Source organism: uncultured Eudoraea sp., from assembly GCF_947258925.1.
Classification (GTDB): domain Bacteria; phylum Bacteroidota; class Bacteroidia; order Flavobacteriales; family Flavobacteriaceae; genus Eudoraea.
The window spans coordinates 1-50,437 of the sequence record NZ_CAMYKG010000018.1 but is presented as its reverse complement, the minus strand read 5'-3'; the positions used below and the strand labels follow the sequence as shown (position 1 = coordinate 50,437).

The following is a 50,437-nucleotide window of genomic DNA, read 5'->3' as shown; positions in this document are numbered from 1 at the left end:
CAGGGGGAGCATATTCCAACTTTATGATGGATGAAGGCCAGGAAAGGGTTCAGGCCAGTTATAAGCATAATTACGATCGTTTGACGGAAATTAAAAAAGCCTACGACCCCAACAATTTATTTAGGGTAAATCAGAATATAAAGCCTAAAGCATAAAGATTAGGTTTAATAGTCTTTAGTTCCGGAACTACTTCGAAGAATAAAGGATTAAAGATAATCAAGGGAAGATAAAGTACGTGATACTTTGCTTCCCTTTTTTTTGTTTTAAAACTCAACCCTTTGGCTAACAATAAACTGAGTATCGTAACGTTTTTATTTCACGAATCAATTCAACCCAAATCATCAATTTTAATATCCACAAAATGCTTAAAAAAATAAGTGCATACTCATTTCTCTTCCTAAGTATTTCCATGTTTTCTCAATCTGAAGAAACATGGACCTCAACTTTTGACAATGAAGTAAATTGGCAGACAGTTAGTGCCCTTGGTAATTATATAGTGCAAACAGATTCGGGCTTGTTCGGGATTGATACGAACAGCGGAGATGTGATCTGGAATGATGAAACATTTGGGCGTTTGAGTGAAACTTCATTTTCTGAACTGGACAATTCACCCTTTGCCAAAATTGAGACAGAGAAGGGATTGTATATAATTAATTTGTTCAACGGAAAGCGGGTTTTTAACTCTTTTGAGCATGGTATTAAAAAGGTGAAGCAGCATTTTGTGCTTTACCAATCCAATGCCATAGTGGTAGCCGGGAAATCTATGTCGGGCGAGGACATGGCACTTTCAATTGACATTGCTACCGGCTCGGTACGCTGGAGTAAAGAAGGTAGTTTTGGTAAGTTAATAGACCTGGTTGAGCTAAATGAAGATGAATTGTTAGGCATCAGCTTGTTGAAAAATGTAAAGATAAATTCTAAAACAGGTGATGTTATCTGGAGTATAGATAATTCCGACGAGGCCCAGCAACTAAATAAAATGGGCGCTTTTGGCAATCTGCTTAAGGAGGTTGCAGAAGCAGCATCTGAATCGGTTGAAATTAAGCTCGATTTTATAATGCATCCATCCGGGGAGTATTTTATCATAGGATCAGAACAGCGAAATGAAAACCAATCCATGTCCTCCAATGGAAATACCATTGTAAGTTTTACTTCGTCATATAGGGCATATAATATTGCGAATGGAGAATTGCTTTGGAATGATCCTATAGAGGTTAAAGGTGAATTGGGTTTAACATACTGGTTAAATAATGACCTGTTGATCCTGCCAAGGGGAAAACAAAATTCCAGGGTAAATCTATACGCCATGGAAGACGGTGCCGGACTTTGGGGTAAGAAAGGAAAGGGTATAAGTATAAAAGGAGGAGTCTATGATTACACCCCAACCCAGGACGGCATGTTGGTCATCACCAGCAGAAATGACAAGCACTTTTTAAATTATCTCGATACTGAAAACGGGCTCTTCACATTTGATAAAACCATCAAAGTTAAAGGCCATGTTGGCTACACCATTAATACAGTTAATGGAATACTATATGCCACCGCCGAAGAAATGAATATTGTAAATACAAGTACAGGAGATCTTTTGTGGGACAAAGATCTGAAAACCCATTATAAATTAGTGGATCGAAACGGGAGCCAGTTATACGCCTTTGACTATAAAGCAGGAGCTGTAAAAACTATAAACCTTGAAAGTGGAGCAATAGAAATGGCAGCCACAGAATCCATAAAATTTAGTGAAAATGAATCTCCCAATACTTTAGAAATCAGAGAAAAAGGGATCCTCTTAAGTTCTGATCAAAATTTTGCGATGTATGATTATAATGGTGAACTCTTATTTCAAAAATATTATGCCTCACCCAGGGAAGAAGGATGGAAAAGGGCATTGCTGTTTGCCGGAACTATTTATGCAGGCTATGTTTCTGCAGTAAGTACAATGACTTCCGGTGTTTTACAACAGGCAGGAGCCCAACAAGGCATCAATACAGTTGAAAGACAAACATTAGCTAAACTTGGAACCGCCTACAATGATATGGGGAAATCGGCTGGCAGCGCAGCTGCAATGGCTTTTACTGCTGCCAACAAAAGATTTAAAGCCACCAAAGAGGCCAGAGATTATTGTATGGTCCTTACTAAAAGCAAAAATGGAATTGAGCTTTTAAAAATTAATAAAGATACCGGTGAAAGTGAAAGCAGTATCCCTCTGGGGAAGAACAGAAAACCAAATTATGCTATTGATCTGGTAGAAGGAGAAGTCTTTTTAAAGGATGACTCCAATAGGATAAAACGTTTTATTCTATAAGCCTATCACCAAATTTACAATTGAACCCTTTAATTTAAAATCACATTTCCTTGATTTTAACTGTATCCTAAGACCTGTTGGGTAGCGGGAATCCTTTGTAAAATTTGTACTCTATTTATAGTAATTTCTGCAATATGCGCTAATACTGGTTATTCATTATTCTGCTCTCAAAATAGTATTGAATTCTATTTTTTGAGTCAATCCTCTATTTTCCGGTCCTCAAAGAAGTCAAATGTACAAGGACTTCTTATCTTTAGTACATCTAAAAGACAATCATCATAATTCATTAGTTTAAAAGTCTGACCTATGGATATACACTCAACTAAAAGAAGGGAATTTCTAAAATCTATGGGATTAATCTCCGCAGGGACCTATGCTGCCGGCCTGGGTGCTTTCAGCCTTGGCTCCTGTGAATCAGTGCCAAACTTCGACAAGCGAGAAGCAGTGTTAAACCTCCTGACATCTACTGGAAAACAGGATTATATCCCCAGCGGGTTTTTTGTTCATTTTGGCGAAGGATATCAATGGGGTGATGCCGCAGTATCCCGACATCTTGAATATTTTAAGGCTATTGATATGGATTTTATAAAAATCCAGTATGAAGCATTGTTTCCGGCTATCGATAGTATAAAAAAACCGGAAGACTGGGTAAATATGCCATTTTATAAGAAAGACTATTACGAAAAGCAACTCTATGTAGTTAAAGAGCTGGTCAGGCAAGGTAAGAAGTTAGCACCGGTCATTGCCACTTTTTATTCCCCGTTTATGTGTGCCGGTCATAGTGTTACCGGCCAATTGGTTACCGAACATCTGAAACAAGATCCTGAAAGTGTAAAAAAAGGCTTGGAAATAATTACGGAAAGTGTAATGATCTTTTTAAAAGAATGTAAAAAAATTGGAGTCGACGGGTTTTTGGCACCTACCCAGGGTAATGAAGCCTTCAGGTTTCAGGATCCCAATATATTTCTGGATTATATAAAACCAACAGATATGGTGGTTCAGAATGAAATAAATGATGGCTGTATCTGCAACGTTTTACATATTTGTGATTATGAAGGCCCCTATGATGATGTGAGTCCGTTTGTGGATTATCCGGGTCACATTGTAAATTTGAGCGATGTTATAGCCGGGAAAAAAGTCCCCCTAAAAGAGCTGTATACCATGTTTGGTGAGCGACCAATAATGGGTGGATTGGAGAAAAGAGGACCCATCCTTACAGGAACGGACCAGGAGATTAGACAACGGGTTACTGCGGTTCTTAATGATGCCCCAGAACGTTTCATACTCGGAGCAGAATGCGCTCTATTGGGGGAAGTAGATTGGAAGAAGGTACGAACCGCCGTTGATACCGGGCATGGAATTTCCGAATAGGAGTCACAAGCTTTACGAAATACTAATTTTAAAATAGGCTGAAATTATCCAAAAAAATAGTTTATCCAACATGAAATACTCTGCAAATAAAGATCGGTACAGAAAAATGAAATACAACCGTTGTGGCAACAGCGGTTTATTACTTCCGGCAATATCCCTGGGCCTATGGCATAACTTCGGAGGGGTAGATATTTATGAAAACGGAAGGAATATGGTACTGAGGGCATTTGATCTCGGGATTACACATTTTGACCTTGCCAATAATTATGGCCCTCCTTATGGCTCTGCAGAAGAGACTTTTGGAAAAATTTTAAAGTCAGATCTACAATCATACAGAGATGAATTGATTATCACCTCCAAAGCAGGGTATGACATGTGGCCGGGTCCATATGGGGAATGGGGGTCGCGAAAATATTTGATAGCCAGCTGCGATCAAAGCCTCAAACGACTGGGACTGGACTATGTAGATATTTTTTACAGCCACAGGCCAGACCCAAATACGCCTCTGGAAGAAACCATGATGGCCCTGGACCAGATTGTACGGTCGGGTAAAGCTTTGTATGCGGGAATCTCCTCCTATGACCCCGAACAATCGCAGAAGGCAATAGATATTTTGAATGACCTGGGTACACCATGCCTGGTTCATCAACCTTCTTATAGTATGTTCAACAGATGGGTAGAGGATGGATTATTGGACGTGCTCGAAAAAAATGGGGTAGGCTCTGTGGTATTCAGTCCGTTATTCCAGGGGCTCTTAACCAATAAATATCTGGGGGGTATTCCTGAGGGTTCAAGGGCTTCAAAAGCAGATAGTTATTTACAAACATCTGACATCACCCCTGAAAAAATCGATAAGGTAAAAAAGCTGAATGAGATTGCAGAAGCCAGGGGCCAAAAAATGGCGCAATTGGCACTGTCCTGGGTTTTAAGGGATAAAAGAGTGACTTCAGTAATAATCGGCGCAAGCAAAGCAGCACAGATAGAAGATGCTGTTGGGATCCTTGATAAAATGGAGTTTACATCGGAAGAATTACATACTATAGAAGGCATACTAAAAGCCTAGATGCTGTCTAGTAATCTTTAAACTGGAATGTATGCAGGAAACCAAGGGTAACCGTGTTCCAGGTTCTGTTTTCTAACTGTATTCCTGTATAAGATAGATTTATTTCCGTCATGGGCCCTAACAGGAACCCGATAATGGGTCTGTAATATATTCCGCCTTCATTCCCCTTGTTAAGACCAAGCCCATAGCCACCATCTATACCAAAGGAAAACGAATTAGAAGGCCATATACGCACTGAAGCAGCCAAAGGAACAAATTGAACATCAGTTAGTCCTTCTGCCAGTTCATCTGATTGAAAGGATTCTTTAAACCCGTAAATAAGCCCGGTACTTACCCCAAGGTCCACTACTTCTCCCAGGGCCCAAAGATAGCCCAGGTCCAAACCGGCCATCAGGCTTATCTCATCATTGAAATCATTGATGGGTAAACCTGCGTGTAATCCAACCTTTAAGCCTTCTTGTGCATAGGAACCCATCCCAAACAATGCGAACACAACTACCAAAAATATATGCTTCATTTATATTGCTTTTAATTATACAACGCCAAAACTAGCAGCTTCTTTAAAGTAGAGCGCATTTTTGTTGCCAAACAAACCTATAGGGTTGTGAAAGTGAATTATTACTCTTCTAAGGCCATCTATTTGCCGTAAATGCATAAATTAATCAGCCGGGCAATACCGGCACTCTATATGGAACCAAATTATATTCGTGACACTTTTTATTTGATATGTGGAGAATTCAAAAAAATAGCATATTTTCAGGCAGTGTTAGAATTCGAAGATATTCTAATTGGAATATCCTATGATCTGATAATGACAAAGTGAAATTGTTTCAAGACTAAACCCGGAATAGATAGTTTAATTTTTAATAATCCCCTAAATTTACAGTCCATAACCAAAAGTTAGTATTCGCGAATAAAGCAAAATCAAATATGAGGATAGGCATATTGAAGGAAACCCAAAAAGGCGAAAAGCGGGTTTCAATTTCTCCAAAAATTGCAAGGCAATTGACTGAAAAGGGTTTCGAATTAATCGTTGAAAAGGACGCCGGGATCTTTTCTTCATATAAAAATTCAGCTTATAAAGAGGCTGGAGCAAGGATAGAAAAGCGGGATGTTGTCTTTAAAGACGCACAAATGCTTATAAAAATTAATCCCTTCAATGAAGAAGACTTAAAATTGGTTACCAAAGACCATGTTTTAATTAGTCACCTCTATCACAAAGCCAAGCCGGAATTAATAGAAAAAATAGCCGCTAAAGGAGCATCGGCTTTTTCCATGGATGCAGTACCCCGTATTTCCAGAGCACAAGACATGGATGTTTTGAGTTCTCAGAGTAATTTGGCAGGCTATAAATCTGTTATCCTTGGAGCCTACGAAATGAAAAAGATATTGCCTTTAATGATGACCGCGGCAGGTACAATTAAACCGGCACGGGTATTGATATTTGGTGTAGGTGTAGCAGGTTTGCAAGCCATTGCAACGGCTAAACGACTGGGAGCTATGGTAAAAGCTACAGACATAAGACCGGAAACCAAGGAGCAGGTAGAATCTCTGGGGGCTAAATTTATTATGGTTGAAGGAGCCAATGGGGAATCTGAAGCCGGCTACGCTAAAGAAGCTTCAGAAGATTATATTCGCAGACAAAAAGAAGCGGTTAATAAGTCGCTCTACAAAGCAGATCTGGTAATTACAACGGCCGGGATTCCCGGAAAGAAATCACCTATTTTGATCACTAAAGAACAAGTTCTGAATATGAAAAACGGAGCTGTGATTATAGATTTAGCTGCTGCGCAGGGAGGAAATTGTGAAATAAGCGAGCTAAATAAAAAAGTGACAGTAAATGGTGTAAAGGTAATTGGTACCAGCATTGCGCCGGAAAGTGTCTCAACCAATGCAAGTGAATTGTACGCAAAAAATATGTATAATTTTATTAAACACCTTACAAAAGACACTGAGTTGAAATGGGATACTGAAGAACAAATTACGGATGAAACTTTAATTGTGCACAACGGAGTCATCAGAAAATAAAAAGCAATTAATATGAATGGATTATTAGAATTTATCGGTACTAATATCGAAATGATTTACATCCTTATCCTCGCGGTATTTTTGGGGGTAGAGGTCATTAAACATATTCCGGCTGTATTACATACCCCACTGATGTCTGGCGCTAATGCCCTGAGTGGTGTTGTAGTTGTAGGTGCCATATTGGTTATGCTGAATTCTGATCCTGAAGATTATTTTTCCTTAACCCTTGGATTTATTGCCGTAGTATTAGGTATTTTAAATGTAGTTGGTGGTTTTGCAGTTACAGGGAGAATGCTTCAAATGTTTAAAAAGAAGGATAAATGAGTATCTCATTGAGTATAATATATCTGATAGCTACAGTATCATTTATAGTTGGATTAAAGAAATTAGGGAATCCTTCAACAGCAAAAAATGGAAACTTAATAGCAGCGGCAGGAATGGGACTTGCGATTGCAGGAACCATTTTTATCCATGATTTTAAGGTACCACCTCTAATTTATATACTTATAGGATTAGCCATTCTCATCGGTTCAATAATTGGTGGATTGATGGCTTTCAAAGTAAAAATGACAAAGATGCCCGAGTTGGTTTCTTTGTTTAATGGCTTTGGCGGTTCTAGTGCGGCCCTGATTGGATTAGTAGAAATTAGCCGGGATGCAGGCGATAAGTTGCAGGCTATGACAATTGTCTCAGGAATTATTATCGGGGCAATTACCTTTTCAGGCAGTATGATTGCCTGGGGAAAACTAAACGGTTCACTTAAAAGCGTCATAAATATTCCATATCACAATATTGTAAACAATTTGTTTTTTATCGGTGTTATCGCTTTTGGTGCTTATATGGTAACTTCGGGTGGAAACAACCCGGTCCTGGTAGTGGCGCTGTTGGCATCAGGCTTACTGTACGGAATCCTATTTGTACTGCCTATAGGAGGTGCAGATATGCCTGTAGTTATTTCATTACTTAATTCTTTGACAGGGATTGCTGCCGCTATTACAGGGGTTTTATATTCCAATATGGTGATGCTCATAGGCGGAATTTTGGTAGGTTCCGCGGGAATCATTCTTACCATAGCTATGTGTAAAGGTATGAACAGGACCCTGGGAGCGGTGATTTTTGGTGCTTTTGGTGGAACTGATGCTGCTTCGGATGAGGATAGAAAATTAGGATCCATTAAAAAAACGAATCCCAGTGATTCTGCAATTATGATGAATTATGCGTCTAATGTCATTATAGTTCCGGGTTATGGTCTGGCCGTTGCGCAGGCGCAACACGTTATTCATGAATTGGAAGAGATCCTTACGGAGAAAGGGGTAGATGTGAAATACGCTATTCATCCTGTCGCCGGACGTATGCCTGGCCATATGAACGTATTGTTGGCAGAAAGCAATGTGGACTATTCCTTATTAGTGGAAATGGAAGACATCAATTCTCAATTCAAAAATACGGATGTTGTCCTGGTGGTGGGGGCAAATGATGTTGTAAACCCGGCAGCTCATAACGATCCTTCAAGCCCCATTTATGGAATGCCAATCCTGGATGTTGAAAATGCAAAACATATTATCGTTAACAAACGTACCATGAATGCCGGATATGCGGGTATTGAAAATGAACTATTCTACAACGATAAAACGGTTATGCTTTTTGGGGATGCTAAAGATGCCTTGACCAAGTTAGTTAGTGAACTTAAGAATATGTAATGCGTTTGTTGGTCTTCAACTATAGAAAGGGCGGTTTATTTAATTCAATGAACATAGTTAATTGGTTTTTTTATAGCTCCAAACCGCAAGACCGTTCATTACAAAAGCGTAAAGCAGTGTTTTTAAGAATTGAGGCAAAATATCCATAAAGGATGAACCTTTAAGCATCACCATCCGCATAACTTCAACAAAATATTTGATCGGATTAAACTCGGTAATCAATTGTGCCCAATGCGGCATACTCTCTATGGGCGTAAATAGGCCACTCATTAAAATAAAAATAACCATAAAAAACCAGGCAATAAACATGGCTTGTTGCTGTGTATCTGTATAATTGGAAATAAACAATCCTATCCCCAAAACAACAAAAATATAAACTGAAGTATAGGCATACATCAGGGCTAAACTTCCCACTATGGGAATATCGAAAATAAGCCTGGCAATGATGAGGCCAATAGTTAACAATCCCATCCCAATTACCCAAAAAGGGAACAGTTTACCAATAATAAACTGTTTCTTTCTTATTGGGGTCACATTTATCTGCTCTAACGTACCTATTTCCTTTTCACGGACAATGTTCATCCCCGAAAGGAACAGGGTAATCATGGTCACCAGCAAGACTAATATGCCGGGCACCATAAATGTCTTGTAATTCAATGTTTCATTATACCAAAAGGAAGGAATACTTGCAATATTGAGTTGTTGGGGCAGCTGATCGGAAGCCTGCATCAGATCTACCCTTATATTTTTATTGAAATTTCGAATAATCTGATTTACGTATACACTTTCTACCCCCGCCGTTGCCCCATCTATGGCATTAATGGTGAGACCTAAATGGTTCCCTTTCTTCTTTCGTAAATCGCGTTCAAAATAGGACGGTATATTCAGAACAACATCCACATCTCCATTTAACATCGCAGAATTTGCTTCTTTCCCGGAAGTATAAACGTTTAGGACATTAAAATAAGTTGATGCTTTAAATTTTTCGAGTAAAGCCCTGGATGTTGGCGTACGATCGTTATCAAGATAAGCAAATTTGATATTCTTAATTTCAAATGTCGCTGCATTGGCAAGGATCAACAGCTGTACTATGGGCATAACAAAAATTATAGGCAGCATACCCTTATTTCTAAAGATCTGTTTAAACTCTTTTTGTATGATGTATCCAATTGTTTTCACTATTCTAATCGGATTTTATATTTCTTAACACTAAGTCCAATAAAAAACACAGTCATGCCCAACAGGATCAGCGTTTCCTTCCAAATAAACTGCAGTCCGACACCCTTGAGCATGATTCCCTTAATGATGATGATAAACCATTTGGCAGGCACTATATTACTGATTAGTTGAAGGATATAGGGCATGCTGGCAACCGGAAATATAAAGCCTGATAACAAGATCACAGGAAGCATTAGCCCCATTAAAGAAATCATCATGGCAGTTTGTTGGGTACCCGCTATGGTAGAGATTAAAATTCCAAGTGCCAAAGCAGTGATTATAAACAGTACACTTTCCAGGCCCAATAGAAAAAGACTTCCTTCTACCGGCATTTTGAAAACAAAAATGCTTAGTACAACAATAATAATGGCATTTATCACAGACAGGAAGATATAGGGAACTACCTTTCCAACAATTACCTGAAAGGGTTTTAGAGGCGAAACCAATAGAATTTCCATGGTGCCTAACTCCTTTTCCCTGGTAATTGATATAGAGGTCATCATGGCAGAGACCAGCATTAAAATAATGGTCATAACCCCTGGAACAAACATAAAAACACTTTTCAACTCCGGGTTGTAAACCATCCGTGTTCGTGGTGTAATTTGATAGGGCATGTTGCTGCCTTTATTTTTACCCTGTTGATAATTTTGAAGAATTGCCGTCACATAATTGTAAATCGTATTGGCTGTATTGGGGTCCGTAGCGTCAGTAATAATGAGTACTTCGGCTTTACTTTCTGCAATTAATTTTTTACTGAAATCTTTCTCAATGTTTAAAACTGCCTTAACTTTTCCCTGCTTAAAAGCGGTTTCTATATCGGCTTCTCTTTCTATAAACTGATCAATCGTAAAATAAGAGGAAGCCGAGATCTTATTTATTATTTCCTTTGTAGTCGCATCTTTTGAATGATCCAATACCGCAATATCTACATTATTAATTTCATTGGTAATGGCAAAACCAAACAACAATATCTGGGCAATAGGCATTCCAAAGAGAATAAACAGGGAACGTTTGTCCCTGAAAATGTGGTAAAACTCTTTTATGACGAAGCCTCGGAATCGTTTCATAACTTATCCTCTTGCCAGTTTTAAAAACACATCATTCATCGTATCCGCTTGGTGCAATTCTTTTAACTTTTTAGGTGAGTCCAGGGCTTCAATTTTTCCGTTTACCATAATGGAAACCCTGTCGCAGTACTCAGCTTCGTCCATATAATGGGTCGTCACAAAAATGGTGGTTCCTTTATCTGCGGATTTATAGATCATTTCCCAAAATTGCCTTCGTGTAATAGGATCAACTCCGCCGGTGGGTTCATCCAGGAACACAATTTTAGGATCGTGCAATAGCGATACAGAAAATGATATTTTTTGTTTCCATCCCAGGGGCAAGGAGCCCACTAATTTATCTTTATGGTCCTGTAACCCCAGTTCTTCAATAAGCTCATTGGTCTTTTCTTTAATTTGTGATCTTGTAAGACCATAAATCCCTCCAAAGAAGGTAATATTCTCTTTTACGGTTAAATCGTCATACAATGCAAATTTCTGACTCATATAACCTATGTTTTTCTTTATTTCTTCGGCTTCCGAAGCAACATCATAGCCTGCGACTTTTGCCTCGCCTGCTGTTGGTTTGGAAATTCCAATCAACATTTTCATAGCGGTTGTTTTGCCCGCACCATTCGCGCCTAGAAAACCAAATATCTCGCCTTTTTTTACATCAAAAGTTATGGCGCTAACTGCGGTAAAATCACCAAACATCTTGGTTAAACCGTTAACTTCGATAACTTTTTTGTCTTCCATTACTTAGCTAATTCCATAAAAGCATCTTCTATGGTAGGTTCTGTGATATCTATGCTAACATTAGCCAATGAATGTCCCGACAGATATCGCTTCAATTCGTCGGTGTTAACATGGGTTCTTTTATCCGTATAATGCACATATTCCCCAAAAGGATAAACGCTATGGCTGTATTCATAAGCTTTTAACCGTTGAATTAATTCATACATATTATCCGCGCTTACATTGTAAATTGATTTTGGGTATTTTTTTATAATGGCTTCCGGCGTATCTATTTGCAATAAGCTCCCATCCTGAATCAAAGCAATCCGGTCACACAAGGCGGCTTCATCCATATATGGGGTAGACACCAAAATGGTAATTCCCTTTTGTTGTAAGCGTTTAATCATTTCCCAGAATTCCTTTCTCGATACCGGATCCACTCCCGTGGTGGGTTCATCTAAAAAAAGCACGGTTGGTTTATGTATGAGTGCGCAACACAAGGCCAGTTTTTGTTTCATCCCCCCGGAAAGTTTACCTGCCCTTCGGTTCTTAAAGGGCTCAATCTGCACATAAATATCTGCTATGAGGTCGTAGTTCTCTGCTATGCTTGTCCCAAAAATAGTAGCAAAAAATTTCAGGTTCTCTTCAACCGTTAGATCCTGATATAGGGAGAACCTACCCGGCATATAGCCCACACTTTCCCTAATGGTCTTATAATCCTCTACGAGGTCCAGACCGGCAACACTGGCTTTGCCTTCATCAGCAAATAAAAGGGTGACCAATATCCGGAACAAAGTTGTTTTACCGGCACCATCGGGACCAATTAAACCAAAGAGCTCACCTTCTTTTACATCAAAGGAGATGTTGTTCAAAGCTTTGAGGCTATTGTAGGATTTTGATATGGAATCAACAACTATACTCATCAGTTGTTCTCAGGGTTAAGCCATAATTCCGCGGGCATTCCTATTTTTAAGCTGCCATCATTTGGCACATCTACCTTTACCGCATAAACAAGGGATACCCGTTCTTCTTTTGTCTGGATTATTTTAGGAGTGAATTCAGCCTCTGAAGCAATCCAGCTAATGGTACCGGTATAAGATTTCATTGCTTCAGCATCATCAATTTTTACGGTAACTTCCTGGCCAATCTTTAGTGCCGCCAATTGGGGTTCACTAATATATACCCGCAATTTCATGATGCTCAAATCGGCTATTTTGTAGAGTGGTTTTCCAAAAGCCACTATCTCATTGGGCTCTGCGTACTTTGTTAAGACCGTTCCATCAACAGGGTTAGTGATTTTGCTTTTTTCAATCTGATCATCAACTTGCTTTAACTGAACATCAATACTTTTCAATTCGTTCACCACCGGGGCATTCTGGATTTCAATACTTCGTATTTGTTGATTAATCACATTTATTTCACCATTGATATCATCCAGTTGTTTTTGGGTTCCGGCTTTGTCCGCAATTAGGTTTTCAACCCTTACTTTGTTTGTTTGAGCTGTTTTTAGTTGTGCATCTAAGACGGATATTTGTGATAATACCCCTTTTGATTTGGAAGCAACTACCGCTCTTGATACTACCAATTGTTCATGCTTTAAGGCTAACGGGATTGTATCTATATAGCCCAGAAAGTCTCCCTTTTTGAGTTGATCTCCTTCTTTAACATTAAACTGCATCAGTTTTCCGTTGTTTTCAGCCGATATGGTAATTTCAGTGGCTTCAAAATTTCCATAGCCATCGGCCTTGCCGTTGTCATTGCTGCACGATAACACACTTAATGAAAGTGTGACCAGGCCCATTAGATAGATTTTTCTGTTTTTCATTTTTGTCCCTGAATTATATTGTAGTTTGCCTTGGCAAGTTCTAGTTGTATCTTATGTGTAATTAAGGTATTCTCATCGGTATATAAATTGGTAAGTTCCGTGATATAAGCTGAAGACGTAATCACCCCGTTTCGCAATTGTGAATCGGCCGCATTGAGCACCTCTTTGCGCAGTTTTATAATTTCTTGGTCTGAAGCTATAAAGCTTGAGATCTTATCTATCTCTGATTGTTGTTGCTGTAGTTCAATGCTGGTATTGAGGTCAAAAATAGTTGCTTCCGTATCAATCAAATCTTTGTTGATAGCTAAGGATTCCCTCTTTTTCTTATTGGCGTTCCAGTCAAATACATTCCAATTCAATTTTAAACCGGCAATGTAAAAGGCCTGAAACGAATTATCAAGCGGGTTTAATCCGGGATTACCATAACCACCATCTGCAAAACCATAAATTTTAGGAAGGTTTTGCCTGGATAATAAGTTTTCCGAAGTTTCCAGCTGTTCTTTTTTAAGTTGAAATAATTCCAGTTCAGGACGATAAATTTCCATGCTGCTGCTGGTAGCTATTTCCGGGTTCTGTAATAGGGTAGTGCTGCTTATTTCTTTACCGATTAACGATGCTAAAGTTTTAAGTAAACTTATCCGGTTCAGATCTAGCTCTGTAAAACCCTGATTAATTTTGAGTAATTCAGCCTCAAGTACTTTATCCGAGGCAGGCAGTACCGTGCCATTCCTGATACCGGACTGTACCTCTTTTAACTTGGCTTCAAGTTGATCCTGTTTTGCTTCTAAAAGTCTGCGGTTTTCCTGCAGCAGTAAAATGGAAAAATACAACTGGTTAAGCTGTTTTTTTAATTGATACAGGTTAACCTCTACCTGCTTTTGCTTCGTCCTTAAGTTCGCGGCTTCAACTTCAATGGAAGAATTGATTAATCCGCCTCCATAAATCAGCTGGTTTACGGTAAGGGTAGCCCGGTATTGGTCCTTATTTGGAGGTACGATCCCTGTATTGGGCAAAGGAATTTCAATTACTTCTGACTGGTAGGTGGCCTGGGCAGCTAAATTGAATTGTGGAAGTTTTTCTTTTTCAATAGCCTCGATGTCTATTGCATTTTGCCTTTCCAATAGTTCGGTTTGTTGCACCAGCGGATAGTTGGTATCCACCAATTCATAACAATCATTTAGTGTGAGAGGTTCCTGTGCAAAAGCACCCAATGATATAAGTAGTATCAGATAGTTACATAATTGCCTCATTAGCTATGCTTTTATGGAATTAATAATAAAATCAGCGACTTCTGTTTTCCGATCCTCCACCAGTTGCTTAAACGCTTTGTCATCTATATTTACAAAAGCCTTTATTAATGGGGAAGCAACAAATGGAAATATATTTAAAGCCATAATGTTAATAAAGAGCTGTTCTCCTTTAACAGGCTTTAGGGTTCCCTGTTGGATTTCAAGGGCAATCTGCTTCTTAAATTTTTCAATATTTGGAAATCCCTTCTTGTCTTTCATTTTTAAAACAAAATTGGGGTTCCTGTTTAGTTCCTGAATGATAAAAGTAGGCAGATAGGGGTGCCTGCTTATAAATGAAATATAATTTTTAGTGAAGTTCCTGATCTTTACTTCTACAGAGGAATCATCATTTAATATAGCATTTAACTGAGGGGCCAGAAGGGCGAAAGCCGTATTAAAAACGGCCTCAAAAAGTTGTTGCTTACTACGGTAGTAATAGTGCAGCATAGCCTTGTTAATATTAGCTTCATCTGCAATTTCCTGCATTCTGGCACCGTCCATTCCTTTGTTTTGAAACACCCGTTTGGCAGCTTCCAATATGATGTGCTCCGTTTTGGAATCTTTGGTTTTAGACATAATCAACTATTTAGTTTAACCAATTGGTTAATAAATATATGAAAAATATCCTTTCTGTAGGGAAATACATTAAAAATTGTTTTTATAATTTCATATGCCGTAACTCCGGCCAAAACCTTTTACTATTTCCTAATAGAATTGAGCATGCGAAAACAATTTGGTGCAAGAACCTCCGAGGCAGACATACAGAAATACCAAACATCCAAACATTGGTCCGGATCCAAATTTGAGAATCTGGAGGAAACATCAATGGACATTAATTTTCAAACCTTACCCAAGCTTCTTTATAAACAATTCTGTGAAAAAAAGGGAAGGGAACCTAAAGCCAAATTGGATATAAAACCTTTTAATAAAAATGCCTTTTTAAACAGTCCGCTCCAATCTAAATTTATTTGGTACGGCCATTCGAGTATCCTAATGAGGCATCATGGGCGTACCATCCTAATAGATCCGATGTTTGGACCCAATGCAGCTCCTATTGCTCCTTTTCCGGTGAAACGCTTTAGCGATAACACCCTGGATCTCATTGAACATTTCCCTGAAATTGATCTGCTCCTAATGTCCCACGACCATTATGATCACTTGGATCTAGCCAGTATTCAAAAACTAAAACCCAAGGTGAAACACTACTTTGTAGCACTTGGGGTAGCTCGGCATTTGGTCAAATGGGGCATTCCCAAGAAAAACATTACAGAATTTGACTGGTGGACCAATCAGCAATTTGAGGACATCACAATTACCTTTACGCCAACCAGGCATTTTTCCGGCAGGGGGCTTACGGACCGCGCTAAGTCGCTCTGGGGCGGCTGGGCCTTTAAAACGGCCAAAGAGAACATCTGGTTCAGCGGGGATAGTGGTTATGGCTCCCACTTCAAGGATATAGGGAAAGAACTGGGACCTTTTGATTTCGGATTTATGGAGTGCGGACAGTACAATGAAAATTGGCAACAGATACATATGTATCCAGAAGAAAGTGTACAGGCCGCTCTGGATGCCGGGGTTTCTAAAATTATGCCGGTGCATTGGGGCGGATTTGCTTTGGCACAACATTCCTGGAAAGATCCTGTTGACCGGTTTGTAAAGGAAGCGGAACGCCTTAATATTTCGGTGAGCCACCCTGCCCTGGGGGGGATGCATTCCTTTACCAATGAACTTGTTCACAGATGGTGGGATGACATCCAATAAAACATAACAATTTATTTGGTATTTTAGAGAGATTCAAAAGGCAACCAGTATGGCTTACGATGAATATTTGGCAGACAGAATAAAGCACATACTTAAACATCTTGGGGTGGCCCATACTACAAAAAAGATGATGGGCGGACTCCTGTTCTCTGTAGATGACAAAATGCTTTGTGGGATCCACATCGATAAAAAGTACGGGGACAGCTTGCTCATGGCCAGGATAGGGGAGGAGGCCTATAATAAAGAAATTGAGAAAGAGGTTTGCCTGCCAATGGACTTCACAGGGAGGCCCATGAAAGGTTATATTTATGTAACCCCGGATGGATGGGACCTGGATAAGGATCTGGAGTATTGGATAAAACTAAGCCTGGCCTTTAACCCTCTGGCCAGGGCAAGCAAAAAGAGAAAAAAGAAATAACCCGGGTTACTACTATTTTTTTATCCGTTGTTCTAACTATTTGAATAAAATCCTTCCTGATCTACTTTCAAAAAGCTAATATTGCTTTCTATTCTATCCCGTATGGAGTCCAAACGAAATGTTCCATTAATAATCGGCGCTTTCTTCGCTATTTATGTGATCTGGGGGTCTACTTACCTGCTAAACAAAATAGCAGTGGCAGAACTACCTCCCTTTATGCTGGCAGGAGTTCGTTTTACCACTGCCGGACTTCTAATTTTTGGAATTGCTGCACTCCTGGGTAAAAGCCTCCGCATTACCAAAAAGCAGTTGGGCAATACCATCCTGGTGGGATTTCTTTTTTTGAGTTTTGGCAATGGGGTAGTGGTATGGGCCCTGAAATATGTAGATAGCAACTTTGCAGCTTTGGAGATCTCTGCCCAACCCCTGATAGTGCTTTTAATGATGTGGATCCTCCAGGGGAAACAAATACAAAGCAGTTCTATCGTAGGAATTTTTTTAGGGATTATAGGGATGTACTTACTTATAAACCAAAAAGCCGTGCTGGAACAGGAAAACGCCTTGCTGGGTATTGGGATGATCTTTTCCGCCATGCTGGCATGGGCCTATGGCAGCCTCTTTGTGGGCCGTGCAGATTTTCCTAAAAACTTTTTTGTAAACACCGGCTACCAGATGTTTATGGGTGGACTTATGCTGGGTCTTATGAGCCTGGCTTTTGGCGAAACCTGGAGCTCGCCCACCAGCTGGAGTCCGGAAACCAACTGGTCCATGCTACTACTTATTATTTTCGGTAGTATAGTGGCCTTCACTTCCTTTAATTACCTTTTAAAAAACGTTTCTCCGGAAAAGGTAGCTACCAATACCTATGTGAATCCCATTGTGGCGATGTTCCTGGGAAGTTACTTTTTAAATGAACCTATCACACTACAATCAATTGCAGCAGCCATCATCCTGCTTACAGGGGTATATTTTATTAATACCAAAAAGAAAATAGCCCTTTTATCCAGGTTTAAGAAATAGCTTATAAAGTGGATTTAATTCTTAGGAATACCGAAAAACAAATACTAAATTGTCTGTGAATTTTACTGAAATTACCTGTTAGTATGTCTGAACATCATGATGAAATAAGCTCTACTGATATAATGTATATTCTCGAAAATCCATGGGAGAAATTGCAGTGGGAGTGGAAACTTGATAATGAAAGTGAACGGCAGGAAACGCTGCAATTTATAAAGGATCTTCTAAAATTGGCGCAACAGGGCGGGTATTCCAAAATATGGAAAACCCCGGACGGTGCACCACTGGCCATTGTTGGTGGGTATAAAGTTGACGATAAGAAATATGCAACCTTCTTTGTATCCAGTAAACATATGGAAGAATATGGAATGCAGATAAGTTTTGACATGCGCAAAATAGCCAAAGAGCTGGCTGAGCAATTTAAGGGGTGCAGCATTAGCCAGTACGCCGAAGCAGATGATACGGATCGCATATCATGGTATAAGTTTCTGGGGTACATACACAAACCGGAAGGCGATATCGGAAATGAGCTTTATTTCGAATATGCATCGCCCGAATAAGTCTAGCGGCTATTATTTACTATAAGAACAATAGTAACGAAAAAGCACTATTTGGCACCAACGAAAGAACTAAACAGATGCATTTTCATCTTACCAAAATCTATCCCGGGTAAAGTATAGTTTCTTTTTTAAAGTAATTCTATTGACTTAGTTAAATTTGTTAATAGAAAAATACTATCTTAGAATTTCAATTACTAACCTTAAAAAACTAAAATTATGAGCCACGGAAATAAACCAAAAAAAATCACTATTAATGTATCTGCAACAACGGCAATTCCACACCCACCCGGTCTTTCGGATGGGACATTATCACTTCCTATTGGCGGGCCTGGGGACGCTGAATTCACTACGGATGTTGTGAAGGGCCAACCAGTGCAATTTGTAGGAACTGAAAATGCCACGATAACCAAGATTACCGAGGATGTCGATTTATTCAGTACCAATCCTACACCAGCAAATAAGTTTACCGGAATAGTCGGGTCATTACCTGAAAATGAGACAAAAGAATATACGCTTTTTTATACTGTGGCAGGACATCCAGGTATAACCTATAAGCAAGATCCAAAAATACGTGGTAAATCTAGTACCTAAAATAAAGTCGTTTAATAAATTTATAAAAGCCTATTTAACCGTAGGCTTTATTTTCTTATCGATAGCAGTTAGTTATGCACAGGACCAAGGGATTGCCAATAGTTTGGCAATAATTTATAAGGCTGATACCTTACAAGGTATATCAAAACTAAAATTACTAGAAGACTTATCTTTTAATGAGTGTAAAGATCTCAGTTTATCTGTTAAGTATGCTAAAGAACTTGTTAATCTGGCAAAAAGGGGAGAAAATGAACTTTATATATCAAAAGGTTACAACCAGCTAGGAAACTCTAATAGAATACTTGGTAATTTAGAAACCGCATTGGATGCTTTTTTCAAAAGTGCGGAAGCCGCAATTAAAGCAAAATCAATTGAAGACCAGGGATTAGCGAATATGTCCATAGCAGACATTTATTCCGAAATGGACAATTCCAATAATGCGGAAATCTATTATAAAAAGGCCATAGCGCTATTAAGAAAGTCAGATGCTAAAATTTCCCTGGCACATGCTCTATTAAATGCGGGAGATGAAGCTTTTAATACTGGAAAATTTGATTTAGCTTTAACATATTTTGAAGAGTCTGGAATCCTCTATCAGGAGGCTAATTACCTGATTGGTACTGCCTACTATAAGGGAAATGTGGGGATGGTCTATGCCGAACAAGGCAGGAACAAGCAAGCTGAAGCAAATATCGATGAGGCTATTACCATCCTGGAGGAACTGGAAGATTATTATCCCATCAGCGTGTACCTCATATCAATGTCCGATATCTATTTAGGAAAAGAGGAACACCCAACGGCTATCGATTATGCAAAAAGAAGTCTTACACTTGCAGAACAATACAGGTTAAAGGAACAGATTGCCGATGCGAATAAAAAACTTGCAGAGCTTTATGAACTTATTGGAGACCTTGTTACCTCTTATGCCCATTACAAAGCGCATATTATATATCGGGATAGTGTAAAAAATATTGAAACCGTACAGCAAATGGCGGATCAACGCACCAATTTTGAAGTCTCCCAAAAGCAGACAGAAGTAGACCTGGCAGAGCAAAGAGAAAAAAACCAGCGCAATATGACCATTGGCACGGCCATTGCACTATTATTAATAGGCATCATGGCAATAGGTCTGTACCGACGTAATAACTTTATCAGAAAAACAAAACAGATCATTGAGGAAGAAAAAGAACGCTCAGATAAACTCTTACTCAATATCCTCCCAGAAGAAACTGCGCTGGAACTGAAAGAAAAAGGAAAGGTAAAAGCCAAAAAATACGATGCCGTTACGGTTTTATTTTCAGATTTTAAGGGTTTTACGACTTATTCCGAAAAGCTGTCTCCCGAGGCTTTGGTAGAAACCGTGGACTTTTACTTCTCAAAGTTTGATGCCATTATAGAAAAGCATGGCCTGGAAAAAATTAAAACCATAGGGGATGCCTATATGTGCGCGGGGGGCTTACATGATAATGAAAAAGACCACGCCAACAGAATGGTTCTAGCCGCAATGGAAATTGCCGCCTTCGTAGAAGAGACCAAAAACGATATGGCCGCTAGTGAACTAACTTTTGATATCCGTATAGGCATCAATACCGGTCCTGTGGTTGCCGGGGTAGTGGGGACCAATAAGTTTGCCTATGATATCTGGGGCGATGCTGTAAATGTGGCCTCCCGTATGGAATCAAATTCGGAAGCCGGGAAGATCAATATCAGTGAAAATACCTATGAGTTAATCAAAGATAATTATGACTGTGCCTTCAGGGGAGAAATAAAAGTAAAGAACCGGGGCAGTCTGAAAATGTATTTTGTGGAGGGACAGAAAAGTAGCGTTCCTGCTTAAACAATAAGGTTTACGTCCACATACTTGTATTGAGAAGATATTCTCGGTTTAGAGCCCAACAAATTTAAGAACGAGCTCAATTGATACTGGTGCGATATTAGACGCTAAGTAATTGACAAATTAAATATCTTAGCATTAAGTATGACCAGAGATTTTATAGAAATAAATGACTTCGTAGTTCTATTAGAATATGCAGATTCTAAAGAGGAGACTATTGATAGCTGCGGTTTTGATGAAGATGTCATAGCCTTTGCTTTTTATGGTGCAGGCAACGTAGATCTTAAGGTAAAATACGGTACGCATCAAAAAAGCTATAACAATACCAAGGGGTTGGCCATGTCCTTTTTTGCCAATAAAAATGTTGACTTTGTTCATACCGTTTCCAAACATAAAAAATTGTCTTGTGTAGTTATTCTTTACAGTCTTAAGAATTTAAAAGAACTCCCGGATAGTGAACGTGAAGTCTATTCACAATATGTAAATGAGCTTATAAACCCAAATAGCGATTACGTTGAAGGCCCAACTTTTTACATGGACCATAACATGCAAAATGCGGTCGATAAAATTTTTACAAACACTTACGAGGGCCCGGCCAGGTCCTTATTTTTAAGGAGCCAGGTTACAGAATTATTAGCACATTTTTTTGCCAAAGTATCAGGTTCAGCCAAAGACAAGACCAAAACAATAAAGAACACTGACAGGGAAAAGTTATATGAGGCCAAAGAAATCCTTACTAAAAATATGGAGACCCCGCCATCCATAGCTGAACTTTCAAGAATGATCGGGTTAAACGATTTTAAACTCAAAAAGAATTTTAAAGAGCTGTTTGGTTTTCCTGTGTACAAATACCTGCAAAATGAACGTCTTATAAAGGCCCATGATCTTCTAAGCTCCAAAGAGGTTACCATACAAGAAGCAGCATGGTCCGTAGGCTATGAAAGCCTGAGTTCTTTCTCGAATGCCTTTATCAAAAAATATGGTTTCCGGCCCAGTGAGGTAAAGTCATAATCCTTTTCGAACAAATTTCAATCCTTTTCAAACAAATAAGTCATAAGGCTTAGTCGCAAATTTGCATTGTAATCTTAAAACAATGTAATCATGACTTCTTTAAATTTTGATACGCAAACCATAGTATTAGTACTGGCAACCCTTTTAACCGGACTTACGGCAGGACTTTGTTTTACCTGGAACAATGCGGTTACGCCCGGTATTGGTCAATTGGTTGACCCGGGTTATCTAAGGTCGTTTCAGGAGATGAACAGGGCCATTATTAACCCAATATTTCTAATCGTATTCTTTGGCCCGTTCTTTTTGCATATAGCCAACATCTTCTTATTCAAAACATCTTCCGGTACTATATTATCGCTGGTTATGGCATCAGCCGCGCTATATATTATCGGGTTAGTAGCAGTCACTATATTCGGAAATGTACCCTTGAATGAGCTATTGGATAAAACAGATTTGATGCAGGCCAGTGCCGAAGAATTAAAACTTTTACGGGACAAGTTCGAAGTAAAGTGGAACAGGTTTCATCTTATCAGAACCGTGAGTACAGTACTATCATTCTTATTACTGCTTATTATCTGTCTTAGCAGAACAAATGCATAAAACCATAATTAATTCAATTTAAAAATCAACATCATGAGTAAGAAACAAAACATTTTAGTATTAGGCGGCAAAGGAAAAACCGGTAGTCGTGTAGCGAGTCGTTTAGTAGAAAAAGGACAAATTGTTCGCATCGGGTCCAGAAGTGAAGAACCCTCTTTTGATTGGGAAAATTCAAATACCTGGGAAGCTGCGCTTCAGGATATGGATAGCATCTATATTACCTTTCAGCCAGATCTGGCGGTGCCTGGAGCCGCTGAAGCAATTGAAGGATTAACACGGCAAGCCTTAAAATCAGGGATTAAAAAAGTTGTTTTACTATCCGGGAAGGGTGAGATAGAAGCAGAAAAATGTGAAGAAATAGTCAAAAATTCCGGTTTGGAATGGACCATTGTCAGGGCCAGTTGGTTTAATCAGAATTTTAGTGAAAGCTTTTTTCTGGATCCTATACTCGCCGGACATGTGGCTTTGCCCAAAAACGAAGCACAGGTTCCCTATGTAGACGCTAATGATATTGCAGACGTAGTCGTTGAAGCACTACTTAGTTCAGCACATAATGCTGAGACCTATGAATTAACAGGGCCACGTACGCTTACATTTTCTGATGTGGTCAGGGAAATTTCTACCGCCACAGGCAGGGAAATACAATTCGCAGAAATCAGTATGGAGGAATACAATGCCATGATGAAGGAATTTAATTTACCTGAAAATTATCTCTGGTTGATTAACTATTTGTTTGAAAATGTTTTGGTAGAAAGCAATGCCGTGATTACCCACGATATTGAAAAGGTACTGGGAAGAAAACCCGTAGACTTCACGGCCTATGTAAATGCAACTGAAAAAACAGGGGTATGGAACCCGGCAGGGTTAGGGCTCCAATAGAATTGCCCGGTTTAAAATATAACAACTTATGCAAATCGAATAACAAAAGAATAATGGAAATTAAGAGAGCACTAATAGCAACAGCAATCGTATGGATCTTGGGCGTTACCGCCTATATTTTGTCACATTTTGTAAGGGTTTTGGACAACCCGGAACTCCAGGCAAATTTGGTCCTTATCTTAGTTTTAATACCAAGTGTACTACTAGGTGCCAGGTTTTATTATAAGAACGGAGTACAAACCAATGGGTTTAAATTAGGACTATTTATGTTTTTGATTACCATTTGTTTAGATGCTTTAATAACCGTACCAGTATTTATTATCCCGGAGGGCGGAAATTATCTTTCCTTTTTTGGAGACCCCTGGTTTTGGATTATTGGACTGGAGTATATTTTGGTGGTTGTGCTCTATTCCAAATTTGGAGTAAAATCCTAAATAAGAGGGCCGATTCAAAATCTTTCTGTAACATTTTTAAATAAATGATGTCCTATAAAGAGCAAACCTTGCTCTTTGAGGCTAACTTCTAACGAATACTATTATGAAAAAATTACTTTTTTTAGCTGCCTTACTGCTGTTTTGGCAACTACCCGCACAACAAAAATTTACAAGTTCGCAATGGCAGGAAGACCTGCGTTTCCTTCAGGAGACGGTTCACAAGGACTATCCTTTCCTTTTTAAAAAGGTGAAAGCTTCAGAATTTGATGAGACTGTAGAAAAATTCTATACAGAAATCCCCAAAATGCAGGAGCATGAGGTCCTTGTAGGTTTTGCCAGGATCATAGGGATGTTTAAATACGGGCATACCAGGGTAAGTTTTTCGGAAGGTCCTGTAGCCTATCATAGCTTACCGATAAACCTTTACCAATTCCCGGACGGGTTATATATTACAGCTGCCCATAAAGATTATGAGTCGGTCGTTGGCGCCAAAATAACCGCTATAGAAGGTATACCGACAGATGAAGTACTGAAAGCAATTTATCCGGTTGTTCCCGCAGAAAATAACCAGTTCTTTAAAGCCTATGCAGGTCTTTATTTGATTGTGCCCGAAGTGCTGCATGCCCAGGGAATCACCAAAACCTTAAAACAAGATATTAGCCTTAGCCTTGAAAAGGATGGCAAATCTTTTGATTCGGTAATCAATGCCACCAGTAATCATGATACTCCCCTTCAATATGGTGAGCTAAAACCGGAAAGTGACTGGGTAGGGGTAAGGGACCAATCTCAAAATCCACCCTATCTTAAAAACCTGGATAAGATCTACTATTATGAATACCTGCCGGAACAAAAGGCTGTATATGTTCGCCATAGCCAGATACAGGATGATCCCGATGAAAATATCCCTGCATTTTACGAGCGCCTGTTTGAATTTGTGGAAAATAATGAAGTAGAGCGCTTAATCCTGGATGTACGTTTAAATGGGGGTGGCAATAACTACAAAAACAAACCCATAGTTACGGGTATTATAAAGTCTCAAAAGATTAATCAGACAGGAAAATTTTTCGTTATCATAGGCAGGCGTACCTTCTCTGCTTGCCAGAATTTAGTGAATGAACTGGATAATTATACCAACGCCATCTTTGTGGGGGAACCCACCGGTGAAAATATTAATTTCTACGGTGACAATCGCCGGGTAGAACTCCCTAATTCCAAGCTAGCAGTTTACCTCTCCTTTGCCTGGTGGCAGGATAAGCCCCAATGGGAGAATGGAGATTATACGGTACCCCATTTAGCGGTAGAATCTTCCTATGATGATTATAGCACCAACAAGGACCCTGTTCTGGAAACAGCCCTGAACTTTACCTCTGATAACTTCATTATAGATCCTATGGGCTATTTAACCCAGTTGTTTATGGATGAAAAATTTGAGTTTTTAGCCACAGAAGCACAGCGACTGGTACAAGATCCTGCATATAAATTTTTCAATTTTGAAGCGGAATTTAATAAGGCAGGCTATCAACTGCTGGGCTCCGGACAATTTGAGGGAGCGCTGTATGTCTTTGAAATGAATACCAAACTTTTTCCGGGATCTGCCAATACCTGGGACAGCCTGGCTGAGGGGTATTGGAAGGCCGGAGACCTTGTAAAGGCTAAAGAATATTATAACAAGGCCATTCGAATAGATCCTGATGGGCTTACAGCAGATAATGCGAGGAGGATGTTACATGAGATGGAAGGGGAATCCAAACAATAATTGTTTGTTTTTTTCTATATTCTTAAACCAGGATGCCTTGAACAAATTCTATGAGTTCATGGAAATACAGGGACTTAGGTGCGTGAACGCAGATTCACCCAGAGTGAACAAATCAAAGCAACAACCGCCAGGCCAAGAGTAAGCGAATTTACCAACTCGGTTCCTGGCATCCAACCTGTTAATTTTTCCACCAGGAAAGCAATATAACTTGAGGGCAAATCATTTTCTCCAAGTTGCCTTAAGATGGCATAATGCCAGTCGGTCAGGAAACAATACCCCCAGCCTTTCCAGAGCCCCAGGATACCCCAGGATGCAAAGGTTACTAACAAAGAAACCAGGTTAAGCTTTCGTGTTTTGGGAAACATCCAGCCAAACAGATTAAAGAGTATCAGTACTGTATGAAACAGGTAAAAAAAGTAATTAACCAGTTGAAGCACTGCTTGTTTCATAGGGCCGAGCTTATGTTGCAGCTAAAAGATAGGAAATTATACTTTAAAGCATACCACAAAGGAATCAACGACTAATTAGGGAAGGTATTTATAGGAAGTGCTATCTTACTTTTTGGCCTTGACATACTTTTCAATTACTTTTTCACTGCTCATTAGGGCCATTTTATCCAGTTTAGTAGAAATCAGTTCTTTCCCATTATCCTCAAGCTCTGTGATATGGAATTTCATCTCCTTATCCACCAGGCTGCCATAGCCAACATTGGTTTTCCAAACCCTGGCCAGATCACTTTTCCTGATAATTCGCATTTCAACCGCCAGGTTTAAATGGTAAGTTCTCCATTTAGTAGTCCCATAGGTGGCTTTCCATCCCATCAATGGAATAATTACTTCCACAATATAGTCCGCATCAACATCGGCATACTTTGAAACTTCTTTTAGTTCGGCAGGCATCATAAACTCTGATGCATCTTCTTTAACTTCAACATTAGTCATAAGTCCATTGGACTTAAATAATTCAGACAATTTTTCCTGTACCCTATCCTCAGGGTAAAACCTATGTAATTCGTTATTCCCGGCAATATCGGATTGGGTAAGGTCAGCTATCAGTCCTTCACCTACCACATCTTTTGGGGTCATAAAATATAATGGAGGCGCTTGGTATCGAACCATCAATACTTTTGCGGTTTTTAGTTCCTCTTTCGTTTCCGGGGTTAGCTTAGCTTTTTTCTGTGCGTTTAGACCTGGAGTTAATAAAACAACTACCAGTATATAAAAAACGATTTTAAGATTTTGACTTTTCATTATTGAAGCAATTAATAAAGATTATTACAATGGTATTATCCCAGGATAATCTTGTGCCAATTTGCGGTTGGTTTTATGATAAAACGCCATGTAATTGCCGATATTGCCTGATTATATCTTCGGAAATCTATAAAATGAAATCCAGGAGCTTCAATAATACGTCCCGGATACTTTTTTTAAATTATGTGTCTTTACTTATGGGAAATAGCACTTACTTAGTTCACAGTTGAGCAAAAGTCAATCTAAATTCTATTATCTTTATCAATAACCAACTAACCAATTATGAGACTTACACTTTACACATTTGCCATTTTCATTTTTACATGTATCAGTTGTACTACCGAAAAGAAAACTGAGGAGACCAGCCCTGTAGTAGAATCCAAAAACCCACTCCCATATTTCACCTATAATAAGGAGAATTTATTTCCCGGTGATGGCAGCTTACTCAGGGCTGAAGACGGGGTTGAACTGGAAGATGGACGAATTGTTGTCGTAGATCAGGCCAATGGCCTGAGGCTCATTGAAAAAGATGGTTCCAACCGTCCGTTTGGAGATTTCGCAGCTGCGGGATTTGAGCATCTTCCACCGGAGCAGATTGCATCGCCTAATGGCATGGTCCTGGAGCACGATGGGAAGCATATTTTAATGTCTGATGTTGCAGACGGAAAAATTTACAGGGTAGCCATAGACTCAGAAAAAGTAGAAATGATCTATGATCATCCTTATGGGGTTAATACGATTTACAGGGATAGAACAGGGGCATTATGGTTTTCTCAGTCTACCGAGAGTACTAATTTGAATGAAATGTTTCGTGATGTAAATATTCCCGTACCCCATGGTGCCGTTTTCAGAATGGCCGATTTAGAAACTCCGCCTGTTAAAATTATGGACAGTCTTTATTTTGCGAATGGGATTACGATGGACAAGGACGAAAAACATCTTTATGTCGCCGAAACTATGATGGACAGAATACATAAATTTGAAGTAGATACACAAAGCGGTTCGGCCAATTATACCGGCGTGGCTGCAAATGTAGGGACTCCGGATAATTTATTAATAGATAGTGAAGGTCGGTTAATCGTAGCTTCACCGCTAAACAATCAGGTAATTGTTATAGATTTTAAGAATCATTCTCAGCAAGTGTTATTTGATGGTTCCACAAAGGATAATTTAAAGATTACAAACGAATGGAATCGAAGGAGTCATCTAGGCATGGAGCGACTTGAATTACTGGCGCCGGATCTGTTTCATCCCCTTCCGGGATTACTTACAGGGATGTTCTTTTCCAATGATGGTCAAACACTTTACATTACAAATTTGGGTAATGATCTTATGAAATATGACTTTAATTGAAATAATTCTGGTGACTTCCAGATTGTTTAGAGCACGCTACACGGGCCTCAGGGCGGGATGTGAAGGGGTGATATTTTAATTATACCTATAAATTATTTAAGTAATCTGCTGAAATTTAAATTATTGGTGCCATCTTTGCAGTGTAAAAAGTAATATAAATACAATTAAATTAAATTACAATGAGTAAAGGAACAGTTAAATTCTTCAATGATTCCAAAGGATATGGATTTATTACTGAAGAAGGTTCAAACAATGAACATTTTGTACATTTTTCTGGATTAATTGATGAAATTCGTGAAGGCGATGAAGTTGAATTTGATCTGACAGAAGGAAAAAAAGGATTAAATGCAGTAAACGTAAAAGTTATTTAACATATACGATTCTACTTTAAAACAAAAGCCCATCAATAATTTGATGGGTTTTTTTGTATCCAAATATCCGGTAAAAGTTAAACCTCAGTTTGCTTAGCATCAGATTCATGTTCCATCACATTCAAGTCGAGCTCATTAAAATTATTTGCTGCCTTTACCAATAGGGTAGAGCCTATGGCTTCAAACAATTCATTGGTTTTTAATACAAATTGAGCCTGTTTTTCTATTTTAAAATTCGGTATACCCACCAGGGTCAGATCAGTAGACGCAGATTCCTCTTCAATAATATCATAAAATGGTTTTTGCTCAACAGCATTATTAATAATTCTTATATCAACATTAACTCTTAAATCCTCAACAAGTTTCGAAATATTGGAATGTATTTGGGTACTGTCCACATTATTGTTATTCACGAACAAAACCCTGATAATAGTATTGTTCCATTTAGGTGAGGCAATTATAAATCGGGCTATATTCAACATCATCTCTGCATTCTTGCTGTCTGTTTCCCGCCACCAGAGATCTACCGAACTGTAATTGCCAAATTTGGTTTTCCGATCAAAATCCAAATACAATAAATTGTAATCTAAATACAGCAGGGTTTTGGTCATTTTGGCATACTCCCATGAATTTTCCAAACCCTTCGGCCACCCCATCATAATGGTATTGGGCTCTACACCTGAAAACCCAAAAACAGTGGCAATATTGGTGATCCCGGTATAGATATTATCCACTTTTACCTGCCTTCCAAAAATACCCAGTTCCTGAAGGGATTCATCACGCACAATTTGCTCGGTTTTCTTTAAAGGGATATCATCCTTGGTATCGAGGATAAGTTTAAAATTAGTAACAATCCCTGTACGACCAGAGACCGTTTTACAGAGTTCTAATAAATAATGCTGATGATCACTTTTACCGCTAAAAAGGATAATATTTGGATTCCAATTGGCATTTTCATCCCCTTCGGCATCTATTTTTTTCAATCCTTTGTTTACTACATTCTCCCAAACACTTCGCCATACGTCATTGGATTGCAGCTTTACTTCCTTCCTTTGAAGGCCAAAATACAAGCCGCCAATGACCGCCAAGGCCGCAAACATGGCAATCATATCTAACTTAAACATCACCACAAAGCAGGCAATAAACCCAAGCAGGCCAATCCAGCGCTTTATTCTAAAACTCGGTTGAAAATCGGGATTCGCCCAACTTTCGAGGAAATAGGTAATATTGATAAAGCCATAGGCAGTTAGATAAAACATGGACACTACCCGCGCAATAATATCTAATTCCCCTATGAGAATACCGGCTTCTGCAATAATAAAAACCATTAAAAGGGCATTCACCGGTTCATTATTGCTTCCCTTGCCTTTACTAAATATTTTAGGGGTTACCTTATCCATGGACATGGCCTGTAAAATTCTGGGTCCCCCGAGAATACCGCCTAAGGCAGAGGAAAGGGTAGCTCCCCATATTCCCGCGACAACAGCCGGCGCGAACAGGGCAATTTTCATTAATATGTTATAGTCGGTTTTTAATACCTCCGAATTAATATTAAAAGCTATAAAGGTCGCAAGGATAAGATAGACTACCAGTCCAACGCCAATTGCTGCTAAGGTACCCACGGGAATTGATTTCTTGGGGTCTTTTAGATCCCCACTCATAGCAATCCCAGCTGTAAAACCGGTAACCGCCGGAAAAAAGATGGCAAAGACCACCTCAAGGGGTACGGAGCCTTCTGTTGCCAATAGGGGTAACGTTTCCGGTGCAAACTCCGAAGATCCTAAAAAGATAGCAACCAGGGAAACGAAAATGGCCGCCAGTATTATATATTGGGCCTTTAAAGCCAAAGATGTACTTATTAAAGCTATTATCGTTAATGATAATAAAGCAATGGTTCCGGTTATTCTGATATCGTTAACCGACATCCCAAACCCGAAATACGCATTAAAGCTTTCCGAAAAACCAACCAAATAGAGGGCAATGGAAAATGCAGTACCTACAGCCAGGGCTATCCCAATGGATCCGCCAATAGGAATACCCATACTCCGTGATAAGACATAATAAATACCACCTGCTCCAATCTTTTTGTCGGTGGCTACCGAAGACACACTTAAACCGGTTGTAACAGCAATAATATGGGCTATAAAAATGATCGCAATGGTACCTAACAGTCCCGCGTTACCTACTACCCAGCCCAAACGCATATACATGATAACCCCTAAAATCGTGAGTATGGAAGGGGTAAAGACTCCTGCAAATGTGCCAAACTTCTTCTTTTCTGCCATGGATTAGCGTTGGTTGCCAGTGAAGGTTCACAAAAGATGGGCAAGATAGCCAATATTTTTGAGTCAAATACTTCTGTATGGCTGTTACCGTGATCTCTACCTAAAAATGCTACCTATGAAATGGTTACCCCATCAATCTAATTCTGACCACAAGGTTTTAACAGATTTTTATAAGGTAGTACTATTATTTAGTAGTTATTTTGTTCATTCTTTATTGATTAAATCCTAAACATTATTATGCAAACACTGGGAAAGCTAATCTTCATTATCGTTATCTCACTTGTTTCGGGGAGTATTTATTCACAAGTTACGTCAAGCGTTTATGGTGAAGTGTTAGATGAACTCGAGGCACCCCTGTTCGGGGCTTCTGTTTTCCTTGAGGGCACCCAGCTGGGTGCACAGACCGATTTAGATGGCACCTATGAAATCAAAGAGGTACCACCGGGGTCCTACAATCTTATTGTTACTTATCTGGGATATAAATCCCAGACAAAATACAATATCATTGTTCGCTCAAAGGGAACCCCGGCCTATAATTTTGTTTTAGAAGTAGAAACGGAACAGCTAAAGGAAGTCGTAGTTTCAAACGCCAACATAATCAGCAGGCCAAAGGAAACCCCTTTGTCCACACAAACGCTCTCTGCAGTTGAAATTGCCACTTATCCCGGAAGTAATAATGATGTGGTACAGGTAGCACAGACCTTGCCCGGGGTATCGCCCTCTATTGGCGGATTTCGGAACGACCTTATCATAAGGGGTGGAGCGCCAAATGAATCCGTATATTATTTAGACGGAATGGAAATTCCAAATATCAACCATTTTAGTACTCAGGGTAGCGCAGGCGGCCCGGTAGGCCTAATCAATGTGTCATTTATAGATAATGTTACCTTATCTACATCTGCCTTTAATGCCCGTTATGATAATCCCTTATCAGGGGTATTGCAATTTGAACAACGCAATGGGAACAACCGGAATTTTGCGGGCAACTTCAGGGTAAGTGCCAGTGAGGCGGCCCTAACTTTGGAAGGACCCCTTTTTAAAAAAGGGGAAGAAACTTCCCGAACTACCTTCCTGGCATCCGTGCGACGAAGCTATTTAAAGTTTTTATTTGAAACCATTGGCTTACCATTCCGGCCGGATTATTGGGATTATCAATTTAAAGTAGACCATCAAATAGATGATTTTAATAACCTTAGCTTGTTAGGTTTAGGGTCTATTGATGATTTTTCTGCTGCTCCACCCGATGAGTTTGATCCGGAGTCCGAAGCCCAACTGGAACAGGCACCATTTATCAAACAACGTTCAAACACCATTGGCCTTAGTTGGCGTAAACGATTTAAAAACGGCAATGGTTATATGCTTACCACTCTAAGTAATAACAGGCTGGCAAATGACTTTACCAGATACGATGACCCCATAAACGAAACAGGGGTTATTTTTAATAATGATGCGACCGAATCTGAAACCAAACTTCGGTATGAATACACTCAATTTTTTACAGGTTGGAAACTAAGCACCGGTTTTAACGTTCAATATGCCGATTATAAAAACAACACCCTGGACCTTACCAATAGTGCTTTGTTTAACACGGAAATAGACTTTATGAAATATGGACTTTTTGCTAATTTGACCCGTTCATTTTTTGATAATAAGCTGGACCTTTCTTTTGGGTTCCGAATGGATGATGATGGCTTTACCAAAAATGAAAGTCTTTTGAGTACCTTTTCACCGCGTTTTTCGGCCTCTTATGAGTTTGCAACAGACTGGCGTTTAAACGGCACGGTAGGTCGATATTTCAAAATCCCTCCATATACCATTCTTGGGTTTAGAAACAATGAGAACGAATTGGTTAACCGCGATGTAGATTATACCAGAACAGATCATTTTGTATTAGGGGTACAGCATTATTTTTCCCCTTCCTCAAGTATTTCTGTGGAAGGCTTCTATAAAGCCTACGATGATTATCCGGTTTCCGTGCGTGATAGTGTTTCATTGGCAAATAAAGGGGGAGGTTTTGAAGTATTGGGAAGTGAGCCCATTGAAACCGTCGGAAAGGGAAGGAGCTATGGGTTGGAACTTCAATTCCAACAAAAATTATCAAAGAATTTCTACGGGATCTTTGCCTATACGTATTTCTTCAGCGAATTTACGGGCTTTGACCGGGAAATTTACAGACCCTCCGTGTGGGATAGCAGGCATTTGATATCCTTTACAGGCGGTTATAAGTTTGCGAGGAATTGGGAATTAAGTGCCCGTTATCGTTTTGCGGGGGAAACCCCTTTCGTGCCGGCAGATTTGGATGCTACATTAGAAAATTATCCGGTTGTTGTCCTGGATTATTCCCGATTGGGGGAGGAGAAACTACCTATTTTTAGTCAATTGGATTTGCGGATCGATAAGAAATGGAACTTTAAGAAATTTGCCTTTGATCTCTTTATTGAGGTCCAGAACCTTCTGGGACAAAATATCCCGAGTCCACCTGAATATGGACTTAACAGAGATACATCGGGGAACATCATTCAGCCGGAGAGCCTGGTGGTTATCGAAAACGAAAGTGGGCAGATCATTCCAAGTATAGGTATTGTTATCGATTTTTAATATTACTTAAAACAGGCACAATCCTAATTGAAAAAAGCTTGGACTTCCTGTAGCTATAATAGCCGGTATTATTCTGTCTCAAATAAACCTTGCGTTCTAGAAGTATTGTTGAGAAAAAAATGCCCTCTTTTTGAATAACTGATAATTGTCATACCCCGTACAATTGTGAATTTGTAGTTTTAATACTTCCTGCTATAAGTCCTTCGGTTATGAAACAATACATTTTAATTTGTCTGTCCGTTTCCATATGCTTTAATGTTGGTATTTCTCAAAAGAATACAGCCGAAAATGAGGAATTCAAAGAAATAATATGGCATGTAAAAGCCTTTAAGCCTGAAATGAAATATTTAAAAATAAAGGCAATTGATAAAAAGGGTAAAATGTACGATGTGAAAGCCATTCAAAATTCTGAACAAACAAGTTTTCTTGATGTTAAGGCATTCGTAAAAGGAAAAAGGTTGCCCGTTAAAATGTTGGTAGGTGAAGAAAAATATCACCCGGTTAAAGCCATTGACGAGGATGGCAATATAATAGATATTAAGGCGATTACCGAGGGTGGAATAGTGCTGCCGGTGAAAGGTGTTAGTAAATCAGGGAATATTGTACATATCAGGGCTATAGATGAAGGTATAAATTTTTATAATGTTGTTGCCGTTTCCCCGGATGGGACTACTAATGCTGTTAAGGGTATTAAGTTGAAACCCGGAAATGTAGAAACCACCATCCATGGGATTGATGTTTTTGCACATATAAAATCGATTCCTCAAGTTAGATATTAGAAATAGTATGCGTTTACTATCATTCTTCGTTTTATTTCTATTGTTATTCAGCTGTAAATTGGATAAGAAAGCAGCCCCTGTTAAAAACAATGTGATGCCCCAACGCGGGGAATTGAGTTGGGACTCTCAAATTTTTTTGGGCAACCGCTTATTCTCTGAAAAAACCTGTGTTACCTGCCATGATGTCCATAAGTCAACCGTCGGACCTTCCGTTAAAGAAATCATGCACATCTACCGAGCCAAAAATGGCGACATCTTTGAATTTCTAAAAGGCAGGGCTGAGCCTATTGTAGACACCACTCCCGAACAAGTTGCCATTATGCAGGCAAATATTGACGGCTTTCTAAAGGACATATCCGACGAGGAATTGCAAACCATAGCCACCTATATGCAGCATGTTGATGATCTAAACCCGGATTAGAAGCGATTTTTGGCGTATTACACACTTTATTGGGATAACGGTTGAATTATTGTAAATTCATACAATGATTAATCGGTTTTTAAAATGAAAGCACCCAGGATTTTTTTCGCAGCTTTACTCGCATTACTGATAGGTTGTAATACAGCTCCAAAAAAGAAAAAAGAGACCAAAGCCCTGGCTGAAAGTACTATTCCCAAGGTCGTTACGGCGGATATAGAAGCGGGGATTAAAGCAAATATCGCGCAAAAGGTGGAAGAAGGAGGGGGCTATTTTAACATGACCTCTAACGGCCAGGAGCTGCGGCTAAAATTAGTGCGCGTACATACCGAATACCTTTCAAATTTAGGTCCCAGGCGTCATTTTGCCTGTGTAGACCTGGCCGATGTAAGTGGTGATGTTTATGATGTAGATTTTTTCCTGGATGGAGATCCGGGGAGCATGACGGTTACAGAAACTACTTTACACAAGCTGAACGGGAAACCTTTTTATACCTGGAAACAACGTGAGGACAAGACCTGGTACAGGATGCCGGTACAGAACGCAACTTCAGATCTGCTCGGGGTCATTGAAGGCGAGGATACATTTGAATTCCATTATGAAGTTACCTTGCCGGAACTAAAAGAACCGGCAAAAATGTGGATACCTCTTCCACAAACCGATCGTTTCCAAACTGTAGAACTGGTAACTATTGAGGCTCCGGTAGAACATAAGTTACTGGAAGAAACAAACTATGGGAATTCCGTATTGTTTTTTAATCTAACCCCGGAGCATAGCGGAAAGAAATTGGAATTCGTTTATGATGTTGTACGACAGGAGAAAAAGCCTTATGAAGATGATTCATCTCTCGAGAAATACCTTAATCCCAGTTTACTGATGCCTGTAGGTGACCGGTTTAAGGTTTTGGCAGATTCCATTATCGGATCAAAAAACAGTGAAGGCACCATCATGCAGGCAAGGGCCCTGTATGATTATGTCATAGACAACATGCGTTACATAAAGGCGGGCAAATATGGTACGGGGGATGCCGTTTACGCCTGTGATGCCCTGACCGGGAATTGCACGGAGTTTCACTCGCTTTTTATTTCCCTTGCCAGATCTGCGGGAATTCCTTCACGATTTGCGGTGGGGGCCTCAATTCCATCAGATCGTGATGATGGTGGCATTGATGGGTACCACTGTTGGGCAGAATTTTATGCAGAGGGAAAATGGTGGCCGGTAGATATCAGTGAAGCAAATAAATACAGTGCGCTGGCCACATATTACTTTGGACGGCATCCCGCAAATCGCATTGAATTCACCCGGGGACGGGATCTCATATTAGAACCCGGTCCGGTTACGGGACCTATCAACTTTTTGGCATATCCGGTCATGGAAATAGGCGAAACGCCTGCATTTCCAAAAACATTTTTCTCTTTTAAAAGGAAATCAGCGAAAGAAACCTCCTAACAGCAGTATCCTAGGATACGGTATCCTTTGGATGTTCTTCTCCTTCTTTAGTGGGGTGTTCTTCACCTTCTTTACTAGGATGTTCTTCACCTTCTTTACTGGGGTGTTCTTCACCTTCTTTCTTTGGATGTTCTTCTCCATCGGTGGGGTGTTCCTCACTCTCAGCTTCTGTTGCCGACTCTTCGGTACTTTCTTTTTTCTTCTGGTCCCTGCAAGAACTAATGGTGCCGGCTGCAATAAAGCCAAATAAAAGTAGTACCAAAGTGAAGTATCGAAGTTCTTTTAATCGTCTCATGATTTCAAATGTTTATTAATTAATATTCTCAATTCTGCGTATGTCTATTGCCTGATTCTTCTAAAGGTAAAAAAATTTGTCTTAACGCCTAGAATTCACCGAGAAATTTAGTGGTATATAATTACGTGTCAGAATTCACAAGAGGATCAATATACCCAAACTATCGTATCTATTTTTCTCAATATTAATAAATAGTTACGGCTCTTATCTTAAGCTGAAGAACTAACTCAGATTACGTATATTTATCGATGTCATAATAAAATTAAATTCAGACATCTAATCACTAAAATAAGATAATAAAATGAATACTAAAGTTGTAAAAGCATACGGAACAGAAGCTGCCGACGCCGCAATTGAACCCTTACAAATTAACCGAAGGGAAGCTACTGCAGAAGATGTTGAAATAGAAATTCTATATTGTGGTGTTTGCCACTCGGATCTGCATTTTGCACGCAATGATTGGGGGTTTAGTGTCTATCCTGTGGTTCCCGGTCATGAAATTGTGGGAAAGGTTATAAATGTAGGGGAAGGAGTCACAAAGTTTAAAGCAGGTGATGTGGTAGCTGTCGGATGCCTGGTAGATTCCTGCAGGACCTGCGGCAATTGCAAAAAGGATTTGGAGCAATATTGCCCGGAATGGGTAGGTACCTATGGTGGTCATGATAAGCATTTAGATATGCCAACTTTTGGCGGTTATTCCGAGAGCATTGTTGTTGCCGAGCATTTTGTTTTAACTATTCCCGACAACCTTGATCTAGCCGGGGTTGCGCCTGTGCTTTGCGCAGGAATTACTACCTGGTCGCCTTTACGCCACTGGAATGTTGGAAAAGATAGTAAAGTGGCCGTAGTTGGTTTGGGTGGTCTTGGACATATGGCTATAAAACTGGCCGATGCCTTAGGCGCGGATGTAACCTTGTTTTCAAGGTCCCCTAATAAGGTACAGGATGCCCTGGATTTAGGTGCAGACCGGGTTGTGATATCAACTGATGAGGAGCAGATGGCAGCTGTTATGAATCATTTTGATGTCATTATTGATACCGTCCCCTATGAACATGATATCAATCCTTATATAGGAACCTTAAGCACAGACGGCACCCTGGTATTGGTAGGCTATTTAGGCCCGTTAGACCCCATGTTAAATTCGGTACCAATGATAATGGGACGTAAAAAGGTCGCCGGTTCTTTGATTGGTGGAATAGCGGAAACTCAGGAATTGTTAGATTTCTGTGGGAAACACAATATTACCTCGGAGATCGAGATTATTAAAATACAAGACATTAATCAGGCTTATGAAAGGATGCTTAAAAGCGATGTACACTATCGATTTGTCATTGATATGGAATCGCTGAAAAGTTAATAACAAATGCAATTTTATATGAAAGAGCCAATCAACACCGAATTGAATAAATCAGTGAAAAATAAATTTTAAGATGGCATTAGGTGTAATGCCCAATGAGTTTTGATTTACTTGTTGGGCATTGTCCAAATCATCCAATCTAAAGAAAGTATTGATAATATTTTTCTTGTTTAACAAGTTCCAGATAGATATCCCTGCCTGCAAATCAGTTTTATTACCAATAGGGGTGGTATAGGTTGTTGAGATATCCAATCGCAAATAATCGTCTAATTGATCGGAATTTACTGCATCATAATTAATAGCACCATCAGCAATTTCATTCCCCGGAACTGTTGGGGTAAATGGTTTCCCCGTACGCCAATTGAGTCCGGCTGCCATTAGTAATTTTTTGGTAGAAAAAGTAAGCCCGGAAGAAACAGCGTGTTCAATGTCAAAATTGCTGCGAAATTCCGGCTCCGGGAGTTCCTCAAAAATGTACTTGCTATTCAAATAGCCATAACTCAACCAAATATTCCAGTTCTGTATTTGTTTTCTAAGCAAGAACTCCATCCCGTAGGCATCATATTGTCCTGCAGTTTTTACGAATTCATAGCTATCCTGGAATCCCTGGCTTTGCGTAGTGATGCCATTAACCTCTTTAAAAAAGCCAACGGCATGTACCAGCCAGTTATATTGTTCATAACTCAAACCCAATGAAGCTTGTTTACTTTGGATTATCGGAATATCATCATCATTGGAAAGTTGCCATCGTCTCTTTTCCAGGCCCAAAAAGTCGCTTTGAAAGTTGATCACCTGGGAGGTATTTTGATGCTTAAACTCACCGAGAATCTCAACATTGAACCATTGGAGAAACTTTTGATTAAAACTAAGTCGTGGCTCCCAAATTTGTTTCCCAAATTTTTCCAGATAATTAAAACGTAAGCCTGCATTAACAGATGTATTGTTGTCGGGGGTTGACCAATCAATTTCTGAAAATATCCCGTGTGTTCGCAGCACCTTACTTTCCAGTCTGCGAAAGATCGGATCGTCTACATCATCCAAATTTGTGATTTTAGTCTCTACAAAATGGTAGCCGTTGCGCCATTCAAAATTTTCAAACATTTTGTTTCGGGCCACGGCGCGGACCCCGGTTTCCGAGACTACGTTCTCTTGTAAAAAACGCTGTTGCTGCAAGACATTAGAGTTAATGGCCTTAAGCTTATAATCTGTTTCATAAATGGAGAATTCGGTAATCATATTTGGATTCCATTTACGGCGATAAAACAGGCTACCTGCAATACTGTTCTGGTCCAGATTACTTTCACGTATTTCCTCGCTGTCGTTGACCAGGGCACTTTCGTTAAAAACTACCTGGTTGGCTGTATAGATGAAATTGAGTCTTACAAAATCTTTCTCCGTAGGTTGCACTAATAGTCGAAACGAGGCATCATAGAAATCGAATTTAATATCCGAATTTGTTATGGTATCTACATTTGCCGAGATCTCAGTGTCCTGAGTTATACGATCAAAATATTCAGCGTAGGTAGGGGTCTCAAAAAAATCACTTATTGACTTTCTTGCTGCCACTTGTATCGAGGCCTTTTCACCCAACGGAATATCAATATAGCCATTGGCATCTATTAGATTAATACTAATACTTCCATTCGTATCCGGATTGATTTTCTTATCCGAACTCATAGCAATAGTGCCCGAAACCCCATCGGTATAAGCGGCAGAACTCCCATTTTTTTGTAAAGCCACCTTTTGTGTGATATGTGGGTTGTACATTGAAATGAGTCCGAAAAAATGTCCGGATTGATACATTTTAATCCCATCCCATAGAATCAGGTTCTGATCATTACTGCCTCCGCGTATATTGATATTAGATACCGTTTCATCAATGCTTTGAATACCCGGAAGGGCTTGCACAGAGCGTAGTACATCTTCTTCAACAAGCCCGGGCAAGATAGAAAACTGGTCAAAATTCAATTGAAAAGAACCGTTGTCCAACCTGTCCATCCCCTTTATCAGGTAATCGGACAATATAATTTCAGGTAACTGTTCCTGCTCGGACACCAGGTATATGATAGCACATTCTCTTGTGTTGAAAAAACGCAACTCACGCCGTAGGGTCCTATGGCCAATATGTCTGATGAGGACAACATCTGAAATTTTTGTCATAGGCAATTCAAAATACCCCTCATCGTCAGAGACTGTTCCCCGTCCATTACTTTGGACTGTGGTGTAAGACAAGGGCTCCTGGGTATCCTTATCGCGAATGTACCCGCAAAGTTTCAGGGGTCTGGACGTAATAGAAATTACAGATTCTGAAACAAAAACAAAATCGAGCCCTGTCTGTACTTTTAAATAGTCAATGACCTCTTTTAGTTCAAGATTCTCCCTGGGCTGTAATAACTGTAGGTCTTCAATAAGTTCTGAAGCATAATTAAACTGTACCTGATAGCGTTCCTGCAACTCCGTCAAGATAGAAACGAGTGGTTTGTTCACCTCAGTTTGTTGCCCAAAAGATAAGGCACAGGACAGTAAAGTAATAATGTTAAAAAGTAAAATGAGTTTATTTCTCACTTGGTTTTACCCTGACTTTATTGGTTGGTAACATTTTATATTCCAAATCCAGAGGTTCAGTAATAGATCTCAGGGCATTCTCCAGACTATCATGTACAAATCCTCCGGTAAAAAGTTGTTCCTTATTCACATTTTCCAGGATAACGGTTACCCCATATTGTCGCTCCAGTTCTTCAAAAACCTGAGATACTTCAACTCTTTGAAAATCGCTGACATTCTTGGTCCACTGGGGTACACTATACATATTTTCGCCCAAAGTCACAATTCCCTTTAGAATTCGAAAACTATCCCCTTGCTCCAATATCTCCTCATGACCCTCTGTGTTCACTTTTACGACACCTTCAAAACAGCGTACCTCAAAAAAACTTCCCCTTTGCCTGACATTAAATTCGGTGCCAAGAACGCTGACCGTCCCATTAGGGGTAACTACATCAAATTTTGCCCCTTTGGCTACATCAAAAAAGGCTTCTCCTATTAGTTTTATTTCCCTTTTTTGGTTCCAACGTTTTTCGTTGTATGCCATTTCAGATAAAGCATTTACGGTAACCGTAGTAGCATCGGGGAGGGTGATGGATACTTTTTCGCCCACCCGGGTTTCTATTTTGGTTAAATTTTCATTAAAAAAGAGGTAATACAGCGCAAATCCCATTACAAAAACACTGGCTATACGCATCAAGGGTCTTATCCAATGTAACTTTTTGACTTTTGTCTCAGGATACTTCAGTTGTTCTTTAAATTCTTGGTAATTATCAACCCTGGAAAATTGGGATGCCTTAAAGGCTGAGGCAGTATCGACTATATCTTTGAAAAAAGGGGTCTCATCCAAATTTTCAAAAACATCAGATTCCTCAGGGCTAAACTCGTCCGCTAACCATTTTTTTATCAAGTAATCCTTATCCATAAACACAACTGTTTAATTATATAACAACTTAATGTGGGTTTTTCCTGATTATTTTAATTTAAATCCTTCCAATTCATTTTTAAGGACATTAAATGCCGTGTAAATTCTATATTCCACAACCTTTCTGGTAACGCCTAACATTTGGGCTATTTCCTCGTGCTTTTTGCCCTCGGCTTTATTTAGCAAAAAGGCAGTTCGCTGTTCATCTGTCAACGTTGAAAGCACCTTTTGATATTTTTTTAAATATTCTTCTTTCTCCATTAGAAATTCGGGCGATTCGTTGGTATGTCCTTTTGGCTTTGTAGCCTGGTATTTTAAAACCACCTTTTGGTGTTTAATTTCGTTCAACATCAAATTATTAGCTACGGTATATAAAAATGATTTGGCCTTGCTTACCGTTACTTTTTTACAGTTTTCCCATAGTTTAATAAATGCTTCCTGTGCCTTATCATTTGGATTAAGCGTATCGCCATACTTATAATACAGATAATTATGGAGGTCGTTGGCCAGTCTGTTATAAAGCACTTCAAAAACGGAATCTTCGCAAATATCCTTATGTAAATCTTTCTTCAAACCACAATGTTTAAGCTGCTCCAAAGCTATGAAAATAATTTTCTTTAAAATTTTTCAGGAGTTTTGGAAGTAGGGTTGTTTTATATATAAACACCAAAAAAAGATTTGGACATGAAAACCCCATTTAAACATTTAAGCTTACTTATTTTAGGACTAACCTTGCTACTTACCGGCTGCAGGGAAGAAGAATCTGTTTTAATTGAAGGACCACAGGAAGAAACTCTTAAAGCCAACTCCAAGGTTGCAAACCTGTTGCAGAATACTACTTCAAAAGATGGTTCCGATGACAATATCATAGACAATGCAAGTTGTATTAGCATAGAACTACCGGTAACAGTGCAGGTTGGCGGTCTTGAAATTATAGTGGATGACCCTGGTGATTTTGAAATCATTGAGGACATTTTTGATGAATTTGATGATGATGAGGATGTTGTTGAAATAATCTTCCCCATTACTATTATCCTGAGCGACTTTACCGAGGTAGTCATCACAGATATGAATGAACTTGAAGATTTCACTGATGATTGCAACGGTGAAAATGAGTTAGATGATGACATAGAATGTGCGGATATAAAGTATCCGGTTATGGCAACCTTATTTAATTCCAGCAATGAGATCATTGACACAATTACCTTTTCAAATGATCAGGAACTGTATGAGTTTCTTGATGATTTAGATGACGATGATATAGTTAATATAAGCTTTCCCATTACCGTAATTCTATATGATGGCACAGAGGTACAGGTTTCCAACCTTCAAATGCTTGAGACTATTCTGGAGGATGCGGAAGACGATTGTGATGAGGATGACGACAATGATTACAATGACGATGATTGTGACAATTGCACCTCAGACCAGCTCTCCAATGTATTGGTAGCCTGTTCGGACTGGAGTGTAGATAAATTGGAGCGCAATGACCAGGACCTGGAAGATTTATACACGGCTTACCAATTCAATTTTGCCAATGACGGTTCCTTAACCGCTGAATCTGATACCGATATGTTCACTGGAACCTGGGAAACCAATGGTTCAGGCAACAATATTACCGTTGCTATCAACATACCCAATCTATCTGACTTCAACGCCACATGGAACCTTCATGAAATTGATCAGGATTCCGGTGAAAGTGATGTAGATCTGAGAATGGGTGACGACCGTTTACGCTTTCGAACTGCTTGCACCAACAACGGTGGAAATGATAATACTGGCGTTGATGACAGTACACTGGTCCAGGCATTGACTACCGGAGACTGGTACATAACCAACTACTTCGACGATGTTGATGAAACCGCTTCTTTTACTGATCTGGTTTTTAATTTTGCAGCAGATGGTACGGCCATGGCAAACAGGGCAGGAATGACCACAGATGGTACATGGTCAACATCCTCTGGTGATGAAACGCCCTTGGAATTGAACTTGAATTTTGGCGTCACCCCACCATTTGACGAATTGGAGGAAGACTGGGACGTATTGGAAGTTACCAATGAAATCATAAGGCTAAAAGATATTAGTGGGGGAGATGGCTCTACAGACTTCCTCACCTTTGAGAGGAACCCTGCAAGTAACGGCAATGGCGGATCAGATTTAAGCACCGTATTGGTAGATGGTAGCTGGATTGTCTCTTCCTATCTGGATGACGGTAATGATCAAACCAATGATTATTCGGCTTTTACATTTTCTTTTGCGGCCGATGGAAGTGCTACGGCAAACAATGGAAGTGTCACTAATGGTACCTGGTCAGCGCAAAACGGGGACAACAAATTGGTGCTGGATTTCGGTGCCACCATCCCCCTGGATGAATTTAATGATGACTGGGATGTCATTGCGGTGTCCGATACACAAATTGAACTACGTGATGTTAGTGGCGGAGATGGAACTACTGATACATTAATCTTTACAAAACAATAATCCTAATACAAATACAATAATCCAAATACAATTACTATGAAAAAGAATATTTTAAATTCAGGAATTTTTGTCGCCTTATTACTCATAATGGCCTGTTCCAGTGACAATGAAAATGATGAAATTGCCAATCTGGCCCAATTACAGGCAGATGTTGATGAAATTACAAATACCGCAATGACCGGTCCATGGGTAATTACCAACTTTGTGGATTCCGATAAGAATGAAACGACAAACTTTAATGGGTATGGCTTTAGTTTTAACAGCGATGGAAGCCTCGTGGCCGATAATGGCAACACTACCATATCGGGTACCTGGTCGGTTACTATAGACGATGATTCTAGTGATGATATGGATGACGATTCCAGTGATAATAGCATGGATGATGATTGCAATAGTTGTACAGTAGATCAACTTACCGATGTACTGACGGCCTGTGATGATTGGTTCGTAGACAAATTGGAAAGAAACGACAATTCACTTGAAGATAACTTTACAAGTTACAAATTCAACTTCTCGGCAGATGGGACGGTGAGCGTAACCGATGGTTCAGAAAATTATTCGGGCACCTGGGAAGCATCAGGCAGTGGTAATAACATTCAGGTAGTCCTGACCATAATGGGCCTGACCGATCTTGAAGATACCTGGACCTTACATGAAATTGAGCTCTACAACGGAGAAACTGATGTAGATTTGAGGATAAATGGGGAAGACAGGCTTCGCTTTAGGAATCGTTGTACCCTTGGCAATTTTAATGGTGGTACATCTACAGGTGAGATTGATTTTAACATATTCTTCGCCTCCCCGGCAGACTTCAATGAACTATCAGAAGATTGGAACATTATCTCATATTCTGCAAATAAAATTGAGTTAATCCATGAGAGTGGTGGTAATGGCGGAACCGACTTATTAACTTTTGAAAAGCAGTAGACCCCGAACTTAGATACCTACCATACCTTCTATTGCCCCGCTATGAAAAGAAGGTTTTATGAACCGTCCCTGACCTATATTCAGGGGCGGTTTTAGTATATTTATGGTTATTAATCGTTTTTATTTTAAATATTCCTATGGATTCTGGCCAGGTACCTTCAATATCATATAACTCACTTCTCAAAAAAATAACAGCGTCGAGAGAGCTTATTAAAATTGAAAAGGGCACTGAGATCCTTCGTGAAGGGCAATATGTAAAGGTCATTCCACTCGTTCAAAAAGGACTGATAAAAGTCTATACACGCTATGAGCACCGGGAACTCTTGTTGTACTATATTCAGCCCAATGAAAGTTGCATCATGTCTTTTTCGGCCAGTATCAATAATGAACCCAGTCAGGTATTTGCTGTCACTGAAGAAGACACGGAAGCAATCCTTATCCCAGTTACTGAATTAGATTCCCTAACCAGGGAAAATCCGGGTTTAAACAGCTTCTTTTTTCAACAATACAAAGGCCGGTATGCAGAACTTTTGGATACCATACACTCCGTCTTGTTGGATAAGATAGACAAACGCTTATATCGGCATCTTAAGGATAAAGTTAATCTCAAAGGTGAAAACCCCATTAAAATATCCCATCAACAATTGGCCAATGAGCTTGGGACAGTTCGGGAGGTAGTCAGCCGGGTATTGAAAAAATTGGAGGGCGAAGGCCTGGTCAAACAACAAGGCAATACGATTATGGTATTAGACCTGTGACTAAAGTCACTGCACAGCATATTTCCTTAGCCTAACTTTGTTTAGAAAGAAAATGGGCAGGAAGATCATAAAACTGTTATTGGTATGTTTACTTTGCATATCGTTCGTTGCAGGTATAGTCTGGCTCATAAAACAGTTGTCTAATTAATATTTTATATCATGAAAAAAAATATGGGATCTGCAGATCGAATCATTCGTTTAATTGTAGCTGCAATCATTGCAGTACTTTATTTTAATGGAACAATAACTGGTACGCTTGGGATAGTACTCTTGGTATTGGCAGGCGTTTTTGTGCTTACCAGTTTCGTAAGCTTCTGTCCATTATATGCTCCTTTTGGATTAAGTACATGTAAAGTAAAACAGGCGGAGCAAAAATAGCTCTAAACCTATAATACTAAGTAAAGAGAGCGATTTATCGCTCTTTTTTTGGTTAGAAATAGTTGTGTACTTCTGGCTACTCCAAATGGGCAATCAAACTGAGCTCAACAAGTTCAGGTATTCTTTCATTGAACACATACCCGGGAGGGAAGCGCCATTATTATGAGATGTAAATGGCCCTAAATAGTTCAGCTTGACAAAAAAAATTGTAAGTTATCGGTTATAGCCCCTGATTATAAAATTGTGGTGTTATCTTAAGGTCATTAAAATTTAGAAGAATAGGTCAGTAATGCTTCGTTAAAGTATATATTTAGAAAAAATTGATTTTATAATACATAACTAGCTCTAGTTTTTATGCATGCGTACTTATTTCCTGGTCAGGGCACACAATTCCCCGGGATGGGAAAAAAATTATATCAGAAATCTGATTTGGCCCGGGAGTATTTTAACCGGGCTAATGAACTTTTAGGATTTTCTATTACCGATGTCATGTTTGAGGGCTCTGCCCGAGACCTGAAACAAACCAAGTTTTCCCAGCCTGCAATTTTTCTACATTCCTATATTCTGTCAAAAACCATGGGAGCGGATTTTAAACCTGATATGGTGGCCGGGCATTCCCTGGGCGAGATCTCAGCATTGGCAGCTATTGATTCTTTGGAATTTGAATTGGCCCTGAAACTTATCTCCAGGCGCGCCGCAGCAATGCAAAAAGTATGTGAAAATGAAAATACGGGGATGGCTGTAGTGGTAGGCTTATATGATGTTATTGTTCAGGATATCTGTGAGAAGGTAGACGGGGTAGTGGTCCCTGCCAATTATAATGCATTGCATCAGGTCGTGATATCAGGGGAGAAAAAAGCCTTGAAAGAGGCTTGTGATAAATTGAGACCGGGGGCAAAGGCTGTGGTAAATTTACCGGTAAGTGGGGCATTTCACTCACCTTTTATGGAACCTATTGTTGAAGAGTTTAAAACAGCCATAGAAGAAACCGAATTTAAAAAACCCATTTGCCCTATTTACCAGAATATTGCAGGTAGACCAACAGAAGAAGTAGCTTTGATAAAGAAAAACTTACTGGATCAATTGACACATCCGGTGATGTGGAGGCATACTATTCTGCACATGATAGAGGATGGAGCGACTGAATTTACGGAGATTGGTCCCGGTAATTTTTTAAGGAGACTTGTTCATCAAATTGATAAAAAAGTAAAAACCTACGGCATCTCCTAACAATCATTTTGTTTTAGATTGTCTTACACATAATGCCAAACGGCATGGGAAGTACTATAACAAAGAGATATAGAAAATATAACCGGGGTTTTTGAGACGCTCTGGTTTTAGATAAAATCTTCTATGGCTTCCAGCCATAAAGGAATTTTAAAGGGGGTAGTTTTCATATACACGAAAAAGGATTCAATCATCAGGGTATAAATTAACAGGGTGAAGTTAATCCCCATTGAACTGAACAGGCTAAAGTAAATGTCATAGACTGCAGCGGAAATTCCGAACAATTTAATCGCTTTGGTGAATATTAGGATTGAGAAATGAAACATCACTTTGGTTTTCTTTAGTTGTTGTCTTTATGCAATAGACGACCAATAGCATGTTATGTTACAGTACTATGTATAAAAAGGTAGTCTTTTAAGAAATATTTAACAATTTTATGATTTGCAAGGGGAGGGGTATCAGGGACTGGATAATGGTGTGTCATCCCCGGGTGTACACTTTTTAAGTATATTTAATGCGCTAATGCATTAAAAACCCAGCTATGGTCAACAGGATTTATATTATTATAACGCTTCTTTTTTTTGTCACTGCCTGTAAAAACGATAAGAAAACAGATCATAAAACGGTAGTCAAACACAATCAGTTAACAGAAGATGAAAAAGCTGAAGGGTGGGCCTTGTTATTTGACGGTAAGTCTACAGCCGGTTGGCATTTGTATAATTACCCGGATTCATCATCGGTTTGGAAAGTTGTAAATGGTGAACTTTACTGCAACTCAAAAGAAGGAAAGGGCCAGCACGGGGATTTGGTCACCGATAAGGAATTCGAAAATTACGAACTGACTTTTGAATGGAAACTCTCTGAAAAAGGCAATAGCGGAATCTTTATCAATGTGCAGGAACTCCCTGATAAACCCGCAACCTGGCATACCGGACCTGAATATCAACTTTTAGATCCCACCCATATGGACTATCCCATTGAGACAAAACGTTCTGGCTGCCTGTACGGTTTTGCACCTCAGATAAATGCCGTAGAAGCAAACCCTGCGGGACAATGGAACACTTCCACTATTAAGCACAGTAATGGAAAAATAGAATTCTACCTTAACGGCAGGCTAACGGCCCAGGCAGATTTTAAATCGGATACATGGAAGGAGTGGATTGCAACTTCGAACTTTAAGGTTTTCCCCGATTTTGGTTTGGCCACCAAGGGACATATAGGCCTACAGGACTGGTTTTCTGATGTTTGGTTCCGAAATATAAAAATTAAAACCCTTTAGATTACGATTACGGCTTTTATAAAGGAATTATAATGTTTATTAACAACTCATTCTATAAGAGAGTACGATACCTTTACAATTGAAATTTAATTTAAAATGTATTTTCCCTAATTTCGAAATCAACTTTTATCAAATAGCCAAGTAAGTTGAGTCCACTATCCCTATCTTTAAGGCTTCCAATTATTTGTACCGTTTTGGCCCAAATAAGGACTACTTTTAAAAATTTGAAAATGAAATTTTTATCTTCCATTATTGCTTTGATTACCTTAGGGAGCATGGTAAATGCCCAGGATCGATTAACCGGTGAAACCTTTACCACGCGCTCTGAAATTTTGGCACAAAACGGCATGGCAGCAACAAGCCAACCTTTGGCCACACAAGTTGCTTTGGATATCTTAAAAAAAGGAGGGAGTGCAATTGATGCCGCAATAGCTGCAAACGCTGTGCTAGGACTTGTAGAACCGGCGAGTTGTGGTATTGGGGGTGATGTCTTCGCAATAGTCTGGTCCGCTGAAGAAAAGAAATTATATGGTTTAAATGGCAGCGGCAGGGCACCCAAATCCATATCTATCGATTATTTCATGGAAAAAGGATTAAAATATGTTCCCTTTTATGGCCCATTACCAGTATCGGTGCCGGGCTGTGTAGATGGCTGGTTCAAGTTGCATGCGAAATTTGGTCGGTTATCCATAGAAGACATTTTGCAACCTGCTATAGATTATGGCAGAAATGGATTTCCGGTATCCGAAGTTATTGCCTATGAAATGGCATCAAATTATGAAGCGGTAAGGGATCAGCCGGGTTTTGCCCAAACATATATGCCTACAGGAAGACCTCCGGTTAAAGGGGAGGTGTTTATAAATCAAGATTTGGCCAATACCTATGAACAAATTGCCAAAGGTGGTCGCGATGCCTTTTATAAAGGTACCATTGCGAAGACCATAGATAGCTACATGAAAAAACATGGCGGATTTTTAAGATATGAAGACTTGGCAAGCCATACCTCCAATTGGGTAGCGCCGGTTTCTGTTAACTATCGGGGTTATGATGTTTGGGAACTTCCACCCAATGGACAGGGTACAGCTGCACTGCAGATGTTGAATATTCTTGAAGGATTTGATATTGGCGAAATGGGTTTTGGTAGTCCCGAATATTTGCATGTGCTTACAGAGGCCAAAAAGTTGGCCTACGAAGACAGAGCCAAATTTTATGCTGATCCCGAGTTCAACAAGATTCCGTTGGAAACATTATTATCAGATGAATATGCTGCGCAACGAAGAAACCTTATGAGTTCCGACAAAGCTGCTGATACCTATCCTGCTGGTGATATGGAAATAGAAACAGGGAATACGACTTATCTGACAGTAGCCGATAAGGAAGGCAACATGGTTTCGTTCATACAAAGTATTTATTCCGAGTTTGCATCGGGTATGGTACCTGATGGATTGGGTTTTGTTCTTCAAAACCGTGGGCAAATGTTCAATGTTCAAAACAGGAGCCATGCCAATGCTTTGGAGCCCGGTAAACGCCCATTTCACACCATTATTCCCGCATTTATCACCAAAAATGGTAAACCCCGGGTAAGTTTTGGTCTTATGGGCGGTGCAGTGCAGCCTCAAGGCCATGCACAGATTGTGGTGAACATTGTTGACTTTGGAATGAATTTGCAAGAAGCCGGGGATGCACCAAGAATGCGACATCGGGGCAGTTCGCAACCTACAGGGTCTAAAATGACCAATGGGGGTACCTTATATCTTGAAAGCGGTTTTGAACCCCAAACCCTAAGGGAGTTACGGAAAAAAGGCCATCGTATTGGCTTTGGTGTGGGGATGTTCGGTGGGTACCAGGCCATAGGTATTGATTTAGAAAACCAGGTGTATTCGGGAGCATCAGAATCAAGAAAGGATGGTCAGGCCGCAGGGTATTAAGATGCAAATCCAAACCGAATATAGTATGGGTTGTATTACAATTCCGCCATATTTGAACCATAATGAGTTTCTTTTGACATACTTGGCAAAATAAATCCACCAGTGGCTGATTGAATTTTACGGTGAGTTTGGCCGTTGGCGTTTATTGTAGAATTCCCTTTTACATAATACCTGCCGATATAGTTCTGAAGAAGCTATATCTGGTATTATGCAAAACAGCGAGCTGTACGGAAGTCTTGCGACGTTTTGCACAATAGGCATATTTGTACTATAATTTATATTATGTCAAATAGACTTTTTCAATTCTCCCCTTTATCTATGTAGTTGACATAATTCCCAGCCGCATCATCTCGCACACTTTAAAATCATCCACAGGATAATTTATAAAGATGTCGTATGTCAA

Annotated in this window: 48 protein-coding genes; 32 read left to right on the top strand and 16 right to left on the bottom strand. The window is 39.5% G+C overall.

What is annotated here, in order from left to right:
- From Q0X77_RS08040 to mgrA, 4 genes are all read left to right on the top strand, one after another.
- A partial coding sequence (locus Q0X77_RS08040) for a BBE domain-containing protein (RefSeq protein ID WP_297795671.1) occupies positions 1-155 on the top strand: 155 nt, incomplete at its 5' end.
- A gap of 206 nt (positions 156-361) precedes the next feature.
- Positions 362-2,302, top strand: coding sequence for a PQQ-binding-like beta-propeller repeat protein (locus Q0X77_RS08035; protein WP_297795666.1), 1,941 nt, complete (start codon positions 362-364; stop codon positions 2,300-2,302).
- 306 nt (positions 2,303-2,608) lie between these two features.
- Positions 2,609-3,673 (top strand): uroporphyrinogen decarboxylase family protein, encoded by a 1,065-nt coding sequence (locus Q0X77_RS08030; protein WP_297795663.1) that lies wholly within the window; start codon positions 2,609-2,611, stop codon positions 3,671-3,673.
- A 70-nt stretch (positions 3,674-3,743) separates the two neighbouring features.
- Positions 3,744-4,736 (top strand): L-glyceraldehyde 3-phosphate reductase, encoded by a 993-nt coding sequence (gene mgrA, locus Q0X77_RS08025; RefSeq protein WP_297795660.1) that lies wholly within the window; start codon positions 3,744-3,746, stop codon positions 4,734-4,736.
- Positions 4,737-4,743: 7 nt separating this feature from the next.
- On the opposite strand, the gene Q0X77_RS08020 is transcribed toward mgrA, so the two are convergent.
- A complete protein-coding gene (locus tag Q0X77_RS08020; protein WP_297795657.1) occupies positions 4,744-5,253 on the bottom strand; it encodes a hypothetical protein in 510 nt (169 codons plus the stop codon).
- A gap of 413 nt (positions 5,254-5,666) precedes the next feature.
- Between Q0X77_RS08020 and Q0X77_RS08015 the strand changes: the two genes are divergently transcribed.
- The 3 genes from Q0X77_RS08015 to Q0X77_RS08005 are packed head-to-tail and all read left to right on the top strand — an operon-like array spanning position 5,667 to position 8,464.
- The gene (locus Q0X77_RS08015; protein ID WP_297795654.1) at positions 5,667-6,764 is read left to right on the top strand and encodes a Re/Si-specific NAD(P)(+) transhydrogenase subunit alpha; all 1,098 of its coding nucleotides are present in this window, start codon (positions 5,667-5,669) and stop codon (positions 6,762-6,764) included.
- 12 nt (positions 6,765-6,776) lie between these two features.
- Positions 6,777-7,088, top strand: coding sequence for an NAD(P) transhydrogenase subunit alpha (locus Q0X77_RS08010; RefSeq protein WP_297795650.1), 312 nt, complete (start codon positions 6,777-6,779; stop codon positions 7,086-7,088).
- A complete protein-coding gene (locus Q0X77_RS08005; protein ID WP_297795647.1) occupies positions 7,085-8,464 on the top strand; it encodes an NAD(P)(+) transhydrogenase (Re/Si-specific) subunit beta in 1,380 nt (459 codons plus the stop codon). Before Q0X77_RS08010 ends, Q0X77_RS08005 begins: the two co-directional genes overlap by 4 nt.
- Before the next feature lie 57 nt (positions 8,465-8,521).
- Here the strand turns inward: Q0X77_RS08005 and Q0X77_RS08000 are convergent, their stop codons facing one another.
- Genes Q0X77_RS08000 through Q0X77_RS07970 form a run of 7 tightly spaced genes read right to left on the bottom strand, consistent with a single transcriptional unit; the run spans position 8,522 to position 15,150 of the window.
- A complete protein-coding gene (locus tag Q0X77_RS08000) occupies positions 8,522-9,643 on the bottom strand; it encodes an ABC transporter permease (protein ID WP_297795644.1) in 1,122 nt (373 codons plus the stop codon).
- Positions 9,643-10,749 carry an ABC transporter permease gene (locus tag Q0X77_RS07995; protein ID WP_297795641.1) on the bottom strand — a complete coding sequence of 369 codons (1,107 nt, stop codon included), beginning with the start codon at positions 10,747-10,749 and terminating at the stop codon, positions 9,643-9,645. Before Q0X77_RS07995 ends, Q0X77_RS08000 begins: the two co-directional genes overlap by 1 nt.
- A 3-nt stretch (positions 10,750-10,752) precedes the next feature.
- On the bottom strand, positions 10,753-11,481 hold the full coding sequence (locus Q0X77_RS07990) for an ABC transporter ATP-binding protein (protein ID WP_297795638.1): 729 nt from the start codon (positions 11,479-11,481) through the stop codon (positions 10,753-10,755).
- On the bottom strand, positions 11,481-12,383 hold the full coding sequence (locus tag Q0X77_RS07985; protein WP_297795635.1) for an ABC transporter ATP-binding protein: 903 nt from the start codon (positions 12,381-12,383) through the stop codon (positions 11,481-11,483). The genes Q0X77_RS07990 and Q0X77_RS07985 overlap by 1 nt, the downstream gene beginning before the upstream one ends.
- A complete protein-coding gene (locus Q0X77_RS07980) occupies positions 12,383-13,285 on the bottom strand; it encodes an HlyD family efflux transporter periplasmic adaptor subunit (RefSeq protein ID WP_297795633.1) in 903 nt (300 codons plus the stop codon). Before Q0X77_RS07980 ends, Q0X77_RS07985 begins: the two co-directional genes overlap by 1 nt.
- On the bottom strand, positions 13,282-14,535 hold the full coding sequence (locus Q0X77_RS07975; protein ID WP_297795630.1) for a TolC family protein: 1,254 nt from the start codon (positions 14,533-14,535) through the stop codon (positions 13,282-13,284). Before Q0X77_RS07975 ends, Q0X77_RS07980 begins: the two co-directional genes overlap by 4 nt.
- A gap of 3 nt (positions 14,536-14,538) precedes the next feature.
- The gene (locus Q0X77_RS07970; protein ID WP_297795627.1) at positions 14,539-15,150 is read right to left on the bottom strand and encodes a TetR/AcrR family transcriptional regulator; all 612 of its coding nucleotides are present in this window, start codon (positions 15,148-15,150) and stop codon (positions 14,539-14,541) included.
- 144 nt (positions 15,151-15,294) lie between these two features.
- On the opposite strand from Q0X77_RS07970, the gene Q0X77_RS07965 reads away from it, so the two are divergent.
- The 11 genes from Q0X77_RS07965 to Q0X77_RS07915 all read left to right on the top strand — a co-directional run bounded on the left by Q0X77_RS07965 (position 15,295) and on the right by Q0X77_RS07915 (position 25,435).
- A complete protein-coding gene (locus tag Q0X77_RS07965; protein ID WP_297795624.1) occupies positions 15,295-16,335 on the top strand; it encodes an MBL fold metallo-hydrolase in 1,041 nt (346 codons plus the stop codon).
- Between the two features lie 49 nt (positions 16,336-16,384).
- A complete protein-coding gene (locus Q0X77_RS07960; RefSeq protein WP_297795621.1) occupies positions 16,385-16,753 on the top strand; it encodes a TfoX/Sxy family protein in 369 nt (122 codons plus the stop codon).
- 102 nt (positions 16,754-16,855) lie between these two features.
- Positions 16,856-17,773 (top strand): EamA family transporter, encoded by a 918-nt coding sequence (locus Q0X77_RS07955; protein ID WP_297795669.1) that lies wholly within the window; start codon positions 16,856-16,858, stop codon positions 17,771-17,773.
- A gap of 83 nt (positions 17,774-17,856) precedes the next feature.
- Positions 17,857-18,330, top strand: a complete 474-nt coding sequence (locus tag Q0X77_RS07950) for a hypothetical protein (protein WP_297795619.1) — start codon at positions 17,857-17,859, stop codon at positions 18,328-18,330.
- 216 nt (positions 18,331-18,546) lie between these two features.
- A complete protein-coding gene (locus Q0X77_RS07945; RefSeq protein WP_297795615.1) occupies positions 18,547-18,921 on the top strand; it encodes a hypothetical protein in 375 nt (124 codons plus the stop codon).
- A complete protein-coding gene (locus Q0X77_RS07940) occupies positions 18,902-20,758 on the top strand; it encodes an adenylate/guanylate cyclase domain-containing protein (RefSeq protein WP_297795611.1) in 1,857 nt (618 codons plus the stop codon). The genes Q0X77_RS07945 and Q0X77_RS07940 overlap by 20 nt, the downstream gene beginning before the upstream one ends.
- Positions 20,759-20,899: 141 nt before the next feature.
- On the top strand, positions 20,900-21,766 hold the full coding sequence (locus tag Q0X77_RS07935; RefSeq protein ID WP_297795608.1) for an AraC family transcriptional regulator: 867 nt from the start codon (positions 20,900-20,902) through the stop codon (positions 21,764-21,766).
- Between the two features lie 90 nt (positions 21,767-21,856).
- On the top strand, positions 21,857-22,366 hold the full coding sequence (locus tag Q0X77_RS07930; protein WP_297795605.1) for a DUF1772 domain-containing protein: 510 nt from the start codon (positions 21,857-21,859) through the stop codon (positions 22,364-22,366).
- A 33-nt stretch (positions 22,367-22,399) separates the two neighbouring features.
- A complete protein-coding gene (locus tag Q0X77_RS07925; protein ID WP_297795601.1) occupies positions 22,400-23,245 on the top strand; it encodes an NmrA family NAD(P)-binding protein in 846 nt (281 codons plus the stop codon).
- A gap of 53 nt (positions 23,246-23,298) precedes the next feature.
- Positions 23,299-23,679, top strand: a complete 381-nt coding sequence (locus Q0X77_RS07920; RefSeq protein WP_297795598.1) for a DUF5367 family protein — start codon at positions 23,299-23,301, stop codon at positions 23,677-23,679.
- 103 nt (positions 23,680-23,782) lie between these two features.
- Positions 23,783-25,435: a tetratricopeptide repeat protein gene (locus Q0X77_RS07915; protein ID WP_297795595.1), complete on the top strand. Its 1,653-nt coding sequence runs from the start codon at positions 23,783-23,785 to the stop codon at positions 25,433-25,435.
- 74 nt (positions 25,436-25,509) lie between these two features.
- On the opposite strand, the gene Q0X77_RS07910 is transcribed toward Q0X77_RS07915, so the two are convergent.
- Together Q0X77_RS07910 and Q0X77_RS07905 are read right to left on the bottom strand one after the other, a co-directional pair.
- The gene (locus Q0X77_RS07910) at positions 25,510-25,884 is read right to left on the bottom strand and encodes a DUF2784 domain-containing protein (protein WP_297795592.1); all 375 of its coding nucleotides are present in this window, start codon (positions 25,882-25,884) and stop codon (positions 25,510-25,512) included.
- A gap of 105 nt (positions 25,885-25,989) precedes the next feature.
- Entirely contained in the window at positions 25,990-26,685 is a 696-nt protein-coding gene (locus Q0X77_RS07905) for a hypothetical protein (RefSeq protein ID WP_297795589.1), read from the bottom strand.
- Between the two features lie 282 nt (positions 26,686-26,967).
- On the opposite strand from Q0X77_RS07905, the gene Q0X77_RS07900 reads away from it, so the two are divergent.
- On the top strand, positions 26,968-28,038 hold the full coding sequence (locus Q0X77_RS07900) for an SMP-30/gluconolactonase/LRE family protein (protein WP_297795586.1): 1,071 nt from the start codon (positions 26,968-26,970) through the stop codon (positions 28,036-28,038).
- A 179-nt stretch (positions 28,039-28,217) separates the two neighbouring features.
- Positions 28,218-28,409, top strand: a complete 192-nt coding sequence (locus Q0X77_RS07895; protein ID WP_297795583.1) for a cold shock domain-containing protein — start codon at positions 28,218-28,220, stop codon at positions 28,407-28,409.
- A gap of 77 nt (positions 28,410-28,486) precedes the next feature.
- Here Q0X77_RS07895 and Q0X77_RS07890 read toward each other — a convergent pair whose 3' ends face one another.
- Positions 28,487-30,694 carry an amino acid permease gene (locus Q0X77_RS07890; protein WP_297795580.1) on the bottom strand — a complete coding sequence of 736 codons (2,208 nt, stop codon included), beginning with the start codon at positions 30,692-30,694 and terminating at the stop codon, positions 28,487-28,489.
- A 237-nt stretch (positions 30,695-30,931) separates the two neighbouring features.
- Between Q0X77_RS07890 and Q0X77_RS07885 the strand changes: the two genes are divergently transcribed.
- The 4 genes from Q0X77_RS07885 (at position 30,932) to Q0X77_RS07870 (ending at position 35,938) form a co-directional block, all read left to right on the top strand.
- A complete protein-coding gene (locus Q0X77_RS07885) occupies positions 30,932-33,292 on the top strand; it encodes a TonB-dependent receptor (protein ID WP_297795576.1) in 2,361 nt (786 codons plus the stop codon).
- A gap of 209 nt (positions 33,293-33,501) precedes the next feature.
- Entirely contained in the window at positions 33,502-34,071 is a 570-nt protein-coding gene (locus Q0X77_RS07880) for a hypothetical protein (RefSeq protein ID WP_297795572.1), read from the top strand.
- A gap of 58 nt (positions 34,072-34,129) precedes the next feature.
- Positions 34,130-34,492, top strand: a complete 363-nt coding sequence (locus tag Q0X77_RS07875) for a c-type cytochrome (protein WP_297795569.1) — start codon at positions 34,130-34,132, stop codon at positions 34,490-34,492.
- Between the two features lie 84 nt (positions 34,493-34,576).
- Entirely contained in the window at positions 34,577-35,938 is a 1,362-nt protein-coding gene (locus Q0X77_RS07870) for a transglutaminase family protein (RefSeq protein WP_297795566.1), read from the top strand.
- A gap of 10 nt (positions 35,939-35,948) precedes the next feature.
- Here the strand turns inward: Q0X77_RS07870 and Q0X77_RS07865 are convergent, their stop codons facing one another.
- Complete coding sequence (locus tag Q0X77_RS07865) at positions 35,949-36,233, bottom strand: hypothetical protein (RefSeq protein WP_297795563.1); 285 nt, start codon at positions 36,231-36,233, stop codon at positions 35,949-35,951.
- Between the two features lie 301 nt (positions 36,234-36,534).
- On the opposite strand from Q0X77_RS07865, the gene Q0X77_RS07860 reads away from it, so the two are divergent.
- Positions 36,535-37,590, top strand: a complete 1,056-nt coding sequence (locus Q0X77_RS07860) for an NAD(P)-dependent alcohol dehydrogenase (RefSeq protein ID WP_297795560.1) — start codon at positions 36,535-36,537, stop codon at positions 37,588-37,590.
- A 51-nt stretch (positions 37,591-37,641) separates the two neighbouring features.
- On the opposite strand, the gene Q0X77_RS07855 is transcribed toward Q0X77_RS07860, so the two are convergent.
- The 3 genes from Q0X77_RS07855 to Q0X77_RS07845 are packed head-to-tail and all read right to left on the bottom strand — an operon-like array spanning position 37,642 to position 41,629.
- On the bottom strand, positions 37,642-40,155 hold the full coding sequence (locus Q0X77_RS07855) for a TonB-dependent receptor (protein WP_297795558.1): 2,514 nt from the start codon (positions 40,153-40,155) through the stop codon (positions 37,642-37,644).
- Complete coding sequence (locus Q0X77_RS07850; protein WP_297795555.1) at positions 40,145-41,056, bottom strand: FecR family protein; 912 nt, start codon at positions 41,054-41,056, stop codon at positions 40,145-40,147. The genes Q0X77_RS07855 and Q0X77_RS07850 overlap by 11 nt, the downstream gene beginning before the upstream one ends.
- Before the next feature lie 48 nt (positions 41,057-41,104).
- A complete protein-coding gene (locus tag Q0X77_RS07845; RefSeq protein ID WP_297795552.1) occupies positions 41,105-41,629 on the bottom strand; it encodes an RNA polymerase sigma factor in 525 nt (174 codons plus the stop codon).
- Between the two features lie 111 nt (positions 41,630-41,740).
- Here Q0X77_RS07845 and Q0X77_RS07840 point away from each other — a divergent pair, with 111 nt between their 5' ends.
- The 5 genes from Q0X77_RS07840 to fabD all read left to right on the top strand — a co-directional run bounded on the left by Q0X77_RS07840 (position 41,741) and on the right by fabD (position 46,830).
- The gene (locus tag Q0X77_RS07840) at positions 41,741-43,537 is read left to right on the top strand and encodes a hypothetical protein (protein ID WP_297795549.1); all 1,797 of its coding nucleotides are present in this window, start codon (positions 41,741-41,743) and stop codon (positions 43,535-43,537) included.
- 36 nt (positions 43,538-43,573) lie between these two features.
- The gene (locus Q0X77_RS07835; protein ID WP_297795546.1) at positions 43,574-44,464 is read left to right on the top strand and encodes a hypothetical protein; all 891 of its coding nucleotides are present in this window, start codon (positions 43,574-43,576) and stop codon (positions 44,462-44,464) included.
- Between the two features lie 137 nt (positions 44,465-44,601).
- Positions 44,602-45,222 (top strand): Crp/Fnr family transcriptional regulator, encoded by a 621-nt coding sequence (locus tag Q0X77_RS07830; protein ID WP_297795544.1) that lies wholly within the window; start codon positions 44,602-44,604, stop codon positions 45,220-45,222.
- 159 nt (positions 45,223-45,381) lie between these two features.
- Positions 45,382-45,600, top strand: coding sequence for a DUF2892 domain-containing protein (locus tag Q0X77_RS07825; RefSeq protein WP_297795541.1), 219 nt, complete (start codon positions 45,382-45,384; stop codon positions 45,598-45,600).
- Positions 45,601-45,954: 354 nt separating this feature from the next.
- The gene (gene fabD, locus Q0X77_RS07820; protein WP_297795540.1) at positions 45,955-46,830 is read left to right on the top strand and encodes an ACP S-malonyltransferase; all 876 of its coding nucleotides are present in this window, start codon (positions 45,955-45,957) and stop codon (positions 46,828-46,830) included.
- Positions 46,831-46,937: 107 nt separating this feature from the next.
- Here the strand turns inward: fabD and Q0X77_RS07815 are convergent, their stop codons facing one another.
- Positions 46,938-47,153, bottom strand: a complete 216-nt coding sequence (locus tag Q0X77_RS07815; RefSeq protein WP_297795538.1) for a hypothetical protein — start codon at positions 47,151-47,153, stop codon at positions 46,938-46,940.
- 215 nt (positions 47,154-47,368) lie between these two features.
- Between Q0X77_RS07815 and Q0X77_RS07810 the strand changes: the two genes are divergently transcribed.
- The gene (locus tag Q0X77_RS07810) at positions 47,369-48,106 is read left to right on the top strand and encodes a DUF1080 domain-containing protein (protein ID WP_297795535.1); all 738 of its coding nucleotides are present in this window, start codon (positions 47,369-47,371) and stop codon (positions 48,104-48,106) included.
- Positions 48,107-48,336: 230 nt separating this feature from the next.
- Positions 48,337-50,034 (top strand): gamma-glutamyltransferase, encoded by a 1,698-nt coding sequence (gene ggt, locus Q0X77_RS07805; protein ID WP_297795533.1) that lies wholly within the window; start codon positions 48,337-48,339, stop codon positions 50,032-50,034.
- The last annotated feature ends 403 nt before the right edge of the window (positions 50,035-50,437 follow it).

What these genes read in the sequence shown, in the direction of transcription:
- Q0X77_RS08035 (WP_297795666.1), top strand. Translation starts at nt 362, where the DNA reads ATGCTTAAAAAAATAAGTGCATACTCATTTCTCTTCCTAAGTATTTCC.
- Q0X77_RS08030 (WP_297795663.1), top strand. Translation starts at nt 2,609, where the DNA reads ATGGATATACACTCAACTAAAAGAAGGGAATTTCTAAAATCTATGGGA.
- mgrA (WP_297795660.1), top strand. Translation starts at nt 3,744, where the DNA reads ATGAAATACTCTGCAAATAAAGATCGGTACAGAAAAATGAAATACAAC.
- Q0X77_RS08020 (WP_297795657.1), bottom strand. Translation starts at nt 5,253, where the DNA reads ATGAAGCATATATTTTTGGTAGTTGTGTTCGCATTGTTTGGGATGGGT.
- Q0X77_RS08015 (WP_297795654.1), top strand. Translation starts at nt 5,667, where the DNA reads ATGAGGATAGGCATATTGAAGGAAACCCAAAAAGGCGAAAAGCGGGTT.
- Q0X77_RS08010 (WP_297795650.1), top strand. Translation starts at nt 6,777, where the DNA reads ATGAATGGATTATTAGAATTTATCGGTACTAATATCGAAATGATTTAC.
- Q0X77_RS08005 (WP_297795647.1), top strand. Translation starts at nt 7,085, where the DNA reads ATGAGTATCTCATTGAGTATAATATATCTGATAGCTACAGTATCATTT.
- Q0X77_RS07995 (WP_297795641.1), bottom strand. Translation starts at nt 10,749, where the DNA reads ATGAAACGATTCCGAGGCTTCGTCATAAAAGAGTTTTACCACATTTTC.
- Q0X77_RS07990 (WP_297795638.1), bottom strand. Translation starts at nt 11,481, where the DNA reads ATGGAAGACAAAAAAGTTATCGAAGTTAACGGTTTAACCAAGATGTTT.
- Q0X77_RS07985 (WP_297795635.1), bottom strand. Translation starts at nt 12,383, where the DNA reads ATGAGTATAGTTGTTGATTCCATATCAAAATCCTACAATAGCCTCAAA.
- Q0X77_RS07980 (WP_297795633.1), bottom strand. Translation starts at nt 13,285, where the DNA reads ATGAAAAACAGAAAAATCTATCTAATGGGCCTGGTCACACTTTCATTA.
- Q0X77_RS07975 (WP_297795630.1), bottom strand. Translation starts at nt 14,535, where the DNA reads ATGAGGCAATTATGTAACTATCTGATACTACTTATATCATTGGGTGCT.
- Q0X77_RS07970 (WP_297795627.1), bottom strand. Translation starts at nt 15,150, where the DNA reads ATGTCTAAAACCAAAGATTCCAAAACGGAGCACATCATATTGGAAGCT.
- Q0X77_RS07965 (WP_297795624.1), top strand. Translation starts at nt 15,295, where the DNA reads ATGCGAAAACAATTTGGTGCAAGAACCTCCGAGGCAGACATACAGAAA.
- Q0X77_RS07960 (WP_297795621.1), top strand. Translation starts at nt 16,385, where the DNA reads ATGGCTTACGATGAATATTTGGCAGACAGAATAAAGCACATACTTAAA.
- Q0X77_RS07955 (WP_297795669.1), top strand. Translation starts at nt 16,856, where the DNA reads ATGGAGTCCAAACGAAATGTTCCATTAATAATCGGCGCTTTCTTCGCT.
- Q0X77_RS07950 (WP_297795619.1), top strand. Translation starts at nt 17,857, where the DNA reads ATGTCTGAACATCATGATGAAATAAGCTCTACTGATATAATGTATATT.
- Q0X77_RS07945 (WP_297795615.1), top strand. Translation starts at nt 18,547, where the DNA reads ATGAGCCACGGAAATAAACCAAAAAAAATCACTATTAATGTATCTGCA.
- Q0X77_RS07935 (WP_297795608.1), top strand. Translation starts at nt 20,900, where the DNA reads ATGACCAGAGATTTTATAGAAATAAATGACTTCGTAGTTCTATTAGAA.
- Q0X77_RS07930 (WP_297795605.1), top strand. Translation starts at nt 21,857, where the DNA reads ATGACTTCTTTAAATTTTGATACGCAAACCATAGTATTAGTACTGGCA.
- Q0X77_RS07925 (WP_297795601.1), top strand. Translation starts at nt 22,400, where the DNA reads ATGAGTAAGAAACAAAACATTTTAGTATTAGGCGGCAAAGGAAAAACC.
- Q0X77_RS07920 (WP_297795598.1), top strand. Translation starts at nt 23,299, where the DNA reads ATGGAAATTAAGAGAGCACTAATAGCAACAGCAATCGTATGGATCTTG.
- Q0X77_RS07915 (WP_297795595.1), top strand. Translation starts at nt 23,783, where the DNA reads ATGAAAAAATTACTTTTTTTAGCTGCCTTACTGCTGTTTTGGCAACTA.
- Q0X77_RS07910 (WP_297795592.1), bottom strand. Translation starts at nt 25,884, where the DNA reads ATGAAACAAGCAGTGCTTCAACTGGTTAATTACTTTTTTTACCTGTTT.
- Q0X77_RS07905 (WP_297795589.1), bottom strand. Translation starts at nt 26,685, where the DNA reads ATGAAAAGTCAAAATCTTAAAATCGTTTTTTATATACTGGTAGTTGTT.
- Q0X77_RS07900 (WP_297795586.1), top strand. Translation starts at nt 26,968, where the DNA reads ATGAGACTTACACTTTACACATTTGCCATTTTCATTTTTACATGTATC.
- Q0X77_RS07895 (WP_297795583.1), top strand. Translation starts at nt 28,218, where the DNA reads ATGAGTAAAGGAACAGTTAAATTCTTCAATGATTCCAAAGGATATGGA.
- Q0X77_RS07890 (WP_297795580.1), bottom strand. Translation starts at nt 30,694, where the DNA reads ATGGCAGAAAAGAAGAAGTTTGGCACATTTGCAGGAGTCTTTACCCCT.
- Q0X77_RS07885 (WP_297795576.1), top strand. Translation starts at nt 30,932, where the DNA reads ATGCAAACACTGGGAAAGCTAATCTTCATTATCGTTATCTCACTTGTT.
- Q0X77_RS07880 (WP_297795572.1), top strand. Translation starts at nt 33,502, where the DNA reads ATGAAACAATACATTTTAATTTGTCTGTCCGTTTCCATATGCTTTAAT.
- Q0X77_RS07870 (WP_297795566.1), top strand. Translation starts at nt 34,577, where the DNA reads ATGAAAGCACCCAGGATTTTTTTCGCAGCTTTACTCGCATTACTGATA.
- Q0X77_RS07865 (WP_297795563.1), bottom strand. Translation starts at nt 36,233, where the DNA reads ATGAGACGATTAAAAGAACTTCGATACTTCACTTTGGTACTACTTTTA.
- Q0X77_RS07860 (WP_297795560.1), top strand. Translation starts at nt 36,535, where the DNA reads ATGAATACTAAAGTTGTAAAAGCATACGGAACAGAAGCTGCCGACGCC.
- Q0X77_RS07850 (WP_297795555.1), bottom strand. Translation starts at nt 41,056, where the DNA reads ATGGATAAGGATTACTTGATAAAAAAATGGTTAGCGGACGAGTTTAGC.
- Q0X77_RS07840 (WP_297795549.1), top strand. Translation starts at nt 41,741, where the DNA reads ATGAAAACCCCATTTAAACATTTAAGCTTACTTATTTTAGGACTAACC.
- Q0X77_RS07835 (WP_297795546.1), top strand. Translation starts at nt 43,574, where the DNA reads ATGAAAAAGAATATTTTAAATTCAGGAATTTTTGTCGCCTTATTACTC.
- Q0X77_RS07830 (WP_297795544.1), top strand. Translation starts at nt 44,602, where the DNA reads ATGGATTCTGGCCAGGTACCTTCAATATCATATAACTCACTTCTCAAA.
- Q0X77_RS07825 (WP_297795541.1), top strand. Translation starts at nt 45,382, where the DNA reads ATGAAAAAAAATATGGGATCTGCAGATCGAATCATTCGTTTAATTGTA.
- fabD (WP_297795540.1), top strand. Translation starts at nt 45,955, where the DNA reads ATGCATGCGTACTTATTTCCTGGTCAGGGCACACAATTCCCCGGGATG.
- Q0X77_RS07815 (WP_297795538.1), bottom strand. Translation starts at nt 47,153, where the DNA reads ATGTTTCATTTCTCAATCCTAATATTCACCAAAGCGATTAAATTGTTC.
- Q0X77_RS07810 (WP_297795535.1), top strand. Translation starts at nt 47,369, where the DNA reads ATGGTCAACAGGATTTATATTATTATAACGCTTCTTTTTTTTGTCACT.
- ggt (WP_297795533.1), top strand. Translation starts at nt 48,337, where the DNA reads ATGAAATTTTTATCTTCCATTATTGCTTTGATTACCTTAGGGAGCATG.